This is a genomic window from Paenibacillus sp. V4I7 (assembly GCF_030817275.1).
GTDB lineage: Bacteria > Bacillota > Bacilli > Paenibacillales > NBRC-103111 > Paenibacillus_E.
In genome coordinates this window covers 6,052,620-6,110,290 of the sequence record NZ_JAUSZD010000002.1, presented here as the reverse complement: position 1 = coordinate 6,110,290, position 57,671 = coordinate 6,052,620, and the positions used below count along the sequence as shown (strand labels likewise).

The 57,671-nt window shown below is 44.2% G+C and carries 53 protein-coding genes, 3 pseudogenes and 1 other annotated feature; of the genes and pseudogenes, 42 read left to right on the top strand and 14 right to left on the bottom strand.

The window, feature by feature from the left end:
• The first annotated feature begins 64 nt into the window (after positions 1 to 64).
• The 5 genes from QFZ80_RS28625 to QFZ80_RS28605 all read left to right on the top strand — a co-directional run bounded on the left by QFZ80_RS28625 (position 65) and on the right by QFZ80_RS28605 (position 13,214).
• Positions 65 to 2,269 carry an RICIN domain-containing protein gene (locus tag QFZ80_RS28625; RefSeq protein WP_307562187.1) on the top strand — a complete coding sequence of 735 codons (2,205 nt, stop codon included), beginning with the start codon at positions 65 to 67 and terminating at the stop codon, positions 2,267 to 2,269.
• A 215-nt stretch (positions 2,270 to 2,484) separates the two neighbouring features.
• Positions 2,485 to 4,332: a glycoside hydrolase family 97 protein gene (locus tag QFZ80_RS28620; protein ID WP_307562185.1), complete on the top strand. Its 1,848-nt coding sequence runs from the start codon at positions 2,485 to 2,487 to the stop codon at positions 4,330 to 4,332.
• 598 nt (positions 4,333 to 4,930) lie between these two features.
• A complete protein-coding gene (locus QFZ80_RS28615; protein WP_307562183.1) occupies positions 4,931 to 6,370 on the top strand; it encodes a glycosyl hydrolase family 28 protein in 1,440 nt (479 codons plus the stop codon).
• A gap of 40 nt (positions 6,371 to 6,410) precedes the next feature.
• Positions 6,411 to 6,587: a beta-galactosidase gene (locus tag QFZ80_RS28610; RefSeq protein ID WP_307562181.1), complete on the top strand. Its 177-nt coding sequence runs from the start codon at positions 6,411 to 6,413 to the stop codon at positions 6,585 to 6,587.
• Positions 6,588 to 7,361: 774 nt separating this feature from the next.
• On the top strand, positions 7,362 to 13,214 hold the full coding sequence (locus QFZ80_RS28605) for an InlB B-repeat-containing protein (protein WP_307562179.1): 5,853 nt from the start codon (positions 7,362 to 7,364) through the stop codon (positions 13,212 to 13,214).
• 1,112 nt (positions 13,215 to 14,326) lie between these two features.
• Here the strand turns inward: QFZ80_RS28605 and QFZ80_RS28600 are convergent.
• Positions 14,327 to 15,157: a hypothetical protein gene (locus tag QFZ80_RS28600; protein ID WP_307552447.1), complete on the bottom strand. Its 831-nt coding sequence runs from the start codon at positions 15,155 to 15,157 to the stop codon at positions 14,327 to 14,329.
• Between the two features lie 636 nt (positions 15,158 to 15,793).
• On the opposite strand from QFZ80_RS28600, the gene QFZ80_RS39205 reads away from it, so the two are divergent.
• From QFZ80_RS39205 to QFZ80_RS28560, 9 genes are all read left to right on the top strand, one after another.
• Positions 15,794 to 15,904: a hypothetical protein gene (locus tag QFZ80_RS39205; RefSeq protein ID WP_373460440.1), complete on the top strand. Its 111-nt coding sequence runs from the start codon at positions 15,794 to 15,796 to the stop codon at positions 15,902 to 15,904.
• A gap of 439 nt (positions 15,905 to 16,343) precedes the next feature.
• Positions 16,344 to 16,553, top strand: a complete 210-nt coding sequence (locus QFZ80_RS28595; RefSeq protein ID WP_307552448.1) for an alpha/beta-type small acid-soluble spore protein — start codon at positions 16,344 to 16,346, stop codon at positions 16,551 to 16,553.
• 441 nt (positions 16,554 to 16,994) lie between these two features.
• Entirely contained in the window at positions 16,995 to 17,306 is a 312-nt protein-coding gene (locus QFZ80_RS28590; RefSeq protein ID WP_307552450.1) for a hypothetical protein, read from the top strand.
• A gap of 1,203 nt (positions 17,307 to 18,509) precedes the next feature.
• Complete coding sequence (locus QFZ80_RS28585) at positions 18,510 to 18,932, top strand: DoxX family protein (protein WP_307562177.1); 423 nt, start codon at positions 18,510 to 18,512, stop codon at positions 18,930 to 18,932.
• 80 nt (positions 18,933 to 19,012) lie between these two features.
• Complete coding sequence (locus QFZ80_RS28580; protein WP_090824541.1) at positions 19,013 to 19,342, top strand: ArsR/SmtB family transcription factor; 330 nt, start codon at positions 19,013 to 19,015, stop codon at positions 19,340 to 19,342.
• Complete coding sequence (locus QFZ80_RS28575; RefSeq protein WP_307552454.1) at positions 19,339 to 19,758, top strand: SRPBCC family protein; 420 nt, start codon at positions 19,339 to 19,341, stop codon at positions 19,756 to 19,758. Before QFZ80_RS28580 ends, QFZ80_RS28575 begins: the two co-directional genes overlap by 4 nt.
• 41 nt (positions 19,759 to 19,799) lie before the next feature.
• Positions 19,800 to 20,261, top strand: coding sequence for a phage tail protein (locus QFZ80_RS28570; RefSeq protein WP_307552456.1), 462 nt, complete (start codon positions 19,800 to 19,802; stop codon positions 20,259 to 20,261).
• Between the two features lie 74 nt (positions 20,262 to 20,335).
• Positions 20,336 to 20,755: a hypothetical protein gene (locus tag QFZ80_RS28565; protein WP_307562175.1), complete on the top strand. Its 420-nt coding sequence runs from the start codon at positions 20,336 to 20,338 to the stop codon at positions 20,753 to 20,755.
• Between the two features lie 244 nt (positions 20,756 to 20,999).
• A complete protein-coding gene (locus QFZ80_RS28560; RefSeq protein WP_307562173.1) occupies positions 21,000 to 21,272 on the top strand; it encodes a hypothetical protein in 273 nt (90 codons plus the stop codon).
• A 186-nt stretch (positions 21,273 to 21,458) separates the two neighbouring features.
• On the opposite strand, the gene QFZ80_RS28555 is transcribed toward QFZ80_RS28560, so the two are convergent.
• Entirely contained in the window at positions 21,459 to 21,869 is a 411-nt protein-coding gene (locus tag QFZ80_RS28555) for a hypothetical protein (RefSeq protein ID WP_307562170.1), read from the bottom strand.
• 248 nt (positions 21,870 to 22,117) lie between these two features.
• On the opposite strand from QFZ80_RS28555, the gene QFZ80_RS28550 reads away from it, so the two are divergent.
• From QFZ80_RS28550 to QFZ80_RS28505, 10 genes are all read left to right on the top strand, one after another.
• On the top strand, positions 22,118 to 22,525 hold the full coding sequence (locus tag QFZ80_RS28550; protein ID WP_307562168.1) for a hypothetical protein: 408 nt from the start codon (positions 22,118 to 22,120) through the stop codon (positions 22,523 to 22,525).
• A gap of 176 nt (positions 22,526 to 22,701) precedes the next feature.
• Complete coding sequence (locus QFZ80_RS28545) at positions 22,702 to 23,016, top strand: hypothetical protein (protein WP_307552465.1); 315 nt, start codon at positions 22,702 to 22,704, stop codon at positions 23,014 to 23,016.
• Between the two features lie 273 nt (positions 23,017 to 23,289).
• Positions 23,290 to 23,551, top strand: a binding site (T-box leader).
• Positions 23,552 to 23,634: 83 nt separating this feature from the next.
• A complete protein-coding gene (locus QFZ80_RS28540; RefSeq protein WP_307552466.1) occupies positions 23,635 to 24,477 on the top strand; it encodes a class I SAM-dependent methyltransferase in 843 nt (280 codons plus the stop codon).
• 149 nt (positions 24,478 to 24,626) lie between these two features.
• Complete coding sequence (locus QFZ80_RS28535; RefSeq protein WP_307552469.1) at positions 24,627 to 25,238, top strand: TetR/AcrR family transcriptional regulator; 612 nt, start codon at positions 24,627 to 24,629, stop codon at positions 25,236 to 25,238.
• Positions 25,239 to 25,245: 7 nt separating this feature from the next.
• Positions 25,246 to 25,839, top strand: coding sequence for a GNAT family N-acetyltransferase (locus QFZ80_RS28530; protein ID WP_307552471.1), 594 nt, complete (start codon positions 25,246 to 25,248; stop codon positions 25,837 to 25,839).
• Positions 25,840 to 25,853: 14 nt separating this feature from the next.
• Positions 25,854 to 26,294: a hypothetical protein gene (locus QFZ80_RS28525; RefSeq protein ID WP_307552472.1), complete on the top strand. Its 441-nt coding sequence runs from the start codon at positions 25,854 to 25,856 to the stop codon at positions 26,292 to 26,294.
• Positions 26,295 to 26,866: 572 nt separating this feature from the next.
• Entirely contained in the window at positions 26,867 to 28,513 is a 1,647-nt protein-coding gene (locus QFZ80_RS28520; protein ID WP_373460189.1) for a GMC oxidoreductase, read from the top strand.
• A 338-nt stretch (positions 28,514 to 28,851) separates the two neighbouring features.
• On the top strand, positions 28,852 to 29,304 hold the full coding sequence (locus QFZ80_RS28515; RefSeq protein WP_307555935.1) for a MarR family winged helix-turn-helix transcriptional regulator: 453 nt from the start codon (positions 28,852 to 28,854) through the stop codon (positions 29,302 to 29,304).
• A gap of 24 nt (positions 29,305 to 29,328) precedes the next feature.
• On the top strand, positions 29,329 to 29,847 hold the full coding sequence (gene paiA, locus QFZ80_RS28510) for a spermidine/spermine N(1)-acetyltransferase (protein ID WP_307552475.1): 519 nt from the start codon (positions 29,329 to 29,331) through the stop codon (positions 29,845 to 29,847).
• A 689-nt stretch (positions 29,848 to 30,536) separates the two neighbouring features.
• The gene (locus QFZ80_RS28505) at positions 30,537 to 31,115 is read left to right on the top strand and encodes an LURP-one-related family protein (protein ID WP_307552476.1); all 579 of its coding nucleotides are present in this window, start codon (positions 30,537 to 30,539) and stop codon (positions 31,113 to 31,115) included.
• Between the two features lie 1,342 nt (positions 31,116 to 32,457).
• On the opposite strand, the gene QFZ80_RS28500 is transcribed toward QFZ80_RS28505, so the two are convergent.
• From QFZ80_RS28500 to spoVB, 3 genes and pseudogenes are all read right to left on the bottom strand, one after another.
• Positions 32,458 to 33,039, bottom strand: coding sequence for a CGNR zinc finger domain-containing protein (locus QFZ80_RS28500; protein WP_307552477.1), 582 nt, complete (start codon positions 33,037 to 33,039; stop codon positions 32,458 to 32,460).
• Between the two features lie 207 nt (positions 33,040 to 33,246).
• Positions 33,247 to 33,357: pseudogene (locus QFZ80_RS28495) on the bottom strand (IS6 family transposase); the annotation flags it as partial.
• A 165-nt stretch (positions 33,358 to 33,522) separates the two neighbouring features.
• Complete coding sequence (spoVB, locus tag QFZ80_RS28490) at positions 33,523 to 35,073, bottom strand: stage V sporulation protein B (RefSeq protein WP_307552478.1); 1,551 nt, start codon at positions 35,071 to 35,073, stop codon at positions 33,523 to 33,525.
• 148 nt (positions 35,074 to 35,221) lie between these two features.
• Between spoVB and QFZ80_RS28485 the strand changes: the two genes are divergently transcribed.
• From QFZ80_RS28485 to QFZ80_RS28465, 5 genes are all read left to right on the top strand, one after another.
• The gene (locus QFZ80_RS28485; protein WP_307552480.1) at positions 35,222 to 35,632 is read left to right on the top strand and encodes a hypothetical protein; all 411 of its coding nucleotides are present in this window, start codon (positions 35,222 to 35,224) and stop codon (positions 35,630 to 35,632) included.
• A 383-nt stretch (positions 35,633 to 36,015) separates the two neighbouring features.
• Positions 36,016 to 37,104 carry a TolB-like translocation protein gene (locus tag QFZ80_RS28480; protein ID WP_307552482.1) on the top strand — a complete coding sequence of 363 codons (1,089 nt, stop codon included), beginning with the start codon at positions 36,016 to 36,018 and terminating at the stop codon, positions 37,102 to 37,104.
• Between the two features lie 601 nt (positions 37,105 to 37,705).
• Positions 37,706 to 38,104, top strand: coding sequence for an RrF2 family transcriptional regulator (locus QFZ80_RS28475; RefSeq protein ID WP_307552484.1), 399 nt, complete (start codon positions 37,706 to 37,708; stop codon positions 38,102 to 38,104).
• Between the two features lie 88 nt (positions 38,105 to 38,192).
• Positions 38,193 to 38,849: a class I SAM-dependent methyltransferase gene (locus QFZ80_RS28470; RefSeq protein WP_307552487.1), complete on the top strand. Its 657-nt coding sequence runs from the start codon at positions 38,193 to 38,195 to the stop codon at positions 38,847 to 38,849.
• Positions 38,850 to 39,106: 257 nt separating this feature from the next.
• Positions 39,107 to 39,196 carry a YjcZ family sporulation protein gene (locus tag QFZ80_RS28465; RefSeq protein ID WP_307552488.1) on the top strand — a complete coding sequence of 30 codons (90 nt, stop codon included), beginning with the start codon at positions 39,107 to 39,109 and terminating at the stop codon, positions 39,194 to 39,196.
• A gap of 80 nt (positions 39,197 to 39,276) precedes the next feature.
• On the opposite strand, the gene QFZ80_RS28460 is transcribed toward QFZ80_RS28465, so the two are convergent.
• A complete protein-coding gene (locus tag QFZ80_RS28460; RefSeq protein WP_307552490.1) occupies positions 39,277 to 39,615 on the bottom strand; it encodes a hypothetical protein in 339 nt (112 codons plus the stop codon).
• Between the two features lie 190 nt (positions 39,616 to 39,805).
• Here QFZ80_RS28460 and QFZ80_RS28455 point away from each other — a divergent pair, with 190 nt between their 5' ends.
• Entirely contained in the window at positions 39,806 to 40,063 is a 258-nt protein-coding gene (locus QFZ80_RS28455; RefSeq protein ID WP_307552492.1) for a hypothetical protein, read from the top strand.
• A gap of 134 nt (positions 40,064 to 40,197) precedes the next feature.
• A complete protein-coding gene (locus QFZ80_RS28450) occupies positions 40,198 to 40,704 on the top strand; it encodes a hypothetical protein (protein ID WP_307562165.1) in 507 nt (168 codons plus the stop codon).
• A gap of 182 nt (positions 40,705 to 40,886) precedes the next feature.
• Here the strand turns inward: QFZ80_RS28450 and QFZ80_RS28445 are convergent, their stop codons facing one another.
• The 3 genes from QFZ80_RS28445 to QFZ80_RS28435 are packed head-to-tail and all read right to left on the bottom strand — an operon-like array spanning position 40,887 to position 42,193.
• A complete protein-coding gene (locus QFZ80_RS28445; RefSeq protein ID WP_307552497.1) occupies positions 40,887 to 41,216 on the bottom strand; it encodes an ArsR/SmtB family transcription factor in 330 nt (109 codons plus the stop codon).
• Between the two features lie 51 nt (positions 41,217 to 41,267).
• Positions 41,268 to 41,666 carry a DoxX family protein gene (locus QFZ80_RS28440; protein ID WP_307552499.1) on the bottom strand — a complete coding sequence of 133 codons (399 nt, stop codon included), beginning with the start codon at positions 41,664 to 41,666 and terminating at the stop codon, positions 41,268 to 41,270.
• Between the two features lie 41 nt (positions 41,667 to 41,707).
• On the bottom strand, positions 41,708 to 42,193 hold the full coding sequence (locus QFZ80_RS28435; protein ID WP_307552501.1) for an SRPBCC family protein: 486 nt from the start codon (positions 42,191 to 42,193) through the stop codon (positions 41,708 to 41,710).
• 282 nt (positions 42,194 to 42,475) lie between these two features.
• On the opposite strand from QFZ80_RS28435, the gene QFZ80_RS28430 reads away from it, so the two are divergent.
• Entirely contained in the window at positions 42,476 to 43,189 is a 714-nt protein-coding gene (locus QFZ80_RS28430) for a 2OG-Fe(II) oxygenase (RefSeq protein ID WP_307552503.1), read from the top strand.
• A 252-nt stretch (positions 43,190 to 43,441) separates the two neighbouring features.
• Here the strand turns inward: QFZ80_RS28430 and QFZ80_RS28425 are convergent, their stop codons facing one another.
• Positions 43,442 to 43,642 carry a hypothetical protein gene (locus tag QFZ80_RS28425; RefSeq protein WP_307552505.1) on the bottom strand — a complete coding sequence of 67 codons (201 nt, stop codon included), beginning with the start codon at positions 43,640 to 43,642 and terminating at the stop codon, positions 43,442 to 43,444.
• 237 nt (positions 43,643 to 43,879) lie between these two features.
• Here QFZ80_RS28425 and QFZ80_RS28420 point away from each other — a divergent pair, with 237 nt between their 5' ends.
• The gene (locus QFZ80_RS28420; RefSeq protein WP_307555936.1) at positions 43,880 to 44,767 is read left to right on the top strand and encodes a hypothetical protein; all 888 of its coding nucleotides are present in this window, start codon (positions 43,880 to 43,882) and stop codon (positions 44,765 to 44,767) included.
• 325 nt (positions 44,768 to 45,092) lie between these two features.
• A complete protein-coding gene (locus QFZ80_RS28415) occupies positions 45,093 to 45,485 on the top strand; it encodes a DoxX family protein (RefSeq protein ID WP_307552506.1) in 393 nt (130 codons plus the stop codon).
• 391 nt (positions 45,486 to 45,876) lie between these two features.
• On the opposite strand, the pseudogene QFZ80_RS39355 reads toward QFZ80_RS28415, so the two are convergent.
• Positions 45,877 to 46,657, bottom strand: a pseudogene (locus QFZ80_RS39355) (transposase family protein); the annotation flags it as partial.
• A 265-nt stretch (positions 46,658 to 46,922) separates the two neighbouring features.
• Here QFZ80_RS39355 and QFZ80_RS39200 point away from each other — a divergent pair.
• From QFZ80_RS39200 to QFZ80_RS28395, 4 genes and pseudogenes are all read left to right on the top strand, one after another.
• A pseudogene (locus QFZ80_RS39200) lies at positions 46,923 to 47,141 on the top strand (S-layer homology domain-containing protein); the annotation flags it as partial.
• A 181-nt stretch (positions 47,142 to 47,322) separates the two neighbouring features.
• On the top strand, positions 47,323 to 47,637 hold the full coding sequence (locus tag QFZ80_RS28405) for a hypothetical protein (protein ID WP_307552509.1): 315 nt from the start codon (positions 47,323 to 47,325) through the stop codon (positions 47,635 to 47,637).
• Positions 47,638 to 47,674: 37 nt separating this feature from the next.
• The gene (locus QFZ80_RS28400) at positions 47,675 to 50,770 is read left to right on the top strand and encodes a hybrid sensor histidine kinase/response regulator (RefSeq protein ID WP_307562163.1); all 3,096 of its coding nucleotides are present in this window, start codon (positions 47,675 to 47,677) and stop codon (positions 50,768 to 50,770) included.
• 2 nt (positions 50,771 to 50,772) lie between these two features.
• On the top strand, positions 50,773 to 51,906 hold the full coding sequence (locus tag QFZ80_RS28395) for a response regulator (RefSeq protein WP_307562161.1): 1,134 nt from the start codon (positions 50,773 to 50,775) through the stop codon (positions 51,904 to 51,906).
• Between the two features lie 93 nt (positions 51,907 to 51,999).
• On the opposite strand, the gene QFZ80_RS28390 is transcribed toward QFZ80_RS28395, so the two are convergent.
• Positions 52,000 to 52,497 (bottom strand): DUF6022 family protein, encoded by a 498-nt coding sequence (locus tag QFZ80_RS28390; RefSeq protein WP_307552514.1) that lies wholly within the window; start codon positions 52,495 to 52,497, stop codon positions 52,000 to 52,002.
• A 204-nt stretch (positions 52,498 to 52,701) separates the two neighbouring features.
• On the opposite strand from QFZ80_RS28390, the gene QFZ80_RS28385 reads away from it, so the two are divergent.
• The 3 genes from QFZ80_RS28385 to QFZ80_RS28375 all read left to right on the top strand — a co-directional run bounded on the left by QFZ80_RS28385 (position 52,702) and on the right by QFZ80_RS28375 (position 54,455).
• Positions 52,702 to 53,073, top strand: coding sequence for a hypothetical protein (locus QFZ80_RS28385; protein ID WP_307562158.1), 372 nt, complete (start codon positions 52,702 to 52,704; stop codon positions 53,071 to 53,073).
• Between the two features lie 238 nt (positions 53,074 to 53,311).
• Positions 53,312 to 53,488, top strand: coding sequence for a 50S ribosomal protein L32 (gene rpmF / locus QFZ80_RS28380; protein WP_029193705.1), 177 nt, complete (start codon positions 53,312 to 53,314; stop codon positions 53,486 to 53,488).
• Positions 53,489 to 53,591: 103 nt separating this feature from the next.
• On the top strand, positions 53,592 to 54,455 hold the full coding sequence (locus QFZ80_RS28375) for an aminoglycoside phosphotransferase family protein (protein WP_307562157.1): 864 nt from the start codon (positions 53,592 to 53,594) through the stop codon (positions 54,453 to 54,455).
• A gap of 89 nt (positions 54,456 to 54,544) precedes the next feature.
• Here QFZ80_RS28375 and gdhA read toward each other — a convergent pair whose 3' ends face one another.
• Positions 54,545 to 55,915 carry an NADP-specific glutamate dehydrogenase gene (gene gdhA, locus QFZ80_RS28370; RefSeq protein WP_373460185.1) on the bottom strand — a complete coding sequence of 457 codons (1,371 nt, stop codon included), beginning with the start codon at positions 55,913 to 55,915 and terminating at the stop codon, positions 54,545 to 54,547.
• Between the two features lie 383 nt (positions 55,916 to 56,298).
• A complete protein-coding gene (locus QFZ80_RS28365; RefSeq protein WP_307552521.1) occupies positions 56,299 to 56,859 on the bottom strand; it encodes a DJ-1/PfpI family protein in 561 nt (186 codons plus the stop codon).
• Positions 56,860 to 57,053: 194 nt separating this feature from the next.
• Here QFZ80_RS28365 and QFZ80_RS28360 point away from each other — a divergent pair, with 194 nt between their 5' ends.
• Positions 57,054 to 57,281 (top strand): YolD-like family protein, encoded by a 228-nt coding sequence (locus QFZ80_RS28360; protein WP_307552523.1) that lies wholly within the window; start codon positions 57,054 to 57,056, stop codon positions 57,279 to 57,281.
• The last annotated feature ends 390 nt before the right edge of the window (positions 57,282 to 57,671 follow it).

Sequence of the window (57,671 nt, the reverse complement as noted above, 5' to 3'; positions counted from 1 at the left end):
TTCAATCCAACGATAGCCATATATTTGTAAATGATTTTAAAATGCGTTTGAAAGGGGGGATGCGATGGAGGAAGCGCTTGTAAACTGCGGAGACAAAACAGGCCACAATGAGCAGTTAAAAAAAGGAGGAAATGTCATGAATCTCTTCAAGACGAAAATCAACTCCCACAGGATTGTTTCCGGCATTCTTTGTCTGGCACTGATGATGTCGGTCTTCCTCAGTATCGGCAGCCAAACGGCAAAGGCGGCGATTTCGCCGCTGATTACTTCTTATAAGCCGCAGGTAGTAAGTACGTCTGCAAATTTGTCCTATACCGATTCCTCCGGGAACACGGTATCGGGAACCATCCACCATCCGGGCATCGCGATGAGACTGGCGGATTTGGACAACATGCGCGATCACGTAAGAGCGGGGGATGAGCCTTGGAATACGGCGTTTAATGCCTTTGCCGCCGACTCCCAATCCAGTAAAACGCCAAGAATCTATTATGAAAATAATTACATCTTTAAACACATTCAAGGACCTTGGGGGTTTACCGACCCCGAGACGGGTAAGTATTACAGTAATCCCAGCGAATATGTAGGAACGCGTGCCAATACCGATTCCGAAACCGCTTTCATGCAGGCGATCATGTGGTATATAACCGGCGATGAAACGTATCGCGCCAATGCCATGAAAATTATCAGGAGTTATTCTGCCGCAGTGGATTGCGTTACCCATACGAACTTCCGTCTTGCTACGATGAGTTATCTGCTCTCGGCAGCGGCGGAAATCCTGCGCTATTCCGATACGCCTACGGCGAGTGAGAAATGGACGGATGCGGATACAGCGAATCTTACCCATCTCATGGACATCGTTTCCGTCACTTATAACGCTCATGGATTCTTTATGAATCAGCATCAGTTTACGGTAATGGGAACGATGGGAAGAGCTATCTTCACCAATAATCTGCAGCTTTACGATGAGGCTGTAGAAGCTGCCACCGTAAATGCCGCAGGCGATCAAGGGGGAAGAAACGGTTCCATTAAGCATCAGATGCGGTGGATGACGCAAAATGAGCGAACAGGAGAAGCATTGGATCCGGCGGACTACCGTGTGCAGGCCATCGAAATGGGGCGCGATGTAGGGCATTCCTACGGCAATGTCGGCGGACTGTCCACATTGGTGCGGACCATCTATGCCCAAGACACGAAGGTTGACCCGGTCACCGGAGCGAGGTCTACGGCTTCCAATGCGGTGAATGTGTTCAACTTCATGAACGACCGGCTGCTGGCAGGAACAACTTATCTGCTCAAGTATCATCTGGGTTACGATGTGTTATGGACGCCTGCATGGGCAAACCAAAGCAGTACGATTCAATATTTTGATACGATCAACGCAGACGGCAGAGGGAGAATCGATGCGTTCTACAGTGTGTTATATAACTATTACAAATATATCGAAAATAGGGATATGACCCAAGAGAAGTACAAATATTTGGCCTATGCCTACGAAACGAGAATGCCTGAGGTTGCGGGAAAAGATTATCCGCTTTTCATGCTCCTGTACACGCCCGATGCGGCCAAGACGGTCGGCTTGAGCAACAAGATCACGTTAGGCTCTATAACGGGATTGACGGCAACGGCGGCCGGTGCGAATACGATCTACGTAAGCTGGGCGGGTGTGCCGAATGCGCTGGGTTATAACATCTACCGGTCTACAGATCCGAATGGCACTTTTACAAAGATTAGCAGCGCCCCCACTGCAGCGACATTATATCGAGATACAAACTTGACCCCGGATACGACCTACTATTATCAGGTAGAAGTAGCCGGAGGATCGAAATCCGCTGCCGTATCTGCAGCTACAGGAGGAACTTCGGGGACTGCTTCGGTTAGATTCAGTAACGCCGCCACCAGCTTGTATATCGATGGGATGGGCCGGACGACCAACGGCTCCGTAACCGGACAATGGAGCTCCAGCACCAGCAATAATCAGCGGTGGATTGAGGAAATCAGCGGGGGCTATGTGCGATTTAAGAATGTCGCAACCGGACTATACCTGGACGGCATGGGCCGCACTACCAACGGCTCCGCTGCCGGACAATGGAGCTACAGCACCAGCACCAATCAGCAATGGTCCGTCACGATAGATGGCAACAATGTACGGCTCCAAAACCGTGCAACGGGGTTATTTCTGGACGGGATGGGCCGCACGACCAACGGGGAGGACTTGGGCCAATATGGAGGAGGCAGCAGCGTTAACCAAAGGTGGCAGATTGTAAACTAAGTATACGGACTGCTTGAGATTATGCCGCTCATTTCCGTTCGGGGGTGAGCGGTTTTGTATGCTTCAACTGGAGATTCTAAAGAAATCAAAATAAAATTAAAGATTTTGAAATTGATGAAATGAGCATGATTTGCTAAGCTAAGCCTGCCACATTCCTTTGGTTAATCCGATCTACTCAAACACGGAATGAATATATATTTTGAGGTGAAAGTACGATGGTAGAAGCATCATATGGAGAGAATAGTATTTGCTTAAGTTTAGATAGTAGCGGAAAAATATGGTATACCGTTAAGCGTAACGGAGCTGAGGTTGTTCTGCCTTCAAGGCTTGGACTGCACTTTGCCAATTCCCGTCCATTATATGACAGGTTTACTATAACAAAAGTAACCAAAAGAAATGTGGTAGGTGCGTGGAAACCTATATACGGAGAGCGGGCTGAGATTGATGAGAGTTTCGAAGAGGCAACTGTTTGCGTGGAAGATGACCTGGGACGGAGAATGGAAATCCGTTTACGTGCCTATTTTGAAGGTACTGCATTGCAATACTTTATACCGGAGCAGGAAAAGTTAAATAATTTTACCATTATTCAAGAGGATACAAGCTTTGCCTTTCCGGAAGGAAGTCTTGCATGGGAAGAGCATGGAGTAGAAGGGGAATATGCTGTAAAACGAGTTGGTGATGTGAGCGGCTATTGTGAACGTCCATTCGCTGTGCAATTACCGGAAGGCGGATATGTTCTTATTCATGAAGCAGGGCTGACAGATTACGCAAGAATGTTGATTGTAAAGGATGAAGAAGCCGAAAACACATTAAGAGTGCATTTGTCAGGACATTTGTGTGGGCTTTTCAGTGAGAATGATTATGTAGGATATGGGTTTACTTTAAACAAAGACGAAACGGATAGTCTAGTTTCAAATGTAGAAGGAAAAGCGCCCTTTGCAACACCATGGCGTACTTTCATACTTGCAGATCATGCAGCGGAATTGCTTTGTCGGAGCAATATGATACTTAACCTAAGTGAGCCCTGCAATGCTGAAGATTTTACATATGTTAAACCTGGAAAAGCATTGCGGGATATGATGCTGTCTACAAAAAGCGCGTTTGACTGTATCGATTTTTGTGTAGACCATAATTTTCAATATGTTCTTTTTGATGGAGGCTGGTATGGATCGCTCGATTCGGAAAATAAAGCAATTGATCCAAGAAGGGAAGATCCCGACCGAGACATGGATCTAAGGAAAGTCATTTCGTATGGTAAGGAGAAAGGCATAGGGATATTCCTATATGTTGATAGAACCGCTGCAGAACCGTATTTGGATGCTGCACTTCCTGTATGGAAAGAATGGGGGATAGTTGGCATTAAATTGGGTTTTGTGAAAGTAGGGCCTCAAGAGTGGACACGTTGGCTTGTAGAGGCAGTAAAAAAGTGTCATGAATATGGTTTGATGGTAAATATACATGATGCTTACCGCCCGACAGGCCTTTCACGTACCTATCCTAATGTACTTACACAGGAGGGTATTCGGGGAAACGAGCATTTTCCCACGGCTACACATAACACAACATTACCTTTTGTACGTTTTCAGGCAGGTGCCGGTGATTATACGCTTTGCTATTTTGATAAACGGTTAAAAGTGACGCATGCACATATGCTGGCTATGGGCGTTATTGTGTATAGTCCTATGCAGATGATGTTCTGGTATGATAAGCCGTCGGATTGGAATGGTGAGGAGGAAATTGAATTCTGGGAGAAGATGCCGGTAACTTGGGATGAGTCAATCGGAATATCGGGAGAGATCGGAGAGTATGCAATTATTGCAAGACGCAAGGATAGCAAATGGTTTATTGGATGCATTAATAATGAGAAAGTCCGTACTGCGAAAATTCCTCTACATTTTCTGGATGCTGAGAATAAATATTCTGCACAGATTTATGAAGATGTATCGGAACTTGATACTCGCACAAAGGTGGGTATTAGGCATGTCGAGGTTACCAAAGATTCCATACTTGAGTTTCATTTGGAAAGCTCGGGAGGAACAGCTATTTATTTAAAACCTATGTAATGTACAAAGATAACCTAAAGCATTTTCTCTATTTGGAGGAATATTCAACAAAACCGGTATCTACAATGCTCCTGCTGGACCTGCACGTTATTGCTGGATCCCTTATGGGACCAATAACTTCTGCCAAAAAGCTTTTTGAAAGCTTCGGTTTCCGTGGCAACAGAGTAGTACAATCATGGAAAGAGAGATGCCACTACAATAAAAGCAGCAGGGTGGGCGGAACTGTTTCCTGAGTCTGAGGGGGAACTGAACCTCGCTCCTTACGGTGTGAAGGTTTTGTCGTTAGACTAAAGGTTACGGAAACGGTCGTCAGGCCGCTTCTTTCAACGACAGCAACAGCACCAACCAGCAGTGGAAGATCGTAACATTAAACTAAGATAATTGATTGAGCTTAAGCCGCTCATTTCCGATTGGGGATGAGTGGCTTCTCTGCTGGACCATATGCTGTCATATAAAAAAGGCCCCCAATAAGGGAACCTAAAAAATATAATAAGCGCCATCCGAGCCGACTTTCAACGTGAAAATCCAATAATCATGATTGCGGATCGCGTGGGCATTGTCGCCATACATCAAAATGAACTCAGTTGGAGGTACCAACATGTCAAAGGAAACAAAGCTAATTACGTATCCGGGCCCCTCGGGGTTAGCGGAAAATCACGATTTCACGGTCAGGGCAAGACCGGCGGGCGGCGAATGGGAGCAGCTCTTCGTCTATGATGTCAAAGTCGACATGCATCAGGTCCGGCATGCCTCCATGGCGATGTTCGATTGCTCGGGTACGACTGAGATTGAGGTTACGAAGAACGAGAGGACAGTAAACGACTGCGTGATTCGTCCGTTGTCGCGCGGTGTTTCTTACACGCTTAACGGCAACACGATCACTTTTACCATTGACGGCCCGCAAAAGCTGTCGGTGGAAGTGAACGGTGACAGGTTCCATAATTTGCATCTGTTTGCCAATCCGCTCGAGCAGGATGCGCCGTCCCCTGACGAGCCGGGCGTCGCTTTCGTCAAGCCGGGCATCCACCGGACCGAGGACCTTCTTGCGCTGCTGACGGCTGCGGGAACAGACGGCTGCGAGACGCATACGCTCTATTTCGGACCAGGCATGCATCATTTGGAGGAAGTGATTTTGCGCATCCCGTCGCGGAAGACGGTTTACATAGCCGGCGGAGCGGCGGTCGCGGGCTCTATGGTCTGCGACTCCGTCAGCGATGTCACTGTCCGCGGTAGAGGCGTTCTTTACTTGACTGAATTCGGGCGTTTTTCCGCTTTCCGCGGGGTGCGTATCATCTTCTCCAAGCGGATTCGCGTCGAGGGAATTGCACTTATCGATCCTCCGCATTACAGCATCTATATCGGCAAGTCCGAGCAGATCCGGATTGCGAACTTTAAAGCGTTCAGTACGAAAGGGTGGTCGGACGGGATCGATATGATGGCCAGCTCGGATATCGAGATCGAGGACGTATTTATGCGCAATTCCGACGATTGCATCGCGGTTTACGCCAGCCGTTGGGATTATCAGGGAGACACGCGGAATGTTGTCATCCGCAATTCCGTCTTATGGGCTGACGTGGCTCATCCGATGAACATCGGCGGGCACGGCAATCACCATAAGGGGGACGTCATTGAGAACATCATGTTCGAGAATATCGATGTGCTCGAGCATCATGAGCCGCAGCCCGACTATCGGGGCTGTATGTCGATTAATGCCGGCGATAACAATACGGTTAGAAATGTGACCTACCGGAACATCCGGGTTGAACCGTTCGAGCTCGGACAGCTGTTCGATATCCGCGTGCTCTTCAACCCGAAGTACAATCCAGTGCCGGGCAAACGGATCGAACATATCCACTACGAGAATATTTCCTGCGCCGGGGACTGCTCCAATCCGTCGCGGATCGGCGGATACGATGCGGACAGGACAGTCGAGCATATCGTATTCAAGAATGTCACAATCAACGGGAAGCCGGTGACGGACGCCGAATCGGGCAACATCCGGGTGCTTCCGTTTGCTGGCAACATCCGTTTTGAATAATTCAAATATCATACCAAACGATAAGGTGACGAAGTGAACCGTGGACAAAACCATTCCGGGAGAGAAATTTGATCTGGGTGTGTGCTACTACCCCAAGCATTGGCCGGAGCAGATGTGGGCCGATGATTACAAGCGGATGCGGGAAATCGGCTTTACCATTGTGCGTATGGGGGAGTTTGCATGGAATTCGCGGATGCTAATTTCAATATCACAGTGACGGGCAAAGTATAAGTATGCCGATGTTTGTGAGGGATGGATATAAATGAATTCAAGTAAGACTCCTTCAAACCCTAGAATAGGAGTTAATTAAGTTGTCCAACTAATACCCGCGCTCAGCGCGGTTTTATTATTTTAAGGGGATCTGTCAAATCTTTTGTGTAAACTCTTTTAAAAGACTTCTCCCCGAGGGGAGGAAAAATTTTCAACGTAGATGTTGACCGATACGAGTCAAAACTTAATTTGTAAATCACTTTTATAAGAAAAACCAGCAAACCCTTGAGTTTGCTGGTTTCTTGCACTTCAAAACTTATTTGTCACCCAACGGACATATCGTTCGATTTGGATTTCTCTCTCCTGTGCGCTGACCCCTATTCTTTGTTTTACTTCATTCATATCATTAAGATTAACGGCTTTCCGATCATGGGGAGCCGTTTTTGCGTATCTTGTACTCGGGCCATTGTCTCCATGTATCAAGTTTGGACCAAAAACCGACTTTTCCACTTTTACAGAAGTCGTTTTTTGTCAAAATTTTTAATAATACCTCACATGAAGCGCTTTCATTTCAGTTTGGCTGCAGGTGATATAGGTAAAATGAAGAGTAGTCATACACATGTGAAAGACAAGCGAAGAAGAACTTGGACGAATCGAATATAAGGCACATCGTTAGATAGTAGGAGCATGAGCTTTATGGCATGTAATTCGTATCGGACTCCAAAAGAGCTGCAGGAATATTTCTCTTGTTAAGGAGAGGTACAATCAGGGGGGGACAATAATGAACTTGTATTGGAAAAAAGCAAGGATAATGATGTTGGCGTTCATTGCCGTTTTCGTGATGGGCGGTATTACGGGATTGTTTGTTTTTGGAGGAAGCCAAGCCTACGCAGCTGCTACAAGCAAGTGGGAACCAGTAGGCGGCGCCGGATTTTCGGCAGGTGAAACCTGGGATCCTTCGTTATTTGTGTATAACGGCACTCCCTATGTTGCTTATATTGAGGGAAATAATAACACGGTGACAGTGAAAAAGTATAGTGGGAGCAGTTGGGAGCCGATAGGGAGTCCCATAAGTACGTCATGGGCTACCGCCGGATCCACTTCACTGTATGTAGATAACGGAATCCCTTATGTTGCTTATAGAGATGGATTAAATTCCGATAAGATTACGGTGCAAACATACAATGGAAGCAATTGGGCACCGGTAGGAAGCGCCGGAATTTCGGCAAACGTTGCTGATTTCACATCGCTATATGTGGATAACGGCACCCCTTATGTCGCGTTTAAGGATTATGGAAATGCAAGAAAGGCCACAGTGATTACATATAATGGAAGTAGCTGGGAACCTGTTGGCATTGCCGGATTTTCGGCAGGCGAAATCTTTAGCACATCGTTAAAGGTGGATAACGGCACCCCTTATGTCGCTTTTACGGATGCCGCAAACTCATCGAAGGCCACGGTGATGACATATAATGGAAGCGGTTGGGAACCGGTAGGAAATGCGGGATTTTCGCCGGGCGGGGCCGAATATGTATCGCTGGATATCCATGAGGGCATCCCATACGTCGCTTATACGGATTATTCGAATGGCAGGAAGCTTTCAGCACAAAAGTATAATGGAAGTAACTGGGAATATGTGGGTAGCGCCGGTTTTTCAGGATACTTAGCCGGGTATGTAACGCTAAAAATCGATAACGGCACCCCTTATGTCGCATTTATGGATGCTCAATATTCTGATAAAGCCACGGTAAAGAAGTACAACGGGAGCAGTTGGGAGACGGTTCTTAACCCCGGATTTTCGACAGGTTCGGCGGTAGACTTATCGATGGATATTCACGATAGCATCCCTTATGTGCTTTATTCCGATTATGAAAATTCCTCTAAAGCTACTCTGATGAAACTGAAATTCAACGTTGTTTACGACGGCAACGGCAGTACGGGGGGGGCTGTACCGACAGACGGCAGCAGCTATGACAAAAACGCCAATGCCACGATGCTGGGGAATACCGGAAATCTGGTAAAGACGGGCCAAACGTTCGCGGGATGGGATACGGCGCCGGACGGAAGCGGGACGCCTTATGCCGCGGGAGACACGTTAAACGTCGGTACGACCGGCGTGACGCTGTATGCGAGGTGGACGGTCAACAGCTACACGGTCGCATACGACGGCAACGGCGCTGCGTCCGGCACCGCACCCGCTTCCAGCAGTCATAACTACAACACCGACGTTACGGTGCCGGGCAACACGGGAAATCTGGCTAGGACGGGATATACATTTGCAGGCTGGAATACGGCGGCGAACGGAAGCGGAACGAACTATGGGGCAGGAGGCTCATTTACGATGGGGGCGGCGGATGTGACGCTGTACGCGAGGTGGACGGTCAACAGCTATACGGTCGCCTATGACAGCAATGGCGCTACGTCCGGCAGCGTGCCCGCCTCCGGCAGTCATAACTATAACACCAGCGTTGCCGTACAAGGCAACACCGGAGGTCTGGTGAAGACGGGCCATACGTTTGCCGGGTGGACGACGGCGTTAGACGGAAGCGGAACTGATTACGTTGCTTCCGACATATTTACGATCGGCACGGCCAATGTGACATTGTATGCGAAATGGACGGTTAACAGCTATTCGGTCTCTTACGACAGTAACGGCGCTGAGTCCGGCATCGCGCCTGGCTCCAGCAGTCATAACTACAATACGGGCTTCACGTTGCCGGGCAACACCGGAAGCTTGGAGAAGACGGGCCATACGTTCGCGGGGTGGAATACGGCGGCAGACGGAAGCGGAACGAACAATACCGCCGGAGCAGCTTATACGATGGGTGCAGCGAACGTGACACTGTACGCGAAGTGGACAATTAACAGCTACACGGTCGCCTATGACGGCAACGGCAGTACGGGAGGAAGTGGGCCCGCCACCGGCAGCCATAACTACAACACTAGCGTCACGGTATTAGGCAATATAGGAAGTCTGGAGAAAACGGGCCATACGTTCGCGGGGTGGAACACGGCGGCGGATGGAAACGGAACGGATAACGCAGCCGAAGATACGTTTACGATGGGTGCGGCGGGCGTTACGTTGTACGCGAAATGGACGATTAACAGCTACACGGTCGCCTACGACGGCAACAGCGCTACGTCCGGCAGTGTGCCAATTGGCAGCAGCCACGTTTACAACAGCGGCATCACGTTACCGGACAACTCCGGCAGTCTAGAAAAGACGGGCCATATGTTCGCGGGCTGGAACACGGCGGCGGACGGAAGCGGAACGGACTACGCCGTTGGAGGAGCCTATACGATAGGCGCGGCGAACGTGACACTTTACGCGAAGTGGACGGTCAACAGTTATTCGGTAACCTACGACGGCAACGACACTACGTCCGGCAGCGCGCCGACCGTTAGCAACCATGTTTATAACACCGTTGTCACGGTGCCGGGCAACATAGGAAATCTGGAGAAAACAGGTTATACGTTCGCGGGCTGGAATACGGCGGGTGATGGAAAAGGAACGAACTACACAACGTCAGACGCTTTTACCATCGGTGCGGCCAATGTGATGCTTTACGCGAAGTGGACGATCAACAGCTATACCGTTACCTATGACGGCAATGGTGCTACGTCCGGCAGTACGCCCGTCGCCAGCAACCATGATTACAACACGGTCGTTACCGTGGTGACCGACACTGGAAGTTTGGAGAAGACGGGCCATACGTTCGTGGGTTGGAACACGGAGGTGGACGGAAGCGGAACGACCTACGCTGGATCCGACACATTTACGATCGGTGCGGATCATGTGACGTTATACGCAAAGTGGACGGTTAACAGCTACACAGTCGCTTACGACGGGAATGGTGCTACGTCCGGCAACGTGCCCGCCATCAGCAGCCACGACTTCAACACGGGTGTCGCGGTGCTTGGAAATACGGGAAGTCTCGAGAAAACAGGTCATACGTTCGCGGGGTGGACTACGACTGCAGATGGTAGCGGAACGACCTACGTTGAATCCGACACGTTTACAATCGGTGCGGCTAATGTGACGCTTTACGCGAAGTGGACAGCCAACAGCTACACGGTAAGCTATAACGGCAACGGCTCTACGTCTGGCATCACACCTGCCGATAACAGCCATGACTACAACACCGGTATCACGGTGCCGGGAAATATCGGGAGTTTGGAGAAGACGGGCCATACGTTCGCAGGATGGAATACGGAGGCGGACGGAAGCGGAACGAATTACACTGCGGCCGACACGTTTTCGATCGGCGCAGCAGACGTGACGTTATACGCAAAGTGGATAGTCAACAGCTGCACGGTGAGCTTCGTAAGCAACGGCGGTTCGCCGGTGAGCGTTCAAACGGCAACTTACGGAAGCACGACAACTAAGCCCAGCGATTCGACCAAGACAGGGTATACGTTTGCCGGATGGTTCACAGACATCGATTTATCAGTGGAATTTTCGTTCACAACGGCGATCACAGGCGATACAACGCTGTACGCGAAGTGGACGATTAACAGCTACACCGTAAGCTATGACAGCAACGGCAGCACAGGCGGCGGCACTCCGACTGGCGGAAGTCACGACTATAACACAAGTGTCACCGTATTAGGTAACACAGGAAGCTTGGTCAAAACGGGTCACACGTTCGAGGGGTGGAATGCAACGGCGGACGGAAGTGGAACGAATTACACCGCATTAGATACGTTTACGATCGATGCAGCAAATGTGACGCTGTACGCGAAGTGGGTCGTCAACCGCTATACGGTTACCTATAATGGCAACGGTGCTATGTCCGGCAACGTACCAACCGACGGCAGTTACGACTACAACACAAGTGTTGCTGTACCTGGCAACACCGGAAGTCTGGTAAAGTCGGGTTACACGTTTGCGGGTTGGAATACGGAGGCAGACGGAAGCGGAACGGGTTACGGCGCTGGAGCTATGTTCGTTATGGGAACGTCCAATATCGCATTATATGCCCAATGGCTTAACAGCAATGCGCTGTTAGCCGGTTTATTTGTAGACCAAGGTATATTATCGCCTTCGTTTTCATTATCGAATTTGTATTACATCGTGGATATGGATAATGCGGTATCCAATCTAAATCTATCTTTATTAAAGGAAAACCCGACTCAAACCGTATCGGTAACAGGAGCCGTATACCAGTCGGTAACTAATGCGGTGTATTCCTATCAGGTGTCTAACCTTATTGTGGGTTCGAACCTGATTCAGATTAGGGTAAATGCCCAGGACGGCACGACGAATATGTATACGGTAACCGTGAACCGTGCCGCAGAACTAAGTGGCAATGCGGATTTGAGCAACTTGGCGCTATCGAACGGCGCGTTAAGTCCGAATTTTGCACCAGGGACAACGGCCTACACGTCCAGCGTGGCGAACGGTGTATCCAGCATTAACGTGACAGCAAGCACACAGAATAGTAAAGCTAAAATAACTGTAAACGGAAATACGGTTGCAAGTGGCAAGGCAAGTGACGCCATCAACCTGAATGTAGGCAATAATCCGGTCACTGTCGTCGTGACAGCAGAAAACGGTACGACCAAAACCTATACCATTGCCGTGAACCGCACTTCCAGTAATAATAGCGGAGAGAGCAGTTCAACACCACCAACATCCACGAGTGGCGGCATAGTGAACTTAAAAGAAGGTAAATTAACGCTTCCCGCAGGTAAACCGGGCAACGTTAATTTGAAGGATATCGTCATGGTCTCCATTCCGGCAGGTGCCACGGACCAAGAACTGATATTGACCCTAGAACAGGTACTCGTAATACAAAATCTGCTAACGGAAAAAGACGTTCCGGTCAGCCCGATTTATGAGATTCTGAAAAGCTTCACGGAGAACTTCCTTAAACCGGTTACGCTGACTATCGCTTTTGATCCGGCAAGTTTAAAGAGCAATCAAACGCCCGCCATATTTTATTTTGACGAAATGAATAAGGAATGGGTAGAAGTTGCCGGTGGCAAGATAAACGGCGCATACATCACTGTAAAGGTGGATCACTTTACGAAATTTGCGGTATTCGCTGTGGAGCAAGCTTCTGATGAGTCCGCGAAGGGGCAACCGGGAGATATACAATTTAGCGATATCTCCGGACATTGGGCAGGGGCAAACATCAAGCAAGCTGTAAACGGAGGAATCGTCACCGGATATCCGGAGGGCACATTTAAGCCGGATGCAACGGTAACGCGTGCGGAATTTGCCGTAATGCTGATGAATACGCTGAAGCCGCAGGGGGAAGGAGCGGCACTTGCTTTCACGGATACAGCGGCGATCGGGTCTTGGGCACGGAAAGCGGTCGCGCAAGCTAAGCAAGCAGGAATCATTAACGGCTATGAGGACGGTAGTTTCCGTCCGGACGCACAAATGACACGTGCAGAGATGGCAGTGATGATGGCAAATGCGTTGAATCAGTCTAATGAAGGAAGTATCTCGACCGGCTTCGCCGATGACCAAGGTATTCCAGAGTGGGCGAAAAACGCGGTAGCAGCGATTAAGAAGCTCGGCATAGTAGAGGGCAAAGGGACAAACACCTTCGATCCTAATGCGAACACAACTAGAGCAGAGACTGTAACGGTTCTTTTAAAAATTGGTGTTCAGCGATCAGGTTGATAGAGTGGTAATAACGAAACGAAAAGAACTAAATAATATAGTAATGCCTAAATCAGTTTTGTTGACTGACTTCATTTGTGTTTATCGTTATCAGTATGCCGTAGGCAATTCTATCGACCGAAATAGAATATGTGGAGGGGTATAAGGAATTGGTAGGTATGGATAATATCTATCATGAATGAGCACTTTCACATTAAAAACAATAACGAAGAACTCAGCTAAACGGAGAACGATATCTGAATTACGGTTGATCTTCAACAAGCATTCCAGTTGGTGAAAGTCCAACCGAAGGAGGATGAGATGATGATGGATGATTCCTTGTAGGAAAGGAGTCATCTTTTTTATTTGCGCAAACCGGGGGAATCGGATCAAAATCTTGTCATCCGACAATTTATGGACACGACGATGTCCGGCGACATATCTTATTGCTCCGCTAACGGGCAGTAGAGCGTGGTGGCAATCTGGATAACGATATAGATAGGCATTCCAACTAATGGTAATTTGGAAATTAATTCATAAAGCAAAGATTCCATTTGCTTCGGTTTTTAGGACTCTTATAAAAAATTAAAGGATGGTAGACGATGGATATAACTTGAATATTAAAAGAACAGAGCCCGCAACCCCTATAACACTAGATGAATGGAAACATTGTATTAGTACAGACTTAGAACTTGAATATGCCGATTTTATTGAAGCTATAAATCCGATGACAAATAATACAATAAGAATTGATTCGGCGGGTATGGGAATATGGAGTACAAAATTTAATAATGAATAGTTCAAAATTACTTTTTCTTTTCGAGATGGTAAATGGGGAAGTGAAATAACGGCGAAATATGTAGATGACTTTCAAATACCTAAAATGAAAGAAATAGCAAGTAAATTAAATGCTAAAGTAATTGGCGATGAAGGTGAAGAATATTAACAAATCTACAATGTAGATTTAACTGACTGTACCACAAAAGTTCAGGTCATTTCGCTAACGCAGAACGTTAGTTACATACACAACCTAATTGAGGCTGCCGGCATGATCAGAAGCAGCTGTGCGATCAAGCAGCAGCCATTCCTCTTCACAATGCGGTGGCTGAGTGGGCATCATGTGGGAAGGCACCTTAACGTGCACTACGTCGGCTGCGGCCGTTAGTAGCCGCTTTTGGTTTTCTCCAGTACCAAAGGGTGCTAAAGATGAGATAGAGTCCCATGACTGCCGCAAGCAGTATAAGGGTGAAGTCCGACATGTTCTCCATGGAATCAAGCCAACCGATTCTTTTCATGCCGAACAGACTGATGTTAAACACGATCCCAATCAGCATAATGGACCATATGGATGAAAGGCGTACATAGATGGATCCATAAATGAATCCTAACGCTACACCCAGAAGCTGCATCGCAATTCCTCCCGGTTGCAACGCTGCAATAATCAAAGCGATGACTAGAATTGGCCAGAATACGGGAACATGTTTCCGTGCTTCGTTAAACATGATACCAAAGAACAGGATCAGCTCAAGTGCAGTGGTGAGCACGGAGGAAAGTATAATGTAAACGAAAGGAACAGAGGCGAAATATTCTTCTGTAAAATCATTGAACGTTGTTATGTTGTAGTAAAAGAGTAGTTTCATGGAGGCAGCGTTTAATAAAGTGAACGCCAGCCCGATTGTTATCATGTGAACCGAAAAGCTCGGACTGATCGGCGAGAAGCTACTAAGTCTCCAGAAGCTTACCGGTGTCTGTTTCAAAAGCCGATATTTAATGGCATAAACTATTGCGGAAAGAGCGATTGTAATTACAAGTACCATGAATACCTGAATTGGGATGTTCTTTCCTTTTCCGAACTGCCCCCATCCTAATACAGGATCAATGACGATATTATAGAGGAAGATCACTAAAATGATGACCGTCAAATAGAGTAAGTAATTTCCCAGCATCGATAAATATTTCTTCATGAGAATCGCCGCCTTTCATTTTCGAAAAATAAACTAACTCACCCCTTTTCAGAGTATTCCTTACCCGTGAATAATATAATAACTCGTATTTTATTTAGCGAAACATAGTGCATTCCTGCAGGATGGTTTGAATATTTCGATGAAATAAAGAGTGGAAACAAATCTTTATGACTCAAGGCGCAGAAGGACTTCTTGAAGATAGGCGAGGTAAGGGTGTACCAGAGGAGTGTCTTAAGATCCCCTTAAAATGGGGATTTTTTAGTTTAAATCGCCAATGTTTGTGTCGCAGCACCACGACACAAACATTGGCGCATAATTTTGATCGTTTAAGATGTAGGGATGTGGTACTTCATTGTGATAATGGGCAGCGTGGTGACAACTGGCTACTTTTTCAAGTCCCTTAAGCGATACGACAACATGTAAATTCCAACATATGGTATAATGGGGTGATAATTTCAATCCAGCCTCTTCGACAAGTTCGATGTTTGGTTAGAGTACGAAGTATTGACCTGGCGATGGTGGCTTGAATTTGGATTGACAATTGTACCTTGGATTTTCTTCTGGTATGTCTTTAGAAATAAACCGTACCTCGACCGATTGCTTTATGTTTGCTTTTTCGTAACTATTATTTCAGTAGTGCTCGATATGTTGGGGGATCAATATGGGCTATGGCATTATCGTTACAATGTAGTCGCTGCTGTGCCCACTTATTTCCCATGGGATTTCACACTAATGCCTCTCTTGTAGTAATGCTCTTAAGAATTAAGCCAAAAGCGAGACCCTGGGTAAAAGCAATCATTTTTGCATTGCTAACTTCATTAGTTGGAGAACCAATCTTTCGTTGGCTTGATGTTTACTCCTTAGATAATTGGAAGTACATCTACTCGATACCAATTCAATTCATGATTTATTTAATTACTCACTGGTTATTTACTACTCGAAATAAATTCTCTTCCCCCGATAATCAATGACCAGGTCCGAAAAATTGTTAAAAATTCAACCTAGAAGATTAAGCTAACGCAGAACAGATCAATAAATAGCAGTGGAGGCAGCAGACTTTATTTTTCCAAGTCCTAGTCCGCCGCTGTTTCTTTTACTATATGCCTTGACGTATGTAAATTAATATGTATAAGAATTCCTTACACTCCACATTATAATATAACACCTAGAGAAGGAGTTGGCATAAATGGCTAGAAACAACACATTAGTAGTTCCACAAGCAAGAGCTGCTTTAAATCAGTTGAAGGTTGAAATTGCTCAAGAACTTTCAATTCCATTTCAACCAAATGCATATAACGGAAACCTCACTACACGCGATGCAGGTGCCATTGGTGGCAACATCACAAAGAGATTAGTACAAATAGCTGAACAGCAATTGCAAGGCTTCAATCGCTAATCCTTTGATGTAGAAGCAAGCATAAAAAAAGACTACAAACACCTTTTCCTTCGTAAGGTGAATGTAGTCTTTTTTTGTTTATTGAAATCTAAATCTTTATTCTTGAGCTGGGTATTCACTTTTGATTAGTTCAATTGAAGCATATTTAGCAGTTTCAAAAAGTAATTTAGCTACAGATTTGTCCGTCTTGTTCTTAACTATGTGCCCATAAAATTTTCCATTCTTCTCGAAAATGAACATTGTCTTATCTGGTTCTTTGAGTAATGGATATTTTTCAATCAGTAACAACACCTCCAAAGGAGTATAGGTCGCAAGATCTGAACCACAGATGATGAAAATGGATAATGACTTTTTAGTTCGACATCAAGATATTACACCATTTTTAATATAGTTTTATTACACTAATCATGTTGTTATAAATTGAGAATGAGGTGGAATTAAATGTTTAAGAAATTACCCATTAGTACTCGTGTCATCTTTGCATCTGTTATGTTATTTGTGGCTTTCTCTTCATCAGCGTTTGCCCATCAATGTTATATTGCTAACAAGCCTGATGGGGCAGGTGCTATCACAAGTGAGGAACAAATGTGGGTTAACAAGGGAGGGAAAGATGTGATGCAAGGTGCATTTGTAAACCCTTCAGTTTGGGGTTTAGAAGGATATCAAGACATTTTTATCCGTGGTTATTTGGATACAGCAGCCCAAAATGGAAGTACAACAAACGGCGTTCAGGAATACGTAATTCCCGAATAAATTCTATTATTTTATCGAGCTTGTAGATATTTAGCGCAGAAGGCTGCCGATCCATTCCTGTCGGCAGCATTCTCTTGATATTAATGGCCATAATCCAGTGATGTTGATTAAATATGCTCAATTCTTCCTGTCACTTTGGATTTTAGTTTTATTGCTGTACATATGTTTCATGCAGCCTAACTATGCGCGGCTTACCTTGCGACATTGCAGAAAGCAAACTATCAAACTCTCCCAAGCATTCACCATTACGATCAAAGCTCCTGAAAAACGTAACCATATCCACATGATTGTTAATTTTAGTAACTGAAAATCCTGTATGTAGAATATCCGGGACGTATGATGGTCGCCATAGCAAGATGACAAATGAAGGATTCCGAATTATAATCAAGGTGTTATTGATTATATCAAGACTAAGGACAAAGATCAGGTAGTATACTGAAAAAGGCAGCTTCAGCCAGGGGATTGAATGGTTCCCGGACTGTTAGCTGCCTTTTAGTTTTTGTAGATTAAAGAGTAAAAAACACGCTGAATAGGAGAGTGGCTTTTGTTGGCTTCGTTGTCGTACTCCTACCTTGATAAATTAAGTGTCTTGAAGCCAAAAGCCATAATTATGACCACATCGGAGCCACTGATCACCCCAGTCGCGGTGGTCCTTAAAGCCCAAATTGAAATACCAAAGTCCCCACCAAATCGTATTAGTTGTATTTTTTTCGAGGACTTCGACCCCCAATGTACCAGTGTGTTTTCCTGGATTGTCACAAAGGAGAAACTTTTTCTCCTGAGATAGCAGTTTAATAAGCTTACTTTCTGGACGACAGCTGTTATACATGGCGATGAAATCCTGCGAATGAGCGAGTAAATGAGAGATAAACCCTTAAAACCGAGGGACGGGCAGTTATCTAGAACCGAATGAGATTAATCAAGCAGTCCTGACGCCCTCCAAAACTGAGTCATGATCAAGAAACTTCGGCATTATCGCGCCGAGGCTTTTTAACATGCAGTCAAAGAGCCAAGTGGCACAAAATGTTGACACACATAGCTGATAGACAGTTTTCATGAGGAGTATAAAAATGTTGTTGACACGACACCAAATGGTGACATATAATCAAAGTGTCACCAAATGGTGTCCAATTAATAATTAGTCATTTGGAAAGTTTGAAACCTGAATAAGTTTCACTTGAAACAATTATGAGGAGGAAACAAATGAGTAAGATTATCGGTGCGGAAACAACCACGAAAGTAGAAGCCCAGTCACGGGGGAAAATGATTGCTTATTGGACAGTCACATTGCTGCTCGCTGCAGCTGTTATGTTAAGTGGTATCGGGCAACTGATGCAAATTGGGGGAAACACCGAGTTAGTGACGAATCTTGGTTACCCATTATACGTATTGACTATTCTTGGGATTTGGAAAGTGCTTGGAGCCATCGCTGTCGTCGTGCCGGGTTTTCCTCGGCTTAAAGAATGGGTTCACTCTGGTATCTTCTTTTTAATGACGGGTGCAGCTTTATCACATGTGTTTGCTAACGATTATGGCGATTACGGGTTTTATATTATCCTCCCGCTTTCATACGCTGCACTAAATTTCGCCTCGTGGGCGCTGCGCCCGAAGAGCCGCATGCTTTAAGGAGGTGGTAAAATTAACGGCCGTCCATTCGTACCGCAATAGATTTCTACTACCGAAAATAATATTTGGGAGAGGGTGCTGTGAGTGAGAACAACCGGTTGCGGGATGTGTTTGACGCGATTGCAGATCCAACTAGGCGCCGACTGATTCGTCTGTTAGCAGAGGCAGAGGAGTTACCGCTTCATGAATTAACGGCACAGTTTCAAATGGGCCGCACAGCGGTATCCAAGCATCTGACAATCCTTAAAGAGGCCGGACTGGTACTTGACCGAAAAGTTGGCAGAGAAACGCGATTTAGGCTAAACGCCTCCCCACTCAAAGAAATTCAAGATTGGGTGGCTTTCTACAGCAAGTTCTGGAGTGCGAATATGTTGCGCTTAAAACAACTATTAGAGGAGGAAGAAGAATGAGTTTAACATTAAATATGGATTTTCAGTTTACGACTTCGATCGAGAAGCTTTGGTCGGCCTTAACCGATTCAAGCAAGCTTGCCAAGTGGGTGGCCAACATCCACACCGGTCAAGCGATGGAGAATGATTTTAAGCCCGTCGTAGGACACCGTTTTCAGTTTCGAACTCAGCCGACCGAATATTGGAATGGGATTATTGAAGGCGAAGTGCTTATCGTGGAGGAACCAAATCGGTTGTCCTATACTTGGGCCAGCGGAGAGAAGCACACGGTCACCTGGACGCTGCAGGATTTAGGGGATGAAAAGGTTAACCTTCATCTCGAACAAACTGGAATCTCAAATGAACCAGCACTAGGTGGAGCGAAGTATGGCTGGAGTAAATGGTGTGGCGGTCTTGAGAAGGTGTTGGAACAGTAACCGCATTCGGTACAAAAACAAGAGATAAGAGGAGAGATGGAATGTCCTATATCGTCGATTTCAAGAATGTGTCTACGGTTGGTTTAGAGTCTTCACCTGTAGCAGAAGCGCTTGCTGGTTTACGTGCTAATGAAGCCCGGTACTTTATGAACAAATACAAACATGAATTTACGGTTGTACCAGCTAGCGAAAGTCAGGAGAACCTTGATTATGTGAACCGCATTTTGAAAGAACGTGATATTGCGTTTGCGGCCAAACCTTTAGAAACGTCGCGTTTTCAAGTGGAAAATATCCAATTTACCTACGTCTTTTATGAGGATGGTCTTGGGATCAATGTCATGTATACGGTTGATGACCCTAAGAAGCGGGCCGTTGGGTTTAAGCTTTCTGAGGGGATGGAGGTACCAAAGGAGTTAGAAGGGAAGTTTAAGTTTGCTAGGCAGAAGTCTAAACTAGCTGGAACAATTCGGGGCTCGTTTTTTGTAATTAAAGGAGAATATTAAACTAAAAAAGAGCACCTGATTTAACATGAAAAAAACGGGTTTTGTATGGAGGGGATTAGAGTGCTGTTAATGAATTGTCAATCTATTTAGTTAAAGAATTTTCTACAACTGAAGCTATGAGTAAAAAGCTTGATGATCTTCCTTTAGAAACTATACCTGTGCTTACCGACAAGGAAATTAGAACATATGATTTGACAGAACATGAATTCACAATGAAGGAAGGTATTAGTTTAGAGGAAAGGTTAGATGGGAAAGTATCTTTAAGTGGCAAACCTTTTGTTGTAGTTGTTGGTAATGAAAGAATATATCTAGGGAGTTTTTGGTCCTATTTATCTTCTCAATTTAATCCTAATATTCCAAAGATCTCTTCTGGGTGGAATAAAGGAAGCGATAACGATATGTACAAAATACAATATGGTAAAAATCAGGATCCTAGAGACGATACTAAAATATTTGAGGCATTAAAAGGATTAGGGAAAGTTATTAATTTTTAATTCTTCTAGGGAGTGCTGAGTATTAGCTGCATCAGCATATTTTCAGGGATTATACTTCACTATCGGGTACTTTAGCATAATAAAACATCAGAACGAGGCTGCCAGTTTTAAACGGTAGCCTCGTTGATCTAACGGGCAGTTTAGTATGCTATTAAATTAGGTACTAGAGAAAGATAGAACTATTTAAGCAGACTAAGTCGTAATATAGTTTGATTATAGTTTCCTTAGGAAGGAGTAATTACGATTGCTTAAGCTTATCTTGCCTGTTGTGATTTCTTTAGTATTGTCACTGATTTATATTATCAAGTTTAATAAAAATCATAAAAGTGTCACTATAATTTCAGTCGGAGCAGTTATTAATATGGTTTGTCTGCTATTGGGTATTGTTTATTTTGTGCTAACTTCGCAAGATGGTTTAGCCGTGGTTGGACAAATGGGTATTTATGCTGTATGTTTTGTCGTTATATTATTAATAAATGTTAATACAGTCATTGCCTTGAAAAAACGTAAAATCTAGAAATAATATGTTCCTTCAGTTGAGTTGAACTAACGCAGAACGAAAGTGGAGGAGTTTGCTATGTGGCAGCTCCTCTTTTCTATTGAAGTAACTGGCAGATTAGCGGAACAAGTGTAAAAAATATTAACTAGGGTTAATTACGCAAAAAAGTGAATTGGCCTTTTTCAATTGTCTATTAAAAAATAGTTATTTTTGTATTGAAATAACTTTAAACTCATTGTGAATTAAGCGTTGGGATGCCAATATATTGCCTTTAAAGTTTTTAGGGAACATAGAAATTATAACATTTTTTGCTTTTGCTAGATTTGTAGCTTCAACTATTACATGTACTTCATAACGGAAAAAATTTGCACATGGAAGTGTGTCTACACTCAGCTGTTTTCCATCCAGTATTCCAGCCCCAAAAGCACCGCGTTTTCGCTTGAAATTATTAAGCGAGAATATACTGACTCTCACTGTCACTGGTTCACGATTATTATTAAACACATTTAGAAATACAGTTCTAGCAATGGGTTGAAGTCTTGGTGGTCTTACTTGGAACGGGTTGAAGCCCTTATCATTTTCAATTACACAAGATGAATAAACTATACGAGCCATACATTGCACCACCTTAAATAGTAAGTAGTTCATTCTTTATTGGATGAAATTATTACTCTTTGTGCAATGTACATTTACCCTATTTTTCAACTAAACTAATACAGAACGATAGCTTCAAACAAGATCTGGCAGGCTGCCGGTGATAAATTCGGTGGCCTATTCCGCTAACGAGCAGATTACTTCAAACGTTACTATCATAAAGAGCAATTTAAAGTAGGAATTTGATTTCACATAGATGGATTGTTTTTTTGTTAGTACACCAAGGGATCGTCTTACTACAAAAAATAAAAGTAGAAAAGAATACCGCCGCGTTTTTGAAGGCCGTACAGTCGAAAGATTTTGGTAAGGCTGCAGAGTTGTATGGAAGCCCTATCGATCTCGAAAAAATGCGAAAACTCCATGAGGAAGAAGGTTTCCGGTTGCTGAATTACGACAACATTAGAGCTGATTATGATGATGGATGCGTCTGTTCCGTACACGCAGACCTAACTTTTAAAGTCAACGGTGAGCGCTTGAATGTATCGGCAGTTGTTTCCGTTAGTACGGGGAATAAGCTGGGTCAAATTTGCGCTATTACACCTTCAGGCACTGAGCGGGGCTCCGTTCCTGTTTTATCAGAATGGAATTTGATTGCCTGTGGGAGCGGCTCATTTTAAGATGGCATATGACAATATGATTAAGCGAGGAACGATAGCTCAATAAAACTCACGAGAAGGTTGCAGACAGCAATGGAACGGTAGCCTTCTCAGCTAACTGGGCAGATTAGTGTAATGGGTTAAAGCAAAAATACGGTAATCTGTATTTAGACATTCAATCATGAGGAGTTAAAATCATGGGAAAAGTTAGTGCTGTAATACAAGATCCATATTTTGAGCAGCCCTCTTGGTTATCAAAAGTTGAATACAGGGAAACCACTTCTCTTTCCAGATTTTCTACGTCGGAAGATGCCGCCCTGTTTTTGACGTTGGCTTGCGGGTATAACAACATAGATGTGGATAGAGAGCCTGCTGAGGTATTAAATGAACTCATAACCATCGATGAAATTGCAATAAGTGGTGGCATAGCCTTTGAGGATAAAAATAAAGTAATACTTCCGAGTTGTTGTTGTGGGTTGAGTTTTGGAGAGACGTGCTTGAAGCGGTCCTAAGCAAAAAGGATGTATGGCTTGGTCATGATCCATTCCCTACTTTGGAATACGTAAATGATTCGGTAAGAGTTTGGTCTGACGATTATTCTGGCACATTTAGAAAAGATTTGTCGGAGCAAGAATTACAGAAAATGTAACGATAGTACAGGAGCTTGCCTCGTGGTAACTCTTCTTTGTTCATTCAAGTAACGGTCAGTAGTATTAGATGTTTTTTGATTTTTCAGAAAACATGTTTACAGAAGTGTGAATACTTGTTAACATAATTCCAATATTTGAAAAGCGATGAAGAGGGAAGTAAATAATTGAATTCTTTCACAGAGAGCTCCGATAGCTGAAATGGAGCAAGAGTTCTTTATCGAAGAAAGCCTCTGAGCAGCACATCGGAACCAAACTTAGGGGATGGTGTGACAGGAGCTCCTGTTACAGAGCTAGAGTATAAGCATTCTTATGTATTGCCGTACTTGAAGAGGCTTATAGGGTAATCTATTTGCGAACCTGGGTGGTACCACGAGGAATACACAATCTCGTCCCTGAGACAAATGTCTTGGGGGTGGGATTTTTTTATTGTATTAAGAAAGTCAACGATCAAATAATTGCTTTATTTTTAGGAGGGTGTATATGGACACTTTGGAGAATGTAAGAAAATTTTATGATGAAACCGTAAACTATGAGTGGCGGAGACTTGATCGGCATAAAGTGGAATTTGAGCTTACCAAACGCTACATAAACCGTTACATTAAGCCGTATGACCGTGTATTAGACATTGGTGGTGGACCTGGAAAGTATTCATTATACCTATCGCAGCGCGGCTGTCATGTTACATTAGCGGATCTTTCCCAGAATAACGTAGATTTTGCACTGAAAAAGGCAAATGAGCTTAACCTTCCGCTGAGCGGTCTGCGCGTTGATTGTCGTGATTTATCGGAGATCCAAGATGGACAGTTTGATCATGTCCTTTGCATGGGACCGATGTATCATCTGAAAGAAGAACACGACAGGGTCATTACGATTAATGAATGCTTAAAAAAATTAAAACCTAACGGAATGATTTTCGTAGCCTTTGTTTCTTCTTATTCTTTCGTGTGGGATTATCTGATCGGTAATCCAGGTATGATCTTAAATGAAGAGAGGAGATTACAGCTAAATACCATAGTAAACGATGAGAATTTTTCAGGTCACGGGTTCTCAGATAATTTCTTTATACGTCCTAGCGATGTGCTTCCCTTTTTCCAACAGTTTGAATTGGATAAACTCCATTTACTTAATTGTGAAAGCTTTTTATATTTGCGTGAGCCAGAACTGCTTAGTCAATCACCTGAAGTGGTAGAAGCTTGGCTGGACTTAGCAGAGCAAGTATGTGAGCGAGAGAACTTGCTGAGTTTAGCTGAACATCTGATGTACATTGGAAAGAAACACGGATGGAAACAGGTTCACCCATTGAGCTCCCTCGGAGAACATTAGTTAAACTGTGAAGGGCTACCGCGTGGTACCGCGTGGTAGCCCTTCACTCTGCTAACGGGCAGATTTCGCTAACTGGAGTTGAATGTTCTAATTCCACTCTCAATATTATATAATGAGTAAAAATTCATTCATTAAAAGGAGCGAATTGTTTGCCGCGTAGCAAGGAACAGTATGAAGAAATGCGGAATGCCACTAGGGAAAAAATCCATTCAACTGCGATGCAGTTATTTGTTCATCAAGGTTTCGGCTCGACGAATGTTCAAGATATCGCAGATACAGCTGGCATCAGTATTGGGCTGCTGTATCGTCATTACAAAACGAAGGATCAGTTATTTAACGAATTGGTTTCCTACGCGGTTGAAGGGTTGAAACGTAATATTACTTTCTTTGAATCCGATCAATCCCCTAAAGAGTTAATGGCACAGTTTGTCGATGAAGTCTACATTGACATGATCAATGGGGAGGAACTAGCCCATCTACTGATCCTAATTAATCAATCGCTATTAGCTGGAGCTGCAACAGCCTCAAAACATTATGAAGAGATCCTCCAGGTAAATGCCAGGCTGCTTGATTCTACCGCACAGCTCATTCGCAAGGGTCAGCAGCTTGGGGAATTTTACTCGGGTGATGCGCAGGAAATGACTGCCCTTTTCTATGCATCGATTCAGGGTTTGGCTCAGATGAAAGTATTACTAAAGAGCAACTTTACCATGCCCTCACCATCTATCCTCACCGCATTTCTATTGAAGGAAAGGAAGTGACCATGTCTTGATTAACGTGGTTAGAGCCGATCAAGTTGAATTTGATGTAAGGCGAGGAATATCTGAAATATTCGCAGAGGGATTCACACAGTGGCTTGGGTTTTTCTCTAAGGATCCGAAAAGGATTGCTGCAGCGTTCGCCCATATATTCGTTTTGGACCAATTTTATGTGGCTTTATACAAGGGGCAAGTGGTCGGAATGGCTGCTTGTACAGATGGAACTTCACTTTCGGTTAAACTGGATAAAAAGGAACTTCGCAAACATTTAGGCTTTTATAGAGGCACAATGGCCGGTATTTTCTTGAAAAAAGAATTTGAAACTACCACCGTTCATCCTTCATCTAGTGTAGGCTCCATTGAATTTGTAGGGACGGCCGCCGAATTCAGGGGGCAAGGCGTTGCTTCGCAAATGATTCGTCATATCCTTGAGCATACACCATATGAGGTTCATTTGATTGAGGAAGTCGCCGATACCAATATTCCAGCCATGAAACTCTATTATAAATTAGGTTTTGAAGAATACAAACGCAGGCAAATACCAGTTAATCGGGCAAAGAAAATCGGGATCAATTACCTTGTATCATTGAGATATTCGAAATAATGCGGATTAGAAAAGTGATTAAGTTGACCAACGAATTCATTCTTACTTTACTCCTCTTTGCTACTGCATGTAAGGATATAGGCGCTGTAACTGGAGACAAAATCTATATTGAAGAAGGTTATCAACAGCAACTTGTAAGATTGAACCTGACAGAGGTTGCTGCGCTTCCTTATTTCACAAAACCGTTTATTTGTTTGGCTAAAGATGAGAAAGGGGCGCAATATGCTGTTGTATTTCGTTCTGCTGAAAAAGTGGATACCACGAAGTTGCCAGTTTCCTACGAAAGTATTCTTACCCGAGTGAAAGAGGAAAGACACGGGGATATAATGAAAGAAAATTTACATTTATTCGAAATAAATAATCAGTTAGTTTGGTCGTTTACCGATGGAAAAGGGACTATGTATATGGATCTTAAAGGGGATGTATTAACCGATCCTTTTAAACAATCCTTATAAACATAAATTGCACCGAGGCGTTAATAGAAGATCAACTGGCTTACAAATCCTTATTTCCAAGAGCGTCTAAAGCGCTTAAATTGATTAAACTAACGCAGAACGTTAGCTGAATAAATGATGAAACAGCTGCTGGCTCGCACCAGCAGCTGTTCGACTTAGTATGTTCTCGTCGTGTCGAATGACAAGAAGATTTATCGTTTGCCGAATCAGGACAAGAACATGTATTGTTTTCCGTAGTTGGGAAGTATTTTGACCGAATTACTCTACAGAAGGGAATGGGCGCGAGAAGGTGCTTGACTAAGCGTTCGCTCAGACGGCCGAGCCGGCTACAATCAATCAACATCTTGCTCTTCGCATTAGACGCCAATGCTTCATTCGCTGCACCATCAGATGATTACGCTAATGGGGGTTTTCGCTAACAATTAAACACCCTAACGATCTGATATTTGTAAAAACAGCTACAATTCCTGCGAGCAGCTTTATTTGAGACCTATCTCGGACTTATTCCCAGTATCCCTTACATAAACTAAATTAGGCGTAGGCTTCAGATGTAAAGGAGTGAATAAGGAGTCATGGTATTGAAAATATGGGTTGCTCGTAACAACGATACGCTTCGAATCATCGCAGATCAAAAGCGTGTATCGATTGATGAACTCCTATCACTTAATCCATCCATCGAAAACCCTGATCAGAACATCGCAGGTAAATTGGTAAATCTTCCTGTCTTCTCCGAATCGGACATAAGTCCGGTCACGATTCCTCCGACTTGTCACATACCACCGGAATATATCGAAAATTGGATTCCTTTGACTTCATTGGAAACCATGGCGGATAACGAATATGATGTTCTGATTGTAGGTACAGGTGCCGGAGGAGGAACCATGCTCTGGAGATTGTGCGAACAATGGCGGAATAATGGTAAGCGGATTGGCATTATTGAAAGAGGAAATATTGTCATGCCAACGCATGGCCGCAACATTCCGATGATGAATCGGAAACGTCTTGAACAATATTACCGATACATCTCAAAACCATTGCAGGGCTCCTATCCGGAGTTTATAGGGGCAAGAGAGGTTATTTGCCTTGGGGGAAGGACGGTATTCTGGGATGTAGTTGCTTCTCGTTTGAATTTGCCTCTGCTTCCGGATTGGCCGATCCCGATCCATGAAATGGATACCTATTATAACATTGCCGAGCGGGTCATGAATGTCACCGACGAATATGCCAGAGGGTCTACGTTAACGGAGATATTACTGAATCGTCTGCAGCAAGGCGGTTTTCCAGAATCGAAATATCTGCCGATAGCCGCCGATATTCATCCAACCAAGTTCGGGGAAGTTCATGCGGATGTTTTTTTCAGTTCTTTTTCTCTTCTTGCTAAAGCTTTATTTCTTAGACCTTTCGATTTAGCTATAAACGCCCGTGCCGTTCAAGTGCTGGTCGATCAGGGGAAAGCAGCCGGCGTTAAGGTCATGTCTCCGGATATGAGTTCTTATATTCTTAAAGCAAAAACGATCGTATTGTCGGCGAGTACGTATGAAACTCCGCGTTTGCTGCTTCATTCGGGCATCCAGGGAGGAGCGGTCGGCCATTATTTGACAAATCAAGTTTTTATGCTGGCACCAGGAAAAGTGAGTCGTAGTGATTTCACAGATATTCCGGGAACTCTCGGAATTTTAATTTTTGGAACACCGGATAGGCCCTATCAAATCCGTTTGACGGGACCTAACGGTTATGATTGGTATCCATCATCTCAAGAAAAACCGTTCTTGGAGGAGCTAGACATTCTTCTCCAATGTTTTGGTAGGATTTATCCTCGGTATGAAAACAGGGTCGTACTAAACCTTGACAGAAAAGATGAATACGGAGTACCGGAAATAGAAGTACACTTTTCTTTTAATGAAGCAGAACTAGCCGAAATTCAAAAGATGGTAGCATCTGTAAAGCGGATTTCTTCCGTTGCCGAGATCACCTTGGGTGAAATCTGCCTTGTACCTACCGGAGATTTGCATCACACTTCGGGTACATGCCGTATGGGAGAGGATCCTTCGACCTCAGTCACGGATCTGTACGGTCAAGTTCACGGTATTTCAGGACTCTATGTGGCCGACAACAGTGTTTTACCATTCATCGGGTCTGGAAATCCAACGTTGACCACAGTTGCGCTGGCCATTCGAACGGCAGATCATATCGCCACCCAAGGCAAAGGATATAAGTGAGTTCTTGTCTTTTGAGGATATATGTTCTTGTCCTCCGACAAGAAGAACTATGGGTGGCAAGAACATTATCTCATTAAGTGCCGCGTAAATCGCGGCTTTCTTGTTTTATGGGATAAAGTTCTTGTCATGGACAATTGACAAGAACTTTATCACTTTCCCGACGGATCGCTGCGAGTGGATGTGGAGGATAAACGTAATCGGCGCCGCGGCCTGCTGATTGAGCTAACGGGCAGCTTAGTATGGAAAAGGGCGCAGGAATTTTTGTTGTAAATACAACAAAAATGATGTACTATTTTTTTACGACATTTGAAAAATACAATAGTAGTGGAGTTGCAATTATGAAGGAAATTCTACGTGAGGTTGGAATGATTGCTAGGGCATTGGATTCTATAAGTAATATAGAATTTAAAAAATATGACCTTACAAAAGGACAGTACTTGTACCTCGTGCGAATATGTGAAAATCCAGGAATTATTCAAGAAAAGTTAGCTGAAATGATAAAGATAGACCGAACAACAGCAGCTCGTGCTATAAAGAAACTGGAGATTAATGGATTTATTGAAAAGAATGAAGATCCATATAACCAAAAAATTAAAAAACTATTTCCTACAGAGAAAGGGAAGATTGTTTACCCTTTTATAAAAAGGGAAAACGATTATTCCAATATGGTCGCACTATCTGGATTCTCCGAAAGTGAAGTAGAAACGATTTTTAACCTGCTGCAAAGAGTCAGAAAAAATGTAGAAAAAGACTGGGAGTTTGTAAAAAAGGGAAACAAGAGAAATTATTGATTTAGTAAAAGGAGGACAAATAAAATGACTATAAATATAAAAAAGTGCACATTTGAAGATCTAGAATTACTTCAAGAAATTAGTGTTGAGACATTTAATGAGACATTTAAGAATCAAAATTCAGCTGAAAATATGAAAGCCTACTTGGAAAAAGCATTTAACTTAAAACAATTAGAAAAAGAATTATCAAATATCTCTTCGGAATTCTATTTTATTTATTCTAATGAGGAAATTGCCGGGTATTTAAAGCTAAACACCACTGATGGTCAAACTGAAATAATGGGCAAAGATTCGCTTGAAGTCGAGAGGATTTATATAAGGAAAAAACTTCATAAACAGGGGCTTGGTAAATATCTAATAAATAAAGCTATAGAAATAGCGATAGAACGGAATAAAGAGAAGATCTGGCTAGGGGTTTGGGAAAAAAATGAGAGCGCAATCACCTTTTATAAAAAATTGGACTTTGTTCAAACAGGAGCCCACTCTTTCTATATGGGTGATGAAGAACAAATAGATTTTATAATGACCAAAACGCTCATATAACATTTTCTCTAAAATGATATTCAGATAACGGCGAACGTTAGTTCAGGGATCCAAGAAGCAGATTGCCGCCACAGCAGTTGAATTTTTACAATGGTATGATTGTGACGGTTCCTTTGGTTACTCGTCTGCTTAAAAATCAACCTAGCCTTCAGGAAATTCATGCTGCCCTCACAAATTATTATCAAGGAGAAACGTACGTAAGAGTCATCCCGCTTGATGGTACTAAGGGAATTTCCCAATATGCTCTTGATCCTACACTATGCAACGGAACCAATTATTCTGAGATTTTTGTCCTAGGAATGACGATCAAGTTCTTGTCGCATGCAGACTGGACAACCTCGGGAAGGGTTCATCGGGAGCAGCAATTCAATGTATGAACATAATGTTGGGACTTGATGAGGGATTGGGGCTTATCTCGTAAAACTTGCCGTTACAGACAGCACGAAGAACCGTAGCACTGAGGAAACTACGTCATTACGCTAACGCAGAACGATAGTAAAACGCTAGCGGACAGGAAAGTTCACTTATTTCGCGAATACAACAATGTGATCTGGAAACTAATGTTATATCTAAAAGAATAGGTGAATGAAATGAAATTCGATGTAAAGGATACAAAAGGGAATCTTCCCTGTTCTGTCGAATTCATTGAATCAAGACTCAGTTGAGTCTAGAATGCAGGGGGCGAAGACTTGAATCCGAAATTTAATCATCAAAAATTCGTGGTTAGAAAACAGATCCTTTCTCTAGTTGGCGCTAAAATCGATATTTTCGACATTGATGAAAAGGCAATTCTGTTCTCAAAGATGAAAGCCTTCAAGCTGAAGGAAGACATCCGACTATACGGGGATGAAACAATGCAAGATGAGTTAATAAGCATTCAAGCGCGAAACATCATTGATTTTTCCGCAATCTTCGATGTAGTTGATGTCGAAACCGGGCACAAGATAGGCTCTTTGCGACGCAAAGGGATGAAGTCGATCTTCAAGGATGAATGGGCGCTTTTGAGCCCAAGTGATTCGGAGATCGGATTGATTAAGGAAGATAACGCGCTGCTTGCTCTTTTGCGAAGATTCCTGACGAATTTGATTCCTCAGCATTACATTGTAGAGATGAACGGGACCAAGGTCGCAGAGTTCAAACAAAATTTCAACCCGTTCGTCCAAAAATTAAACCTCGATTTCTCCGCGGACCACAACGACAAGCTTGATCGCCGCTTGGGCCTTGCCGCCGCGGTGCTACTGATTGCCGTCGAGGGCAATCAGGGATAGAAGCGTAAATAAAATCAGTTCATACGTTAGATGGATGTCCTTCTATTACTAATTGAACCAACGAAAAACAATAGCTCAATAGCAGCCTCATCATCATCTGTAAGAGGACATGAACATATAACATAAAGGAATGAAGCAAAATTGGTGCTATCGAGAAACAAGAGCAGTGGTACGAGATGAATATTGCAAAATGCTGACTGAGTGAACAGTCAGCATTTTTTCTTGGCTATTCTGCCTAAAGGAGGTTAGCGCAATAAAATGGTATATTCTTAACAAGATTCACAGCTAATGAAACGAGGGAAAACCATGAGGAAAAATTTGAGGGAAAAATTGGGTTTACTTTGGGCATATAAATACAATGTTTTACAAAACACCGTACACTTAAGTCGTAAAAACATCAAAATGCAAGAGAAATCTTGAAGTCGTAACCGATAGTAGAGTCCCAGCCGGTAAGTAAATATTAGGATATGATAAACTGTCCCTAGTCTATTCGACTTTGGGTAGTTTTTAGTTATTTATCTTTGTGCTCGGTTAAGATTTGCGCTTGTTTTTGTTAAGCCTTATAAAGGTTATAATGACTGCAATCAACATTACTGCAAAGCCGATATTACTTGCAGCTTCTTTAGTTGCCCCCAACATTAGGCATACATTAGCTACGATGTTGTTAACTAAATAGGCAACAGCAATAATCAATAAGGGTCGAATAAAATTATATCTGCGCAATGAAAAAACCTCCGTGTTCTTTTTACAAATTGTAACGCAATTAAGATAAATGTACTAGATATTAATTAATAGATGAGTACCGCTGCTAAAGATTACCTTGTATGTGGAGCGGCGGCCTCATTGAGGGACGGGCAGGAGAACGCAACGGTTCGTCTCATCAGTAATGTTCTTCATATTTGGTGTATTCGGCATAGATACACTTCGATGTAAAGTTCTGAAGTCAAATATATTAATTTAATAAAGGCAATTTGTAATCAGGACATGGATATAAAACCAAAAATTTATCACGATATATTTACGAAGGGGCTGCCGATTGGCAGTCCTTCCTTACGCTAACTGGTAGATAGTTGAAATGATCTCGCGAAATATTTGTGTAAATAAACGAAGTAGAATTTGTAAAATAGTGGGGATGGATATTATGTTGAATCAATCCATTTTGAGGGACGGGTTAGCGATCATCTCTTCATGCAAAAGAAACAGGTGACATTTGGCAGGCTCAACTTGGTGCTGCCGCTATCAGCAGTTATTTTTTCTTTACATCTAATAATCTGATTCTCCGAAATGAGTGTTATCTTCTTTGTACCATTTCGAACAAAGCCGAAACGGTTGTCTTGGGGAATCAGGTTTCGGATACGCCGTGTATTGAGGAGCCGCCGGTTTTGGCGGCTTTTTGGCGTGCACGGAACCGCCGGACCTTCATTAGGTTGCCGCAAACTTTATCGTCGCAGAACCGTTTGGAACGGTTCCGGGTTTCGTCGTAGTAAACCACCAGGCAATCCGGATTTCCGCAAATGCGCAAGCGGGAGGGCTCGCCCTCCGCGAGTATGCGGCCGAAGGAAGCGGCCACCTCCGCTCCGATGCGGAACCAGCCTGCTCGTAAAGGGGTGGATTCCATGCGATAACCCGAATCCGATTCCGCGATGCGCAGAATTATCGGTCCGCCCGACAGCGCCCGGTTCAGCCCCTCGAGATCGGCGGGGTCCGCGGACTCGCTCGCCGTCAACTTTTGAACGATACGAAGCATGTGCCCCCTCAACCGTTTCAGATCATCCAATTCTTCCGCGGACGGAGCGCCCGAATAGGGAAGGTTGTGGATAGCCAGCAATTGTTCCAACCATCCTGGCTTGTCCAGTCGGTCTTCGGAATGACCGCTGCCTCTCCAGTCGTGATAGTCGCTTTTCAGAAAATCGTCCCATAACATCGCTCCTCAACTCCCTTGTTTTAATGTGGAATGTCTCTATTGTAACACCCAAATTATTACTTAGCTAGTGACTTGACGGCCATAGCGGTTCATGATAAAGTGTGATTTGTAACTATTATATTAAATATAGATTGTTACTATTATGGAAGAGGAGTTCTTATGAACTGAGTGAAACCGAAGGGCTACCACGTGGTAGCCCTTCGGTGACTGTCCTATGACTTTAATATAGGTTTCATCAGTCCGGAAGAAATCGTTTGTCTGCTTTAAATAGGGACGAATTCGCTTGTCTAATTCCGGCCCTAACTCATGAACCCATCTGCCGGCGATTCACTTGGCAGTCTAACCGTTAGGTTCAATTCAGAAGGGATAATTATTCAGTGGTAATGAGCAAGGCAATGAATTAACATGGAAAAAGAACATTACGCTATAAGCCAGCAGCGAAAAAGCAGCCGATCGTGGCTGCTTTTTCTTTTTCAAGTAAATTTACCATGGAATCGAAAATCGGTGGCGCGTACTTTTCCAATTCAACGTACCCGTCAATACGAGTGCGGCGAAATAGAGTAACAAGGAACAGACGATTGAAGTGATTACGCACCATAACTGCGGCATACCATGGCTGGCAACATAGTTATAGGTCCAGTGTCCGCATATCGCCATCAGCATCATGCAGATTCCAACCTTGACATAAGGACGAATACTCCAATAAAATCCGATCGAGCTTGAGATGGAAAAGAAGTTCAGCAGTGTTTGTATCACAATGCCGATACCGATGCCGTACGCAACGCCAATAATACCAAATTGACTGCCGAACACGAAGATCGAGATAACCTTGAATACGGTGGCTATTACGTAATTCCACAGCGTAGCTTTAGCGCGACCGAGCCCGAGTAGAATCGCATGAAGCGGAGCGTCGAAATAATGCAGGAAAAACATCGGCGCCAATATTTTCAAAAGCAATCCTGCTTCCGGGGCATTATAGACAAGTGTCGTTAATGGAGTTGCCCACTCGTACAGGATAACGGTCGCCGGCGCGCCGATTAGGAGTCCCAAGTTCATAGCCTGATTCATCCGCTCATGTATGAGCAGACTGTTCTTGTTCGCTGCTGCTTCGCCAATCGCAGGAATGAGAGCGGTGGACAAGGACTGCGTGATAAAACTTGGCATGAACAGCATCGGAAACGCATAGCCGGCCAGCAGGCCGAATTGCTTCGTGGCTAACGCCGGGCCGATGCCGGCCAGCGCCAGGCTGGTTGTAATAAGAAGCGGTTGGAAGGTGCTGTATAACGAATGAATGACACCGTGCCCGGTCGTCGGCAGTCCGATCTGCAGCAGCTCGCCGAGTGTGCTTCTTCCTTGTTTCAGGTGACTTGCCCAAGTCTCGCCCGGCATCCTCGATTCACCGTATAGCTTGTAGCATGTCACCAGGAATAGGAGGCTGATCACTTCGCTGACAACAGAGGCGGCCATTGCTCCGGCAGCCGCATAAGCGACGCCGTAAGGCAGCAATAGGTGGACCAGCGCAAGTACACAGGCGATTTGCACCGTATGCTCCAGCACATCGGAAGCGGCAATGGTCTTCATCTGCTGCATGCCGCGGAAATATCCCTTTAATACAGCGGAGACAGCAACGATCGGCGCGATCGGCGTAATCGCCAGCATCGCGTAATAAGCGCGTTGGTCGCTTAGCAGAATGGATGCAATCCACTCAGATCCAAGTAACGATATGGTCGTAAGAGCTACGCTCAAGACGCCCGTGACAGCGAGCGAGACATGCAGGATGCGCCTCACTTTCATCCGTTCGCCGCGAGCGTGGGCCTCTGCGACCAACTTTGAAATTGCCACCGGCAATCCAAGCTCCGTAATCGTAATGACGAGCGGGACGAGCGGATGCGCCATCATCAAGATGCCGATCCCCTCTGCGCCCAGTACGCGAGCGATATACATGCCGCTGATAAAACCGAGAATACGGTTGATGAAAGCAGCGACAGACAAGACCAGCGTACCTCTCATGAACGATTGCCCGTGTTGTGACATGACTAGTGTCCTCCTGTTTATCGAATACTTAAATGTATTCAAAAATTGGAAAAGCATGCGAACAAGCTGGTGTTGATGTCATTTTTAGACATGTGATGGCGCATAGCGGCTTGGTGGCTATTTATTTAATCTCGGCGATAGTATTCTATTGTTTGTTCTTGGCTTGATTCCTTTTTCTTTTTCAGTGTTCGTCGGGCAACCTTATGAAGCAAAGAAAAGTCGTGACGTGGTTATCGATTCATTCCATACAGCTTTGGACAGGGGAATTAATTGCATCGATACGGCACTGACGAACCAATACCTTTATCGTTTTATGAAGCGCGTAGAGCCGGAGTCACTTGAGACGAGCAATCCCCATCAGATAGCCTTGGATTTTGTTCTCTCTAATCCCGACGTTCCGTTGCCATATGTGATATGCGGACCATTAGAGAAGTATTGGATAATGTTAGTGCTGCTGTGGATGAAAAAAAATGGCGCTGGGATTTTATGCTTGACCGCGTTCAAGAAAGGGCTATTCGTATTAGGCTATCCTAGACTGCCGCTGCTTTTATTGAACTGAACACTCAACACGCGTTAAGTACGTGGCAGTATTATTTCATGTCACTATAGTTGACATAAGAACTGACTGGACGTATAATTCAATTAACCGCACAACAATGTGCAGCTAATACTTAAGGCAATGGCGCCTATCCTACACGGATAGGCGTTTTCTGTCTTTTTGGAAGGGTGAATACGATGATGAAACGCTTGAAGAGCATTGTTTTGTTTATCCAATGTCTGCCTGTCGCCTTGAGATGGTATTAAGATTTAGATGTTAGGTTTTGGCGCGTTCTTTTCCTTTGCATAAATATAACAAAAGTCCTATGTCGATATCAGAAGAACTATTGGATTATCTAGGGGAACTTGTTGTATTTATTTCATTACGGAGGACTGAACATACCTATGGTTAAAACAACGTTTAGAAAACATCTTTACTTAATCATGTCTCTAGCTATTGCTACAGGGTGTCTGTTCGGGAATTCCTACATTCCTAGAGCATTCGCAGAGGAAACGATTTTCCCAACAAGATACTCAGGGGAAACCACAATCTCAGGACAAAATATGGTTTGGCTGGACAATAACCAAATCACAGTACAGCACATTGTTACTGGTGAAAAGCAGCAAATCACAACCATACCAGAGCATAAGAGAAGTGCTTCCATCGGCGGTACACTTGTAGTGTGGCTGGAAAAAGCCGATTCCCAATTCGATTTCAATGTTTATGCCTATGATCTGAGTACAGGAGACGAGAAAAAGCTTACAGACACACCTGGACCACTCTCAGCTCCAAGCACTGTTGGCGAGTTTATCGTTTGGGAAACGGGAGGCAGCCTATTCGCCTATGAATGGGCTACGGGTACCATATCGACTATTGGGTCAGGTAAAGAACCAATTGTTGACAACGGCAATGTGCTTTTTAAATCTGGAGGAAAATTAAATCTGTATGATCTTAAGTCGGGCGTTATAAAGCTAGAGACCGCTCCTCCAGGGGGCTATACTTTCAATAGTTTTGTTGAGTTTAAAGGGAATACAGCTCTATATTATGTATCAAAAACGGATAAAGGAAGACAATTAGCGTTATTGCAGCTAGGTGGGACTTCGCCCAAAATTCAGTACTTAACACCGTTTAACAACAGTACGTGCGTTTATGCCCAATCAGCGGTAGGCGATAATTATGTTGCGTGGGTGAATGAAGACAAGAATGGCATTCATCAACTTATGGGAGCTCGAATAGACGACGGTACGACCATGCAATTGACACAGTCCGGGGAGCAATTGATACCCGCGTTGCCAATTGCATTTATTGGCGACACGCTCATTTGGCTTGATGGGGTAACCATGAAGGCGATGCCGCTACAGATTAAAAAATCTGTGGACGGACCAACGAACTTCAAACCAGATCCCCCTCCTTCACCTGTGCCAGTTGCTATAAATAGACCTGAATTCCCAGAATTGGATAAATCATTGGCACCTTTAGCCCCACTCGGATAGACAAATCTATGAAGGAATGATGATAAACGGTGTGCCGGAAGGAACCGGCAAGCTGATGGATTACTATGGGAAGATTACGTTTGAAGGGCAATTTAAAGACGGTAAGCCTATAGGAAACTAACCATTTTTACAACTATTAAAGTATTTGATCTCTTGGGGGTCAAATACTTTTTTTATCATCACCAGAAATGGAGAATGTTTCTCCATTTCTGGTGAATTAACGAAAGATTTCTCGAAAAACTGGAGGGAACCAACCGAGTCACCTCGTCCGTTTCTGATATCCTACTACCAGTTCTGCCGCTCACGAAGTTTCGTGATTTGCGCGATATGGTGAAGATTGTGCCACGAAAAAAACGAAAGGGCGCGTCCAGCGTCTAAATGCCGTTTTCTGGGTGCCGGTAGGTGCGGGAGAAATCGGCCTCAGGGGGTAGAGCGAAGCAGGTACACTAAACGGCGGTTCAACTGCTCGATTAGCGCAATCGATACATCGACCGGGAATAGACTGTACGCTTGCGGTACTGACTCGGATTAAATGCTTGCCTTTTAGATACATTGGAGTTAATATGGATTCGTAAAGTCGTTAATGGAGGTGCTGAATGAAATGAAATATTCTCAGGCGACCGACTATGCGCTTCATGTGATGCTCTATCTGGTAACAGCGGCGCCCGATAAGCCTGTTGGCATTCAATTACTTGCTGAGAAGCTGGGCGTTTCGCAGACCTATCTGTCCAAGATGATGACCAAGCTTGTTAAGGCCGGTTTGATTCAGTCCGCACCCGGCGCAAACGGTGGGTACCGCCTCAGACGGAAGCAGGAAGATATCTCCTTTCTGGATATCATCCATGCGATCGAAGGGACCGCATCCTTGTTCGAATGCAGCCTGGATCACGGAAACGAATGTCTGATCCAGCAGGTTGTGATCGACGCCGAGCGACAGATGGAGCAGTATCTGGAGAACAAGAAAATAGCGGATTTGGCGAAATTAATTAAGACGGAGTGATGATCCGTTCTTTTTTTGAAGTCATTAACGATATAATAAATCTATTATATCTCTAATATAATATTGAAAAGCGTAAGGGGAAATCAGGGTGACTTTATTTACATTCAATTCCGAAATGGCTCTTGCATACGAGAAAAATACTCGAATCTCGATTCCCACATATGATACGTTATTCGCGATGGTTCAATCTTACTATCGAGCACAATTAGGCGGAAATGAACTTTCCGCATGGGGACCGTCTAACCCGAAATGGACGTTCACGGGAGTCGACACTTCTGAAGAGATGCTTAAGATTGCTAAAAATAAAACAGTTCAACTAGGCTTGGAAAGCCGCGTCAAACTCATCCAGGGAACGATTGACGACCTGCCGTTTCCAGACTCGAGGTTCGATGCTGCAAGTTGTATCTTGGTTCTTCACTTCATTGACGATGACCAAGAGAAGTTGAAGCTGCTCGGAACCATCAAGGATAATATGAAACCGGGAGCTCCATTCGTACTCGTTAGCGCGTACGGAGACCCCGATGATGCCGAGCTTCAAGCCAGATTAAACGTATGGAAAAGTTTTTGGTTGGATGCCGGCCGCGAATTATCCAAAGTGGACGAGTTGGTAAACAGAGGCATTATGAAAATTTCTTTCATTCCTGAAAATCAAATCGAGCGGCTATTGGCAGAATCCGGATTTACGAATATAACCCGGTTTTATTCTACTGGACTTTTTGCGGGATGGATTTGCCATGCGGAATGATTTATCGCAGATAACAATCGGTGAGTTAACCCTGATTCATTGCACTAACGAGGAACGATAGTTGAATGAGACCTATAAATACATTGGAAAGTGGATGGTTCGTTTTTTTTCGTCGGTCTGAGATCTGCTGCGAAGTCTTTTCCCCGTACCGAAACAAAACAATCAGCGGTTGCTCCGTGTCATATATACAAGCAAGCGATATGTACTGAACGTATAAATATACCGTAGGGAAAAATGACTGAAGGGAATGAGTCAACATGAGCGAAGTAGGTTATGGACGTTCAAGCGCATTTGTCCTGGTTCTTTTTATTCTTTTAGTAATCATCACATCAGCTTTTGCAATTTAATACTTCTTAATCCAACGATAAAAGACGGGAGCCAATAATGGCCGCCGTCTTTATTGTTTGCTTAGAATTTACTTACTTAATTAATAGAAAAACGGGAACCCGAAAAACGGTAAGGCAAACAAAAACGCAAGTGCTGCGAATGGAAAGAAGAATCTTTCAAAACCGTAACCAGGTAAAAAAGCTGAAGTTTTTACTTGCTTGGCTTTTTTGGTGGACTGTTTTTTGACGGACTTATTATTATTCAAAGCGTATGTCCCAACTTCACCCCGTTGTCCAAGATAGCCGTTAATAATCAATCGATCGCCATCAATTCCCTCAATAGTCCCATAATAATGCGTTCCATCATGTAAGACTGCGCAAATTGGTCTTCCTACGAAAGGCATTACAGTTGCCTCGCAAATCGGATATATTCTCTCCACCTGCTCTTTTACCTCCTTCAAGATAAAATCTAGTTTTATCATATGTCAGTGGTTATTAGGTGATTGGATATATGACCTTTTCAATACAGCCCAATTTCATACTCATTTCAACTTCAAGTTATACCGGAACTGAATGACCCCACAATGCATACCCTAGCATCAGACTGTAATATAAGTTGGGTGAATGCTAATGGTAAACATTGAAAATGAAATGAATTTTGGGCGACCTGAGGCAATTGGGAATATTGGAACGGTATGGCCACCTGGAATAACTGGTCTCAAAATAAACAATCAAAGTCCACATCCAGGAATGCAATTATTTGGCCCTATTCTCGGATTTTCTTATGCACCCTACCCTATGGTTACACCAATGTATCTTGGCTTTCCGTACAGTTATGTCTTTGGATATCCCATAATTCCGTACAGAACAGGTTTTGTTATGTTTTAAGAATCATGTGATTCATCTTACAATAAGTTTGCGCTTTGGCTCGGCGGTTGACTCCCAGAGGCATACGTCCAAGCAAGCACTATGTACCGAACGTATAAATATATATTTCATTTAAAAGGATGAGTGAGCAGGGAATGAAAATTTTACAGCAGCGTAAAAAAAAACACGGACGCGTGAAAGTAGGACAAAAGGCCATTCCTGCATCATCAACCTCTATCTCTTCGCAAGTAAAAGACATCTTAGGAACACCGGTAGGTGTAGTGCTCAAGAATGGTTCTCTATATTACGGAGTTCTAAACGAAATACAAGGCGACCAAGTCATTCTTCAAGGCTTCAAAGGAAATCGGAAGCTCCCCCGAAGTAAAGCCAAAGCCAAAGCACAAATATCCAATTTAGGAGGTTTAGGAGGCTTGCTTGGCGGAGGCGGATTAGCAAGCATGCTTGGCCTTCTTGGCGGTGGGGGTTCTGGGGGATTTTTTGGAGGAGGCTCTGGCGGATTACTGGGTGGCCTTGGTAAAGGTGGTGCTGCAACAGGTACTGCTGGAGCTGGAGGTTTCTTGGGCAACATGGGCAGCTTTTTTAAGCTAGGGATGGGAGTAATCTCTTTTATCATGCCATTGATGAAAAATTTTTCGTTTTGAGGGAGTAGACTTCAGTACGCAATATGACCCAGAGGCAGTAACGGTTTTGCTGAAAGTTGGGGCACAAAAGAGCAAGTAAAGTAAGGGAAAGTCATGTTTCCTGTATAACCAGTAAGAAACCTCAATAGGCAAAAAAGACACCTGAGAAGGTGTCTTTTTTTATGCGGGAACGGGGTGAACCCCTACTGCTTCCCCTTTCCCTGCAATTCGTTTAAATATTCGTCCAATCGATCGAAGCGTTCCTCCCACATGCGGCGGTAAGATTCCAACCAGGTGTTCATTTCAATGAAGGGCTGGGCTCGAAGCTTATAGATACGCCGATTGGCGCTAGGCTGTACTTCAACAAACCCCGCGTCGCTTAGGACGCGGAGATGTTTGGAAACTTGTGGCTGCTGGAGGCTGAGGCGTTCGGCGATTTCCCCTACGGTGAGGGGACCGCCCCGCAGGAGTTCGACGATGTGCAATCGGTTGGGCTCTGCTAGTGCGCTCCAGGTTGTTGTGATCAAGCCCATGTTCATGCGCTCCTTCCTTCAACATATACCGGGCAAGGGAGTGGAGTTCTTTTATGCCGCTAAGCCGGGTGGCTGACTTAATGATGCAGCTCTTTGTTTCCTATGATAACACACATAAGACCCGCCGATGACAATAAATCCGATGATGAAAACCGCCAATCCGCCGACAGGATCGCCCACCGCGATACCTGAATACATCGCACCCACAAGGTCAAATGTAAACCCGGCGTAAGCCCATTCCTTAATTCTCGGAAAGCCAGGAATCAGTATCGCTAGAATACCTAGTAATTTGGCCACACCCAGAAAGGGCAGGAGGTAAGAGGGATAGCCTAAATGAGCAAATAAGGCAACCGCTTCCGGTGCATAGAGGATATCCGGGATAGCACCAACGCCCATCAAGACTACCAACAAAGCTGTGAAAATCCAATACATAACTTTCGTTTTTTTCATAAATTTATTACTCCCTTCAATTTATAAGTTGATTTTAGTCTTTACATAGTGGCCAGTTGTTCCTCGAGACGATTAAGTGTCGATTTAGCGCCTTCGATAGCCCCGTATTCCTTGACCACTTTTTCAAGCTCAGCGGCTGATTTGAATCGCATCGTCATGGTGAGCTCTGTCGTCGTATTAGCTTGCTCGGCAAACGTGACCGTCACTTGAAATTGATCGTCCTCATCACCGTCGCCATGGGAGTATACAAGCTGCTCTGGGCTTACTATCTTGTGGTAGGTGATTTTATTATCATAATCGACGCCATCCGGACCGTGCATAACGTAACGCCATACACCGCCTGGTCTAATATCGATTTCTTGAACGGTATTCGTAAAGCCCTTGGGTCCCCACCATTTCGGCAAATGCTCCGGATCTGTCCAAGCCTTGAAAACCAGTTCCCGCGGCGCATGAAAGATACGGGTGATACGGAGCTCTTGACCTGCAATGGACGTGAGCGTGTTGTTCGTTTCCTGAGCGTTATTCATATTATCATCCTCCAAATTGTATTGTTCTTGTTTTCTTGTTTTGAATATACCACAACAGGAATATTCCTGTAAAGGAATACTTATAAATTATTTTCGTTATCTTGCTGTTACATTCGAGAATGCGTACAAAAGCTTATTTTCGGGGTTATACTGTTCGCAGAGGGATAAACATCGACAAATTACCATTCGGGGCATTAACCGGCTATCGCGGAAGCATGGAAATGAAAAAGAAGCTATTGGAACTTGAAGGTGACGATGCGCGCAAAGAGGGAGGCTTACAGCATGCTTGAGAATCTGTCGCAAAGATTAGCTGATCTAGATTGGAATTTCATCCAGCAATCGCTGGACGAGCACGGTTATGCCAAACTACCTGATTTGTTATGCAATACGGAATGTAAGGAAATCATAAGCACTTACGAGGAAGAAGGACACTTTCGAACGACCATTGACATGGCTCGGTACCGCTTTGGAATCGGGGAGTACAAATATTACAACAATCCCCTTCCATTTTTGCTTCAACAGCTGCGCGAAGAATTGTATCCGGAACTTGCCATAACAGCAAATCGCTGGCTAGAACAATTGGGCCGCAATGCTTCTTATCCGGTAACATTAGCGGAGTTCCTCGATCAATGCCATCAAGAGGGGCAGAACCGGCCAACCCCATTGATCCTGAAATATGAAGCGGGGGGATACAATTGTCTGCATCAGGATTTGTATGGGAAAGTATTCTTTCCCTTTCAGGTCGTATTCGCTCTTAATCAAAGAGAAGAAGATTTCACAGGCGGGGAGTTACTATTGGTGGAGCAACGTCCGAGGGCGCAAAGTAGAGGCCATGTCATCACATTGAAACAAGGAGAAGGTCTGATTTTTCCAGCCAATCATCGCCCGGTTTTGGGAACGCGAGGCTATTATAAAACGACTCTTCGACACGGTGTAAACACAGTTACAGCAGGCACAAGATACAGTTTGGGTATTATATTTCACGATGCGAAATAATAGCATCTTTTATTTTGGATAGGAGAGGCAAAGAAGGTCATAACATATGGTTATTCCGTGTATGGATCGTCGAAAGACTGCGATGTCTCCCTATTTCGACCATAAAGGGTTCGGCATTTGCCGAACCCTTTGTATTTCAGGATTTTGTATGAAGTAATCGGATACCGACTTTGCATAAAAAGTGACGTCATTAAAACCGAGAGGAGGGTTGTTAGTCTCGGTCTGATTTTTTCCATGAATGATTTAAATACTTCAATCCATGTCCAACACTTTCGTAAGTTTAGGCCTCGCATTCACCCATTCAACCATGCCCGCGAACGTATTTTTATCCGTCAACGTCAAGTTTTCTTTCTTCATCCGTTGAATAACATTGGAAGAAGTTCCGGTAATAAGCTTTGCTACAGCACGATTTTCGATGGAACGTTGAAGCTGAGCTACAGCTGCTGACGTCAAGGCACCAAAAGTTGGGACTTTAGCAGTTTCCGAATAATACTGACGGTTGTGTAATGGCAGCAGTTGAACAGCGGGTGAGCGGACGTAACTGGGAACGGAGAAGTTAATACATTACTGCATTGCAATAATTACGACTAAAGTCTAGGCAAATTCTGGACTTGAGCAAGATCTCGCTCCATCTCCTTAGTTGTACAATAAATACATCAAAGTCGAACGATACCAAAAGGAGGAGACATGATGGTTATTGAAGGAATGAAGCGCACGGGTGAAACAAACAAGTCGTCCGTAAAGTTTTTTGAGGGAGAGAAATGGTTAGTACTGACCGGGTTACTCGGCTTTCTACTTGCTGGGATATGTGCAGTGTGGGTATTGTTGTATGGGGGACCTGTATCGCCTGATGGGAATATCTCCAACGCAGTCTCTTTTAATGCGGCACTGGGAATATTTCTGCTGTCAACGGCGGCGCTCGCTCCATTTTCTGCAATGGGTGTGAAAGGCAGAGCCTTCTTCCGATGGTCTTATATCCTACTGGCTCTTTATTCCTACTTTGCGGAAACCGTGCAAAATTTTCGCGGCGTCAACCCAAGGTTTGTGAAGAGTGGTATGCCCTTTGACGAGATGGTCGGTGATATTTTCGCTTTCGTAGCTTTGTTTTTGATTCTGTGCTACCTGTTCTTAGCCATTCAATATTTCCGCAAAAAAGCGTACATGCGCCACCCAGCGCTGGTTGTAGGTATCCGATATGCAATGATCGCAGTCATGCTCTCGTTTATGGCTGGTATTTGGATTTCAGTCAACAACGGCCGAATCGTAGGCGTTCACGGGAATATTATTGTTCTACATGGCCTTGGCTTCCACGCGCTGCAAGCTTTACCGGTTGTCGCTTGGCTGTCTGACCGCACTTCATTTACGGCAAATGCTCGCAGCAAATGGACTCATTTAACAGGTATCACCTATTTACTCGGTTTAATCGCAATTGGTTGGCAGACATATCTTGGCCGCAGCATCTTCGAATGGTCTGTACTCTCGCTTCTCATCTGCAGCTGTTTCCTGATCTCATTAGCGACAGGGGTGCAAGTGCTGCGTAAAACGTCATTGCCATCTATCGGCGGTAAGTTCATGTAAGCATATAGTTTAATCGATTGGTTTCTATAATGGAGGAGCTTGCATCGCGGTAGCTCCTCTTTTTATTCATTCAACTAAGGGCAGTTATGCGTGGTTTGGCATCACAAAGAAGGTACATTTTCGTATGAGATTAAAAAAATAATAAATATTTACTTCCTTTGTCGATTTCAGCATTATTCACTCGTCGTATTCATGAAGGACAAATTCAATTAGCAAGGTTGTTGAACTTTATTCAACAGGTGTGATAAAAGAAATAAGTAAGCATCATTTGTGTTTCTATAGTTTTTGTAATCAATTTGGAGTCAGTTAAAAGGAGAGATGGACGATGACAAGAACAATTTCTAAAGGCCGACTATGGACGGCAAGAGTGATGAGCGGAATAGCCATTTTGTTTATGCTGCTTGACAGTATCATGAAATTATTTAAACCTGCGTTTGTTGTTGATGCTACCGTATCACTTGGTTACCAGGAACATCATATTTTTTTGATGGGCATACTTGGACTTCTTTCTACTATTCTTTATGCCTTACCTCGTACAACGATCTTAGGTGCAGTGGTGTTAACCGGTTATTTTGGCGGCGTGATTGCGACACAGGTTCGTCTAGATGCCCCACTTTTTTCTACGATCCTGTTTCCCGTTTATCTTGCAGTGTTGGTTTGGGGAGGTCTTTGGTTGAGGGATGAGCAAGTCCGCAAATTCTTTTCTTTGCAAAAATAGATAAGAGACTTTTAGTGAAATTAAGATTTGAAGTAATTAGTAGGCGTTCACTCTATTGGGTGAACGTTTATTATTTTTGTGGGAGTGGTGGAGGAGGATGCTAGGTTAGATGAACAACTGAAAGAAATTTTTGGAACATAGCATGCTCAAAGAACTTATTGACGATAAAAGATATCATGACTTCGTTTGAAAATCAGGGACTTATGCTAGAGAAAAATACAGAGGATATTCATCCTAATAATGTATTTATCATGGAATTAAATGGAGTTAAACCTCATATTTTTGAACTAAATGATAAGTTGGTGTCCATATATATTTACGAATCGGAAAAAAACCTATTTTAGCTCAACCTCATAATCAGTGCTTGCGTAATCAGCTCATAAGTCGAAAGGCGCAGGAGCGAAGAGTAGCCCAGCAGTTCATTCAGCTTTTTCTTGCTTTCTGCTGATAGAGATTCCGTTTGAGGGTTCAGCAATCGGTGATTCGCTTTGAGTAATGCTCTTGCTCGTGGAGAAAGCGTGCTTTGTACAGATTTACGAACCTCCTGCAAGGCTTCAATGATAAGGTCCGAAAATCCTCCAACTTCCTTCAGCACAAAAGATCCAGCATCGTCTCCCCTTTTGAGGTCATGAATGCCTGTATTGTAGGTATGCCCTTTCTTGATAGCAAAGTCATCGACCCCCAAGACCAGGCCGCTGCTTTCCTTCGCTTGTGTCCACGCTTGCTTGGAAAGTCGCTCGTTCTCCACAGGGACCGCTTCGTTGTGCATCCGTTGCACGGTGCAGGCCGGTGCTTGCTGCATAAGGGCTATGCGCAGCGGTGGAACCAAAAGCTTGCTCAGCCGCCCGTTGTCGAAGTAGTTGGATGTACCGTTGTTTAGACCCGACAAACGCATACATCCAGACAAAACCGACATCACATAACGAAACAATACAACCGAATAATAGGTAACACGAGATACACCTTTTTTCTGAACGCCGGAAGATGTCTAACCGTACGCGAATCATTGGTTCCTTTCGTATGACAAATTCATCGGATTGACAAAGCGGACAGCCTTGCTTGTGGGCTACTGGTGTTACCTCTATATGAATTTCATCTGCATTCATCGGCAAAATATGGTGGATCTGTAGCTCTGGTATGTCGAGCATTTCCTTGATACACTGATTCTGCATCTGTTTCTTCCTTTTTGTTGTTGGGTAGGACTTTCAACAATATAGGATTAGCAGATGTTTTTCCATTTTCAACCTCAGATCAATTCGTCAATTACTGGTTTTGGTTTTGAGCCCTTTTTCGAATTGTTTTTTTCAAGTTTTGACGACTTTTTTCACCGAAACCTGACATGAAGCGCTTTCTTTTCAGTCAAATGCAGAGATGAAACCGCTATGCTAGGGAAAGATTCGACACGGGTGAAATCGGGAGGAACAGGTCGCGTGGGCACGGAAAGAGGTTGCGCAAGCTGTACAAGCCGGAATTATCAAGGGTTTTGAGGAGGGCAGTTTCCGTGCGAGCGCAGAAATAACCCGCTTTGAAATGGCGGCAATGATCGCAAACGCTTTAGGTTTGTCTATCGATTCGAATGCCTCAACCCAATTTGCAGACATTGGGCAGAAGGTGCATTCAGAAACTTGGCCTAGTGGAAGGCAAAGGTTCAAATGAATTCAATCCTTTAAACATGTTGGCACAAAATAAAAATAACGAGTAACCTGCCTAAGATCCGATACCCCAACTGCGTGAACGATAAAGTTCACGCAGTTAATTTTATGAGAGAAATTTTCGATTCGATATGATAGAATCACAGACGACAAAGCAAGAAACATGATTGAAAAGAGGAAGTTGGATGAGTCAGAGAAAAACACTGAGGTTATTGATTAGCATGCAAGTCGTATACGTTTTATTTATCGTTGTGTGGTTGTTTGTTTCTGCCATTGCAATGATGGGTGTTTATGAAAATATGTTCGAAGAGTTGAAAACCTGGCTTTTTCTTGCCTACTTGCTCTCTTATCCGAGCAGCGTGCTGGCAGCTTTGATAGCAGGTTGGGTACTCTACAAACGCAAGAAATACGGAGCTGCGCTCCTATGGAATGTATACCCGTTGCTGTGGATCTTGAGCTTGATCGGCATATTCACGTTCGTTGAGTTTTTTGGAGGGTAAGAGTCGAAATGTGCTCGCCGAAAGAGGTGATTATTGAATGAAGTCACATAGTTGGCGCAAGAGACTCGTTATATTGGTCGGCTTGATGATTGCTGCAGCAGCATTGTATGTGCCGATTTCAGAGACTATTTCTGCTAAGAGCGGTCCTCAGGCAGTAGAAGGTATCCTTGATCTGCGACAATGGAGTTTGTATGAAGACGGACCTGTCCGACTTAACGGTCGCTGGTCCATGTATTGGAATCAGCTGCTGACAGAAACCAAAGTCACTTCAGAGAAGGGCGTGAAGCCGATTTTCGCACAGGTTCCCGGCGAATGGAAGAGCTATGGTCTGTCGGGGCGAGGCTACGCCACGTATCGGCTAACCATACTCACGCAAGGGGACTCCGGCACATTAGCGCTGCAAATTCCTGCAATAGCTCCAGCCTATCGCATACTGGTTGATGGTCGAGTTATTGCTGAGACAGGCGTCGTCTCATCTGAACGGACAGCCGTGCAAGCCGCCTATTTGCCCCAAACCGTTTCATTCGATCCTCCTGGAAAGGCGTTTGATCTTATCCTCCAAGTGGCCAATGAGATTTATCCGCATGGCGGAATCTGGTACAGCTTGTCGCTTGGCACTGAGCAAACGATGCTTGCCTTGAAGGAACGTACAGGTATCGTGGATATGGCGGTATTCGGTGGCTGTGCGTTATTGGGCTTATATCAACTCGCGCTGTTCGCGAATCGACGGTCGGAGCGTTCAGCCTTATATTTCGGCATTTGCTGTCTCTTAGGCGCCATCCGAATAGGAGCGGTAGGCGGGATGTATATCGTCCAACTCTATCCAAATACCGATATTCGGCTGCTAATTTTGCTAGAATATGTAACTTACTATGGAGGTGTAACCTTTGCACTTCTGTTTGTGAGAGAGTTGTATCCCAAGGAGTTTCACCCGGTCGTCATTAAATTGCTGGCTGGTGTTGGCTGTGCATTCATTGGAACTGTTATTCTGCTCCCTGCCGAATGGTATACACGATTTAATGATTTGTACAAATACGTCTCCCTCGTGAGTCTGGCATATATTTTATTTGGATTTGCATGGGCAGCCTGGCGGAAACGGGAAGGTGCATGGCTCCAACTTTTGGGATGGCTCCTCTTTGGTGTTGCGGCTCTCCATGATATTTTGTACAGCAACGGCTGGATCATCTGGGACGATCTTCAGCTCGTGCCGTACGGCTTTATCCTGCTCGTGTTTATTCAAGCGATGGAGCTTGCCCGCAGATTTACGAACGCATATCGCATTATCAGCCGAATGTCGGAACAATTGATAGCTACCAACCGGATGAAGGACGAATTTCTAGCCAACACTTCGCATGAGCTGAAAACGCCACTGCACGGTATTATGAACCTTTCTCTGGCACTGATGGAAGAGAAGGCGGGTTCGTTGAACAGGCACCAGCAGGAGCAGCTGGAGGTTGTGGTCTCCGTAGCTCGCCGCATGTCGAATCTCATTAACGACATTCTTGATCTGTCCCTTCTGAAGAACAGCGGTATTCAACTGCAGTGCAGAGCCGTCGACGTTCGCACAGTTGTATCGGCACAGCAAGAGGTGTTTCGCCATTATATCGGGGACAAGCCGGTAACGCTTAACCTCAATTGGCAGGAGACGCTGCCTTATGCGCATGCGGACGAGAGCCGTCTATTGCAGATTGTCTATAACCTCATTGGAAATGCGATTAAATTTACGCCGGAAGGCGAGGTTACTGTATCGGCGTGGGCGGAAGGAGGTAATCTGCATCTGGCGGTCGCCGATACCGGTATGGGTATCGAAGCGGATATGTTAGAAACGATCTTCTTATCGTTTGAAAAAGTAGGGACGTCCGTTGCCAGAGAATTCGGTGGTACCGGACTTGGGCTTGGTATCGCAAGGAGGCTGGTTGAGCTCCATGGGGGACAGATTTCTGTGAAATCGGAGGTGGGGAAGGGCTCCGTCTTTACCTTCACGCTTCCCGTCAGTGATGGTAGTCTCATGGAAGAAGTTCGGCTACCAAGCTCTTTAAACCTTGAGGCTGCAGACATGACGGCCGCCTGGCTGGAGACTGGGGCTACCGCGGCCTTTATCCCGGGTAGTGGTTCAAAACGGGATCACATGATTCTGGCGGTCGATGACGACCCGATTAATCTTCGGGTGCTTCAGGCGGTGCTGGCAGACGAGCCCTATGAAATTATTACGGCTGCGAACGGGAAGGAGGCCATGGAGATACTAAACCGTTTAGGCAGCAGGATCGGGCTAGTCATTCTGGACGTGATGATGCCGGGACAGACGGGGTATGAAACTTGTCTTCAAATTCGACAGACGTATGCGCTCTTCGAGTTACCCGTTCTGCTTACGACGGTACGCAACGAGCAGTCGGATGTGGTGTACGGCTTCGAGGTAGGTGCGAACGATTATTTAAGCAAGCCGTTCCAAGCCTATGAACTGCGGGCAAGGACGCGTACACTGCTGGAGATGAGGCGTTCCGCAGAGGATGCAGTCCGCTCGGAGCTGGCGTTTCTGCAGGCGCAAATTAAGCCCCATTTTCTATATAATGCTCTGAATACAATTATAAGCCTTTCACTGGAGGAACCTCAGACTGCGCATGATCTGCTCTTGAACCTCAGCCGTTATTTGCGCGGCAGCTTCGACTTCAAGAACAAAGAAAGGCTTGTTCCTCTGCGCAAAGAGCTGGAATTGGTCGAGTCCTACCTCCAAATTGAACAAGCCCGTTTCGGTGAACGGCTCCGTATCCGTTACGAGGTGGATGAATTCGCTTCTTGTCTGCTGCCGCCTCTGACGCTGCAGCCGCTCGTCGAGAATGCCGTGCGGCACGGAATAACCAAACAAGAAGAAGGCGGCACCGTGACGATATCCGTACACTCGGCACCTGGCTATATCATTCTCTCTGTCGAAGACGATGGCGCAGGTATGCCTGAGTGGGCGCAATCGATACTCTTGAAGAATTATGAAGGTAAAGGCGGCGTAGGACTTCGCAACATTCATCAGCGAATGCTGAGGATTTTTGGTACGGGTCTTGAGATCCAGGCAGGAGTCGCCGGCGGCACTAAAGTGACCATTCGCCTGCCCGAAGCTGCACGGAACAGCAAGGAGGAGTAAACATGATTCGAATCGTTGCGGTAGACGACGAGCTGCCCGCACTTCGAAGGGTAGGGAAGCTGTTGGAATCGTTCGAAGAAGTCCAGGTATGCGGTTTGTTCGATAAATCCACTGTTTTCCTAGAGTATATATTAACTGAGCCAGAGCCGATTGATCTGGTCCTGCTCGATATGGACATGCCTACGCTGCACGGCCTGGAACTGGCGCGTCGGCTTCGTGAGTGCCGGCCGGAGATCCATATCGCGTTCCTAACGGCTTATGAGGAGTTTGCCAGGGAAGCTTTTGATGTGGAGGCGCTTGATTATCTATTGAAGCCGGTGTTGAAGGAAGATTTGTCCCGCATGATCAGTCGGTTTTTGAAACGGAGCAGGCGCGACGGGGAAGGGGAAAATCGACCTGAAACGGGAATAGTGGTGAATAGCTTCGGTCCATTCACCATTACGATGGATAATGGCGTTCAGATCAAATTCCGCAACTCGAAAGGGAAGGAGCTTCTGGCGTATCTGCACCACCATCGCGGCAAACCGGTCAGCAAGGCGCAAATCATGGAGGAAATCTGGTATGGCCGTGATGTGGAACGGACTCAAGTCAATCTGCATTCGACGATCTACCAGTTGCGCAAAGATTTGGAAACCTGTGGTCTATCTGGTCTCATCGAGCAGACGAAGATAGCAGGGGGCAGCTACAGTCTGAATTGGTCTACATTCATATATGATGATGTCGTTGCTTACGAAAACGAGGTTAACCTGTTTAAGCGTACCTTATCATTGACACATGCGCTTCGAGCTGTGCAACACTATGGGGGTGGCTATTTGAGTGGAGGTGGATATGGTTGGGCTGCACCACGGCAGGCAGAGCTGGAGCTAAGCTATGCGGAACTATTGGAAGCTATTGTGGATACGTATGTACGGCAGCAGCGCTACGATATTGCGTTGAACCCGATGCGGAAATGGGCTGAACTGTTTCCCTTAAGCGGAAGGCTTCATGCCAAGATGATCGCGCTTCTGCTGCTAATGAACAGGGATGCGGATGCCAGAGCTTATCATGAGCTTGTACGGGAGCTGCTCGATCGGACAGAGGATTTGTCGGAGATTGATTTTGTCAGCTTGTCTGCCAACCCGTCGGCTTTGTTTTGAAAGCCCATTTGGCAACAACGCGCTTTAGAAAATAGACCTCCGACTCCACTTTCATGGTGGTTCGGAAGTCTATTTTAAGAGGTCTTATTAGTCTTACCTATTAATCTCCTTGATTTGCCGAATTCCTTTTACAATATCGACCTTGACGCTCTCTTGCAACGAATATAATAGCGGTGCAGAAGGTATGTCAAACTTCATATGAGAATGGGGGATTTCTGTTAGTAACGTTCCAATCGGTTGATCTTGCTTATTTCGGATAACGTTCCAGAATATTCTCGACCTATTCTCTTCTGATCCCCATTTTTCAAGGGAGTTTCGAAAAATCAAACATTTTCCGATGACAAAGTCGTTCTCCTCAAGGGTCTCCTTAGCTGTGAATCCAGCGTCTTCCAGCCGATCAAATATCGTAGGCATAAGCTGATCCAAGTAAAGCCCGTAGGCTGCATCTTCGATTTCAAGAAAAGCAGCCGATAATTGCTCATGCATAGACTCGTACAAGGACCCCCATTCAGAATCGATATAACGGTTGCCTACTTCGCCAATTTGTTCGATAGTCATGTCATGATGGAAGGTTGGGAATTTTTTTTCCACAAAATACGCCTCCTTTTTTTACTTGCCCTTTCATTGTATAACATTGAAGCAAATTGGAAGGTTAAGGGAAAAAAACAACTAAAAGTAGAGTGTTATTTGAACAAACATTATAAATGTTGTTAATGTTTATATGCCATTGATATAATTGCGGTATACTCGGCCACTTCTCTTGGCATTGTGCTGTTTCTGGATGTACTTGACGCTTTGATCGCCAATCGGATGCTTTTGCTCACGAAAACCCATCAGCCAAAGGCGGATTCGACTCCATCCGCTCCTTCCTTCTTTAGCGAGTTTAAGCTTGGCTGGAAAGCCTTTATTCAGGAAAAACCGATTGTACTACTTACTGTCGGCACCGCGATTTTCGGTATTGCGTTCATGCCGCTTCCGACCTTGTTTCCCTTTATGACCTGTCGCATTTCGGCCGCGGCGGCTACAGCGCGAGCGTGGTCGAATCCATATTCGGTATCAAGGCGCGATCCTGCTGTCTACGCTCGGTTCCCGCTTGAAAGACATTTCGTATATTTGCTTAAGTTTGGTTGGAATCGGCCTCACCTGCGTAGTTATCGGGGTCATTAGCCAAGAGTCGTTCATCCTGTTCGTCATCCTTTCATCCATCATGGGAATGGCGGCCCCGTTCTTCAATGGTCCTTATATGGCGATGCTTCCCGGGCTGTATTCCAATGTATTTTATTATTACGATGAGTTTTAATTATAAAAAATTCGTTTACATTGAATGCTATAACATTGACAAATCGTACTGAGAAAAGCTATGATATCTCTTGTTGATTTGAAAGTAACAGGAGGTGTTTTGAATATGGCTGTTCCTCAAAGAAGAACGTCCAAAACACGTCGCGATAAGCGCCGTACTCACTTTAAACTGGCTGTGCCAGGAATGGTGAAGTGTGAACAATGTGCAGAATTAAAAATGGCACATCATGTTTGCAAAAACTGCGGTTCATATAAAGGTAGAGAGATCGTAAAAGCTCAATAATAATATGAATTGCATCTTAAATGACACTCTAATCAATTAGAGTGTCATTTTTGTATGATAAAGACAATATAAAAAGACTGTATTCACTAAGGGGGAAGTAAAAATGACACCAAAACTAGATGTTAACCAAATCATTAAAGACCTTAGTAAAACAGGTGTAATAGAAACAACCGCGATAGCTGCTAATAAGATGAACGGGACCACGGAAGGACTTGTGTATACTCTTACAGTAAACGATGAACCCAAATACGTGCTGAAGATGGATAGCCCTCAAAATATTTTCTTAGTGGAACAATTACATCTGACTTATATAGAAAGCACTTTGTTGCCGAAACTTCTTTATACTGAACCTAATAAAGCATTCATTGTATATTCATATATTACTGGTACAACCCATTATAATCGTGGTTCAAAAATAGACTGGCTAACAACTCTAGTCAAAGAACTCTTGAATCATTATGCAATTTATCAAAAAACAGACAAGTGGGGCTTCTGGTTGGAAGATCCTTGTCAAACTTGGCATGAATATATTGATCAGGGTGTGGAATATGCTCGAATTAATATTGGAAGTCTTTTACCCACTGAGGATTATTATAAAGTGAAATCATTTGTTGAAAACATATCGAAGGGAGAGAGACAAGAACGGTTTTTGCTTCACGGCGATTGTGGTGTCCATAATTTCGTGTTTGATAAAAATGCATTAATAGGAGTAATTGATCCCTCACCGATTGTCGGGCCTTTGCTATATGATTTTATTTATGCTTTTTGCTCCTCACCTGACGATTTGAACTTGGAAATTTTATTTCAAGCATTCACTTTACTAACTCATGAACCAATAGAAAGATCAAGGCTTATTGAAGAAGTGATCATTCAACTTTATTGTCGCATCGGGATTTGCTTAAAACATCATCCACATGATTTATCGGATTACTTAAAAGCATGGGACTATTGGAAAGTCTTATCGTAATGAAAAAAAACAAACGTCTTTATTCCGATGAAATGAACCGGAGCAGAGAGGCTTGTTTTAAATGAATTTTTTGATAATTGCTGTTTTCCCTAAACAACACCTTGAGCAATCATGGCGTCGGCCACTTTTGTAAAGCCTGCAATATTGGCGCCTACTACAAGATTGCCCGGATGCCCGTATTCCTCTGCCGCTTGGACGGCACTTTTGTAAATATTTTTCATAATCGCATGGAGCTTATCGTCCACCTCATGGAATTGCCATGAGTATCTCATACTGTTTTGAGACATTTCTAGCGCTGATACGGCAACACCGCCTGCATTCGCTGCCTTGGCCGGTCCAAAAAGCACACCTGCCTGTAGGAATACATCAATCGCTTCCAAGGTAGATGGCATATTCGCGCCTTCCCCCACCGCAATTACTCCGTTGCTTACAAGGATCCTCGCAGCATCCTCATTAATCTCGTTCTGTGTTGCGCTAGGAAGCGCAATGTCACATGGAACGGACCATATGCCGTGACAACCCTCATGATAGGTTGAGGTCGGATGATCCTTTACATACTCGCTGATTCTCTTTCTATCCACTTCCTTCAACCGTCGAATCGTGTCTAAGCAGATCCCTTTTTTATCATAGATATAGCCATTGGAGTCGCTGCAAGCAACGACCTTGGCGCCTAGCTGTATCGCCTTTTGCATGGCATAGATGGCCACGTTGCCGGAACCGGAAACTACTACGGTGCTGCCCTCGAAGCTAAGGCCCTTGGATTGCAGCATTTCATTCACAAAGTAAACACATCCATACCCAGTTGCTTCAGTGCGTCCTAAGCTGCCGCCATAGATGATACCTTTACCTGTCAGTACACCAGCCTCGTGAGCACCGCGAATTCTCTTGTATTGACCGAACATGTAACCAATTTCGCGTGCGCCTACGCCAATGTCTCCTGCCGGAACGTCGGTGTCCTGACCCATATATTTATAGAGCTCTGTCATGAAACTTTGAGTAAAGCGCATGATTTCATTATCGGACTTTCCTTTAGGATCGAAATCGGAGCCGCCTTTTCCGCCGCCGATCGGCTGGCCTGTTAGGGAGTTTTTGAAAGTTTGTTCAAATCCAAGAAATTTAATAATGCTCGCATTAACGGAGGGATGAAAACGCAACCCACCCTTGTACGGCCCAATCGCACTGTTAAATTGAACACGAAAACCACGATTAACTTGCGTTATCCCTTGGTCATCTACCCAGGGCACGCGGAAAGTGATTAAGCGCTCTGGTTCCACGATCCGCTCAAGAATACCGTATTTCATATACTTCGGATGCTTAGAGAGAACCGGGATCAGCGACTCTAAAATCTCCTTCACAGCTTGATGGAACTCATATTCATAAGGATTACGTTTGACTACGGTTTCGTATACGACGTGTACATATTCCCTTGCAACTGCCTCATTATCCACTTGAACAATCACAACCTCATCCACCTTCATAATCAGTTATAGTAAAATGTCTAATAGTATAGTTTTACCTTATCCTTGGCAATTGGGCAATTAAAATTTACATGTCATGTAAGCTTACTTTTTTGTGTTAATTAAGTGCTCATTTGGTATAAAATAACATGACATACATGCTGCACTACTAGGGGGTGAAGTTGGTGTGATTGAGGTGGGTAACAGGGCGCTTTCTGTCAGTTTGGCCTTATGGTCGCACTAGATTAGATGAGGACAAATTTTTGTAACATGACGGAAAATAATAGTTCAACATTAAAAGGGCTGCAGGGGCAGCCCTCGGTATTCGCTTACTTCTGGAGGCCAAGCGGTATTGCAAAAAATCGGAGGTATAGGATCAACCTAAGTTATTTGGAGAGTAGCTTCAAAAACTCACGCATGAAGCCTGGTAAATCCGGCCAAGCGTGACCAGTGACTAATTTACCATCCACATGAAGTAAATCTGTTGTATACAAAGCTCCGAGCTGCTCGACATCTAAACGACAAGCGTTATAGGCAGTCATGGTGCGGCCTTCAAAAAAGCGATTGTCTTTTAAAGCGGAGAATACCTGTGCAGCATGGCAAATAGCGCCGATTGGTTTATCAGCTTCAAGGAAGTGACGAATAATACGTGGAACATGTTCGTTCGAACGGATGTACTCTGGGGCTCTGCCTCCAGGAATGATTAAACCATCATATTGACTAGGATCTACATCAACGAAAGCGATGTGTGACGGCAGCAGATGCCCCGGTTTCTCTGTATAGGTCTCCCAATCGTCGATAAAATCGTGAACGACTGTACGAAGTACTTTCTTCGTCGGTGAAGCAATTATGGCCTCGTACCCTTCCTCTAATACACGAAAATAGGGGTAATAAACTTCTAGAACTTCTGCAGCATCACCAGTTAGAATTAAGATTCTCTTTGACATGGAATCACTCCTTGGAAATAGATGGTAACCCACCTATAATTATGAATAAACCTCGTTTCGTTGTAAACGGGTGGAATTTGATACGATTTGTCGAATCGAACGAATGAAGTATATCCCAAAGACTCTTTACCACTCATCCTACTAAAAGTATAATAAGATTAGAACGAATGTTCTGGGATTGGAGTTGAGTCATAATGAGTATTAGTAATCGTGAGAATAAAAAGATAGCCAACGTAATGGCTAATGCCTTACTTAGCCAGCAATTTATTATTGTAAAGATTTATAATGAGGCTGGGGATGGGCAAATTACAGGTCTAATAACCAAAATTGATCAAGAGATAAGAAGAGTAAAGTTATCCCACGAAAATGGTACGGATTGGGTAGCATTTGACGATATCTTGAATGTAGAATTGGTGGAATAATACTTAAGTTATACTTTGCTTTTTATTTGGCAATACTAGTGGTTATTGCGTTAAAAACGGAAAAGAAAGAAAACCTGTTTACCGGATAATGTTCGAATTAAAAATGTATCCATATTGGAATTGAAAATTGAATAAAGTATTGCCTGCAATATGGTTAATTTCTCTTTTCAGGTAAGACGCAAGAATGAAGAAGCTGAGATCAATGATCCAGCTTCTTTTTATTTTCTTCGGTGAAAATAAAGTCAGTAGCTTCATAAAAACCAGCGTATTCATCCCCTAAAATTGAAAGCAAAAGTGAATTTCGTAAAAGGTATACTGAAACGTGAGGGAGAAAAAAAGGTCTTCCTTGTACAAAAACAAACATTTAGTGATTGACCAATCAATAACAAG

Excerpts from the sequence above, each read along its gene's own strand:
- QFZ80_RS28625 (WP_307562187.1), top strand. The coding sequence starts at position 65 with ATGGAGGAAGCGCTTGTAAACTGCGGAGACAAAACAGGCCACAATGAG.
- QFZ80_RS28620 (WP_307562185.1), top strand. The coding sequence starts at position 2,485 with ATGGTAGAAGCATCATATGGAGAGAATAGTATTTGCTTAAGTTTAGAT.
- QFZ80_RS28615 (WP_307562183.1), top strand. The coding sequence starts at position 4,931 with ATGTCAAAGGAAACAAAGCTAATTACGTATCCGGGCCCCTCGGGGTTA.
- QFZ80_RS28605 (WP_307562179.1), top strand. The coding sequence starts at position 7,362 with ATGAACTTGTATTGGAAAAAAGCAAGGATAATGATGTTGGCGTTCATT.
- QFZ80_RS28600 (WP_307552447.1), bottom strand. The coding sequence starts at position 15,157 with ATGAAGAAATATTTATCGATGCTGGGAAATTACTTACTCTATTTGACG.
- QFZ80_RS28595 (WP_307552448.1), top strand. The coding sequence starts at position 16,344 with ATGGCTAGAAACAACACATTAGTAGTTCCACAAGCAAGAGCTGCTTTA.
- QFZ80_RS28590 (WP_307552450.1), top strand. The coding sequence starts at position 16,995 with ATGTTTAAGAAATTACCCATTAGTACTCGTGTCATCTTTGCATCTGTT.
- QFZ80_RS28585 (WP_307562177.1), top strand. The coding sequence starts at position 18,510 with ATGAGTAAGATTATCGGTGCGGAAACAACCACGAAAGTAGAAGCCCAG.
- QFZ80_RS28575 (WP_307552454.1), top strand. The coding sequence starts at position 19,339 with ATGAGTTTAACATTAAATATGGATTTTCAGTTTACGACTTCGATCGAG.
- QFZ80_RS28570 (WP_307552456.1), top strand. The coding sequence starts at position 19,800 with ATGTCCTATATCGTCGATTTCAAGAATGTGTCTACGGTTGGTTTAGAG.
- QFZ80_RS28555 (WP_307562170.1), bottom strand. The coding sequence starts at position 21,869 with ATGGCTCGTATAGTTTATTCATCTTGTGTAATTGAAAATGATAAGGGC.
- QFZ80_RS28545 (WP_307552465.1), top strand. The coding sequence starts at position 22,702 with ATGGGAAAAGTTAGTGCTGTAATACAAGATCCATATTTTGAGCAGCCC.
- QFZ80_RS28540 (WP_307552466.1), top strand. The coding sequence starts at position 23,635 with ATGGACACTTTGGAGAATGTAAGAAAATTTTATGATGAAACCGTAAAC.
- QFZ80_RS28520 (WP_373460189.1), top strand. The coding sequence starts at position 26,867 with ATGGTATTGAAAATATGGGTTGCTCGTAACAACGATACGCTTCGAATC.
- QFZ80_RS28515 (WP_307555935.1), top strand. The coding sequence starts at position 28,852 with ATGAAGGAAATTCTACGTGAGGTTGGAATGATTGCTAGGGCATTGGAT.
- paiA (WP_307552475.1), top strand. The coding sequence starts at position 29,329 with ATGACTATAAATATAAAAAAGTGCACATTTGAAGATCTAGAATTACTT.
- QFZ80_RS28500 (WP_307552477.1), bottom strand. The coding sequence starts at position 33,039 with ATGTTATGGGACGATTTTCTGAAAAGCGACTATCACGACTGGAGAGGC.
- spoVB (WP_307552478.1), bottom strand. The coding sequence starts at position 35,073 with ATGTCACAACACGGGCAATCGTTCATGAGAGGTACGCTGGTCTTGTCT.
- QFZ80_RS28480 (WP_307552482.1), top strand. The coding sequence starts at position 36,016 with ATGGTTAAAACAACGTTTAGAAAACATCTTTACTTAATCATGTCTCTA.
- QFZ80_RS28475 (WP_307552484.1), top strand. The coding sequence starts at position 37,706 with ATGAAATATTCTCAGGCGACCGACTATGCGCTTCATGTGATGCTCTAT.
- QFZ80_RS28465 (WP_307552488.1), top strand. The coding sequence starts at position 39,107 with ATGAGCGAAGTAGGTTATGGACGTTCAAGCGCATTTGTCCTGGTTCTT.
- QFZ80_RS28455 (WP_307552492.1), top strand. The coding sequence starts at position 39,806 with ATGGTAAACATTGAAAATGAAATGAATTTTGGGCGACCTGAGGCAATT.
- QFZ80_RS28450 (WP_307562165.1), top strand. The coding sequence starts at position 40,198 with ATGAAAATTTTACAGCAGCGTAAAAAAAAACACGGACGCGTGAAAGTA.
- QFZ80_RS28445 (WP_307552497.1), bottom strand. The coding sequence starts at position 41,216 with ATGGGCTTGATCACAACAACCTGGAGCGCACTAGCAGAGCCCAACCGA.
- QFZ80_RS28440 (WP_307552499.1), bottom strand. The coding sequence starts at position 41,666 with ATGAAAAAAACGAAAGTTATGTATTGGATTTTCACAGCTTTGTTGGTA.
- QFZ80_RS28435 (WP_307552501.1), bottom strand. The coding sequence starts at position 42,193 with ATGAATAACGCTCAGGAAACGAACAACACGCTCACGTCCATTGCAGGT.
- QFZ80_RS28430 (WP_307552503.1), top strand. The coding sequence starts at position 42,476 with ATGCTTGAGAATCTGTCGCAAAGATTAGCTGATCTAGATTGGAATTTC.
- QFZ80_RS28420 (WP_307555936.1), top strand. The coding sequence starts at position 43,880 with ATGGTTATTGAAGGAATGAAGCGCACGGGTGAAACAAACAAGTCGTCC.
- QFZ80_RS28415 (WP_307552506.1), top strand. The coding sequence starts at position 45,093 with ATGACAAGAACAATTTCTAAAGGCCGACTATGGACGGCAAGAGTGATG.
- QFZ80_RS28405 (WP_307552509.1), top strand. The coding sequence starts at position 47,323 with ATGAGTCAGAGAAAAACACTGAGGTTATTGATTAGCATGCAAGTCGTA.
- QFZ80_RS28400 (WP_307562163.1), top strand. The coding sequence starts at position 47,675 with ATGAAGTCACATAGTTGGCGCAAGAGACTCGTTATATTGGTCGGCTTG.
- QFZ80_RS28395 (WP_307562161.1), top strand. The coding sequence starts at position 50,773 with ATGATTCGAATCGTTGCGGTAGACGACGAGCTGCCCGCACTTCGAAGG.
- rpmF (WP_029193705.1), top strand. The coding sequence starts at position 53,312 with ATGGCTGTTCCTCAAAGAAGAACGTCCAAAACACGTCGCGATAAGCGC.
- QFZ80_RS28375 (WP_307562157.1), top strand. The coding sequence starts at position 53,592 with ATGACACCAAAACTAGATGTTAACCAAATCATTAAAGACCTTAGTAAA.
- QFZ80_RS28365 (WP_307552521.1), bottom strand. The coding sequence starts at position 56,859 with ATGTCAAAGAGAATCTTAATTCTAACTGGTGATGCTGCAGAAGTTCTA.
- QFZ80_RS28360 (WP_307552523.1), top strand. The coding sequence starts at position 57,054 with ATGAGTATTAGTAATCGTGAGAATAAAAAGATAGCCAACGTAATGGCT.